The organism is Saprospiraceae bacterium, assembly GCA_026129545.1.
GTDB lineage: Bacteria > Bacteroidota > Bacteroidia > Chitinophagales > Saprospiraceae > M3007.
In genome coordinates this window covers 362,843-420,513 of sequence record JAHCHX010000001.1, presented here as the reverse complement: position 1 = coordinate 420,513, position 57,671 = coordinate 362,843, and the positions used below count along the sequence as shown (strand labels likewise).

Here is a 57,671-nt window from a genome sequence, read left to right as displayed (position 1 = left end):
AAGGAATCCGCATCTTTACTTTTTTTCCCGATTGAAGAAGTTCAGCACTTTGCTCACAAGCTCGTCGTCAATGCCGAGCCAGCCTTTCAGCGTGTTGTAGATGGAGATAGCCTGTTTGTCGAGCCAAATCAGGATGCGGCGGTTGCCATCTTCCGGTCGGGCGCGATAGTTGGTGGCCCGCTTGGGCGGCGTTTTTTCTTCCTCTGTGAAATAGTAAAGGGCGATGGACTTGCGTGTCATGCCCTCCGGGCATTGAATCGGTTCTGGCAGCCCGTGAAACGAGTCTTCGTCGGTATTGAAAATGGCGCAACGGTTGAACACTGGCAGGATTTTTTGGGCGCAAGCCTTCATGTCGCGCGTCCAGAGTTCGAGTTCGCCGCGGTATTCGGGCGCCCAATCTTCGTTGAGATAGACCAGCACATTCACTCGGCGGCGCCAGTGGCGCTTGTGCGGGTGCACGGTGAAGTCCGCATGGATATTGAGGAAACCGCCGCGCTTGCTTTGGTGCAAGCCGCCTCCTTCGAGGCTTGGGTCGGGCTTGAGGTGGGGGATTCCGGTGAGTTTGCTCAGAGCCGCCACGAATTCATCGGTGTTCAGCGCGGTGATAACCTTTTGCAATGCTGCCGGAATCAAGGTCATCTTGTTCAGGCCGTGTTTTTTTTCATTGACATGGACGTAGTGAATCCAGCCTTCGTCTTTGATGCCGGGGAAAGCATTCATGGCCGAGCGGGCCGCGCTTTCGTCCAAAAAATCGTCGAAGACCCCAAATGGATACGGGTGGGCGAGCTGGTAGCGGGGGGCGGCTTCCTCAAAGGCTTTGCGGACTTTGTCCATGTCGAGCACAATGGGGGCGGGTTGGCTGGCAACGGGTTGGGGGGTAGCAGTGGATGTGTGTGTCATGTTGTTGTGTGGTGCGATTGTCACTTGGCGGGGAATGTGCGGCAAAGGTACGGTTGAATGATTCGATTTTTGAAGACCGATGCGATTGGCCTTGCGGGCAAAGGCGGCGGCGCGTTAAGAAAAAGTTTTTGTCAGCCAAAGCAGTACAACCATGTTCATGGGTTTTGAATCTTTGTGTGAACTAATGCCGCTCAATATGAGACAATTGTTACTTCCGCTTTTTCTTTTGTTGTCGTTGCAGCGTTTGGCAGGTCAGGATGTCGAAGACCCTTCGCTGCGCAAGCCTTACAATCTTGTGGTTCAGACCGGTATCTCGCTCCAATGGTTCGAGACCCAATACAAGGCTTTCACCCTTTCTATAGAGCGCCCGCTCAACCTTTACAACCATTTCGGGGTGCAGGCCAATTTCTTTTTCGCCAACGACTTCTACTACTATAACCAAGGTGTCACCAACGATTCATGGGAAGTGGCTTTTTTCTCCAAGTCCTTCTTTCGGGGCCGGCTCACCGGGCGGCGCTCCAATGCCTACATCGGCCCGGACATGCGCTTTGGACGGCGGCACGCGCTCTACAACTCAGGTTTTGATTTGAATCTTGAGAAAAGGACGAGCAGCACCGTGAAAATTTTGGTACGCATGGGCTGGCAATACCATCTGGGGAGGCTGGCAGTGCTCGAATTTTCGCTCCCAATCGGTCTCGAATGGGCAAAGTTTCGGGACAATGCCCCACAGCCATCAGGCTTTTTCTATTATGGCAACAACAGAACCACACAGTTTGTCGCCACGCCATTGTTATCTCTTGGTGTTGGTTTTTGAAAAAACAAATCGAACAACATGAAGACATTTTTTCACACAAACACCGCATGGTTGCTCGCCTCGCTCGTCTTTTTGTCGGGCTGCATTTTCTACCAACGCTACCCGATGGCGAAAAGCCGCCTGGCCAAAATCGAAAAATCCGAGCTGACTTTTTACATTTTGGATGCTGCCCGACCCGCTTCACGCGTGTGGTATGTGTCGGAAGCCGATTTTCGGGACGACAGCATGACGGGCTTTCTCATTCGGCTCGATGAATTGGAAGCCCAAGAAGTGGCTACCATTCGTGGCCGCCAAGACGCGAGATACAGCAAGGACGATGTGCTGATATACGTCAAGCCTAAATTCGCCATCGCGCTGGGCGACACCATCACCACAACCATCGCTTACGAGCAGTTGGAAAAAATCGAGGTACATGAGGTGAATCACAGCAAATCCGTCGCCATCTCCTTGCTGTGCGGCTTCATGCCCCTGTTCTTTTTTACCGCCCTCCTCTTCTCGTATTGACCAAACTTTGATGCTTTTCCTTTGTTTAGTGGCCTAAACATATCTTTGCCCCCCCATTGGAACCCCGCAATCAAAAAACCTTTTTTTCATGGCCACCGTAACATTTCTGTTTGAAGATAAAAACATCCCCCCTCAGACCGTGACGGGTGATTTCGAGGATATGTCTATTCTGGAATTGACGGAGGAGTTCGATATTCACCTCAACCACAATTGCGGCGGCGTGTGCGCGTGTTCCACTTGCCATGTCTATGTGGAAAAAGGAGAAGAGTATCTGGAGGAAATATCCGACAAGGAGGAGGATTTCGTTGACCGCGCCATCAACCCGCGCCTCGAAAGTCGCCTCGGATGCCAATGCGTCATCCTTGACAACGATGCCCAAATCACCGTCACCATTCCCGACCAAAGCAGAATCATCGGGCACGAGCATTAGCCACCCGGCACATTCCCAAATCAGCACATTAGCACAAACTCATAATGCCTTTCAAAGACTTCGACGACTTGCCCATCCACTGGAACGACCACGAAGACATCGCCATGGCGCTCTACGAGCGTTTTGGCGACGACTTCGACGAGGGCAAAATCTACCGTATCCGCTTCACCGACTTGCTCCAATGGGTGTTGGAAATCCCTCATTTCGAGGGCAAACGCGAGGAATCCAACGAATCGCACTTGGAGCAAATTCAAGCCAAATGGGTGTACGAATGGAGAGCCAACAACAGATAAATCAACTGGCAGCCTCTGCCCCCGTCCAACTCGAGCTCGTCCACTTGTTCGACAAAATACGGGCAGTAAAAGCCTTCGTGTTCGACGTGGATGGTGTGCTCACCAACAACGACCTGGTGGTGACGGAGGCAGGCGAGCTGCTCCGCACCATGAACGTCCGCGACGGGCAAGCCATCAAATGGGCCATCCGAGCCGGCTACCCGGTGGGCATCATCACCGGTGGGCGCTCGGAAGGCGCGAAAAAACGCCTCACCGACCTCGGCGTGGAAGAGTACTACTCCGGCATCCACGACAAATGGGTGGCTTTTCAATCCTTCCTCCAACGCACCAACACGCTCGTCTCTGAAGTCTGCTACATGGGCGACGACCTGCCCGATTTACCTGTGCTGCGCAAAGTGGTGCTCTCCTGTTGCCCTACCGACGCAACACCCGAAGCCCTCGATATCTGCGATTACGTTTCTCCGTTGGCGGGTGGGCGCGGCTGTGTGCGCGACATCATCGAGAAGGTGATGAAGTTGCAAGAGAAGTGGCCAGAGTATTGAGGGTTTGAAGCTTACCCGGCCAAGCGGACAGGATTTCTGATTGGGCGAATAGCGCAGGACGTTTCATTTTCCTACTCAAAATCAAGCGATTGGATTATGGCAAGAAACAATTTTTGGAAATTGGCGACGAACCATTAGCCACCTTCTCCGAACAACTTACTTTAGCCGCATGAATCTGGTGTTGGCCTTTGTTCGGTTGCTGCGGCTGCCCAATCTGGTCATTGTACTGCTCACGCAGATGATTCCTTATTGGTTGGTGTTGCGCCCTGCCCTCTTGAAGGCGGGCGGCATTCCCGTGCTGACGGAATGGACCTTCGGCCTCATCGCGGCAGCCACCGTGCTCACCACACTGGCAGGCTATGTGCTCAACGACTACTACGACCGTGAGATGGATGCCATCAACCGCCCCGAACGGGTGGTATGGGGGCGTTATCTGCCTCCTTCTTTGGCGTTGGTGTTCTATTCGAGTCTGGTGATAGTGGTGCATGGAGTCGCTTTTTTTCTCGACATCGAGTTGCGCCCAGCCAATCACTGGCCGTTGTGGGTGTTTCCGGGCGTGTCGTTCTTGTTGTTTCTGTATGCGTGGCAATTGAAATGCACCGCCGTGGTCGGCAACCTGCTCGTGTCGTTTCTGTGTGGCACAGTGCCCATCATCATCCTATTCCCGGAAGACCGGCCCATCGTGCGCACCTCTTTCATCCAACCGGATGAGATACAACAAGCGGTGGGGTTGGTGTGGCTCTACGGTTTGTTCGCCTTTTTCACCAATCTCTTGCGCGAGCAAATCAAAGACCTCGAAGATTTTCAAGGCGACTCGGCCTGCGGATGCGTCACGCTGGCTGTGCTGAAAGGGCCACGCTACGCCAAAAAACCTGCTGTTTTTGTGGGTCTGTTGGTCAGCCTGCTTATTTTCATGTTGCTCGTTTTTTGGAACCAGACCAACGCACCGGATTGGCAGGTCGTAGCGGGAGGGCTGCTGTTGCTCTTGCCCTCGTTGTTTGCCACCTTGTCTATTTTGAGGGCAAGAAGTCGGCGCGATTACAGCCGTGCCAGCACGTTGGTGAAAATCATCATGTTCGCTGGCGTGTTCCTGCTGCTCCGTTCGTGGCCCGACAATCCGATGGATGTTTTCCACTCGGTGCAGGATTACGTCAGGCGATGAGCGTGCGCGAACTCGCTCCATCTATCGCATCACCATCTCCGCTCTATAAAAAATGACTGCTTTTGAAATACCTGTTTCGCTTCGCTGGGCCGATTTTGACCCGAATTTCCACCTGCGCCACTCAGTCTATTATGATTTTGGGGCCGCTGCCCGCGTCGCTTTTTTGGACGCGCATGGCATCACTTATCGGTTGATGGCGGAGCAACATTTTGGGCCGATTCTTTTTCGGGAAGAAGCTGTTTTTCGGAAAGAAGTACGCCCCGGCGACGAATTGTTCATCAATGTCTTGGTGACAAAGCTCCGCCGCGACGGCTCGCGTTTTTCATTTCGCCACGAGCTCACCCGCGCTGACGGCACCCTCTGCGCCGTGATGAATGTGGACGGTGCGTGGATTGACACACGATTGCGAAAGCTTGCCGTGCCGCCGCCAGCCGTGGCCGAAGCGTTGCAAGGGACGGCAAAGTCAAATGATTTTGAATGGGTGTGAAATTGCGGTGGGGAAGCGCAACGTCATTGAATGCCGAATTTTAAAAAAAATTCCAAATTCAAAAATTAGTATTTGGCAATGACCAAGTGACCTGTGGGCCTCCCTCCACCGAGGCATTTACCTTTTTTCACCCCAATAAAATATTTCGCGCCACCAAACCCTACCTTTGCGCCCCAATCGCGGCTTCGACGGCGCGATGTTCGCAACTACCCATGTTTCTCGTGCTCGACATCGGCAACACGCGCACCAAAATCGGCCTGTTTCGAGGAAATGAGTTGGTGGAGCAAGCGATTTGGACAGACTGGACGTTAGCGGAATTGGTGGCCTTCGGCAACCATGCGGGCGCAAACCACGTCATGGTGTCTTCGGTAGCCGAACCGGACGAAACGTTGCGCGAGGGTTTGGCCGAGCATTTCAAGGTGTTGGAACTGACGCACCAAACACCTTTGCCTTTTGAAAACCGATACCAAACACCCAAAACCTTAGGCAAAGACCGTTTGGCGGCAGTAGCAGGCGCCCACCTATTGTTTCCTCAAAAAAATTGTCTTGTGGTGGACGGCGGCACTTGCATCAAATATGACTTGCTGACGGCCGAAGGTGTGTATCTCGGTGGCAACATAGCGCCGGGCGCAAGGATGCGCATCCAAGCGATGCACCACTTCACCGCTCGGCTGCCGGAAGTTGCGATGCAAATGCCCGATGATTTCGTCGGCCACAGCACCGAGACAGCGTTGCAAAATGGCGCGTTGCGCGGGGCCGTGTTGGAAATTCGAGGGTTTGTGCATCTTTTTGAGCAACGCCTCGGCGAATCAGCCGACTTGCAAGTGATTTTTACAGGCGGCGACGCTGTTTTTTTTCAATCGCACCTTAATATGCCCAACGCATTTGTCGAACCGGACTTGACGCTTTTCGGGTTGAACCACATTCTGAACTATAACACCTTTAAATATCCATGAGGTTTTCTCTTGTTGCCCTACTCCTTTTGACCAATCTTGCCCTTTTTGCTCAGCCCAAAATCAATTCTCCTTACTCCAAGTATGGCATCGGAGACCCGGTGAGCCAGTTTTTTGCCAACCATGCGGCTTGGGGAGGCCAAACGGCGGCCTTTCACGACCCTTTTCACATTAACCAACTGAACCCTGCCTCCTTTGCGCGTTTGCGTGCCACCGCCTTCGAGGCGGGTCTCAACGCCAAATATGCCAGACTTGCCTCGGCCACTTCGAGCACCAATCTCTGGAGCGGCAACCTTGCTTACCTCGCGCTGGGATTCACGCTGAAAAGCCCCATCAACGAAGTGTTGGACAGAAACCGCTCGCCGTGGTCGTACGGCATGGGCGTGGCCTTGACGCCTTACACGCTGGTGGGCTACAACGTGCAGACGCTGGACACCCTTCCCGATTTGGGCGTGGTGGCGAGCTCGTTCAACGGCTCCGGCGGCTCCTATCGCCTCAACTGGAGCAACGGCGTGAAATACAAAAACACGGCCTTTGGGCTTAATCTCGGATGGGTTTTTGGCAAATCGGTGTACGACAACCAAACCAACTTTTCCTTGGGCGATTCGTTGCCCGGTTCGCAATCCTCCTTCTTGACCGTTCGCCGCGAGGACTTGCGCATCAATGGCTTGGTTTGGAACGTGGGCATCCAGCACGATTTTGTGCTGAAAACAGCCGACAATGACAAAATCACCCCGACGCGCTGGCTCACCATCGGAATTACTGGCGAAAGCAATCACAAACTCAGGGCGGTGAACGACGCGCTTTTCGTACGCACAAGGGGCATTTCCGCCGCAGGCAATTATATTGATGCCGACACCCTCCAATCTTCGCTGGGCGAGCGCCAATCATTGACATTGCCCGCCACTTTCGGGGTCGGATTTCAATACGTCAGGGCCAACAAACTCAAACTCGGGGCACAGTTCGACTATGGCGGATGGGCAAGCTATCGCAATGAAGCCCGACCCGAGACCATGCGCAACACCACTTCCGTTTCTGGTGGCGTGGAATACATCCCCGACCATGTCTCATACAACAACTATGGCAAGCGAATTCGCTATAGGCTGGGGGCCTACTATCGCCAAGACCCCCGCATCCTGAACGATAAAGGGCTGGACGACATAGGTCTTTCTTTCGGGCTGGGGCTGCCCCTCATCCTGCCGCGACAACAAGCCTCATTCATAAACACAGCCTTCGAAGTGGGGCTTCTCGGTGCCAACACCCCCATTGAAGAGACCTATTTCCGCATCACCGTCGGCTTCACGCTCAATGACAACTCTTGGTTCTACAAGCGTCGTTTTGAGTGACCCACGTCGTTCTCAATTCGTGCCTCGCGTCGTCAAGTTTTGAACAGAAATAAACACAATCTACTCAAAATCAAGAACATCAATTATGGCCATCTGACAAACTTTATTGAATCAAGGTCTATTTTTCAACAACTCATTCATGAAACTCATCCTCTCTCTCGCCTTTCTGCTCACAACTGCCTGCGGCCTCATCGCCCAATGCAGCGACGTGGACATGAGCGCCCTTCAGGTGCTTGCCAACACCGCCCCTGCCAGCAAAGAAGCCAAAATCCTCAAACTTGGCTTCGACCTCGACTCCGAATCGGGCAAAGGCGCCACCAATACACGCCATTACCGCAAGTGCTGGCACGCCAATATTGACGGCAGCTCCGTCTTTCGGCAGGTCATTCTGTGGCGCACCAATATCAACGACATCACTTTTATGACGCTCGACGAAAGCAGCTTTACCAAAGTGAAAAACGAGATTGACCAGCGACACAAAACGGGCGGAGACAGGGCCGTGGTAGTGGGCAAAAAATTCCGCTATTCCTTCCACACGCAGGATGCCTACGGATTGACCTATTACGCCGTGACGGTGGCGCTGAAAAGCGGAATGTCGGTGGGTGCTGAAGCCGATAAGCACTGATTGGCTTTTGGTTAATCGCTTCGCTGTTTGGTGGGAGGCCTGGCTTGTCGCTTGTGGCGACTGTCCAATTCCTTGTCTGCTTTTCTTCCCCATATCGCTTTCAAGCCCACTATCAGCAAAATTATCGTGCCGACAGTCCCTAAAAGGGCAACCAGCACAGCCAAAGCTTCCTGGCCTGAACATGAAAGATTGCAAGAAAGCACCAACGCCAAAGAAAACAACACCATTAGCCCCATTAGTAGCAGCAAGGTCAACAACACCTTAACTGCGATATTGTCGCCATTGCTTACCCGTGCCATGCGATTCACCGCTCGCTCCGCCGCTTTTTGGGCTTTTTTCAGCGCCCATTGCCGCCATTTGCCGCCTTGCACTATTTCCTTTCGATACACCGGGGCTGGGCTTTTGAGCGCCGACAATGAAATGGGGACGTTGCCCGACGGCGGTGTGCCACACCCAGCATTTGCCAACCATGCAGGGGTGAGATTGCCCATGAAAAAAAGAATGGCAAAACCCAAAGCCACCAACGCGCCATCCAAGGTTTTTTGCCAGCGGTAAAACGCGGCACGCCCGATTCGCGGCCTCCACCGCCTCGCAGGATAGGCAATAACACAGATAGCCGAAACCACCCACAGAAGCCATTTCGTTTGCGAGGGCAGAGAAAGGCCTCCGAGCGCAGACCAGATTCCGAGGTCGAACGCAACAGCTCCAATGATAATTTTGGCGACGCTGATGATGGCAATTGATGCCGTGCGGTGGCTTTTGGCCCAGTGGGAAAGCCGCAGCATTGATTGTTGTTTCATGGCAAATGGCATTTACGCGGAAGCGTTTTGAAACGCCAAGGCATTCGATGTTCGAACCCGCTATTTTATCGCATTATGTGCAAATACCCGCTCAACACATCCGAACCGTCACCCAAGTCAATCAGATAGAAATAAGCGCCATCGGGCAGCACCTTCCCATTCCATGTGCCACCCCATGGAGATTGATTGGAATAGCCCTGCTGTTCGAACACAAGGTTGCCCCAACGATTGAACACCCGCACCGTGTTGCGCGGGAACTGCTCGATGCCCACGATGCGCCACCAGTCATTTCGGTTGTCGCCGTTGGGCGAAATGCCCGTGTAAACCAGCACTTTGTCGCACACCACCGTCACGGTCACTCGTGCGGTGGAGCGCCGCCCTTCCACATCGGTAATTTGGTAGGAGAAAGTGTCAACACCGCAAAAATCCTCATCGGGCGTGTAGATGACGATGCCGAGCAAGTCATCGTAGGTCACCGAACCGTTGGGCGGGTTGCTGAGCAGGAGCAATTCCTGCAGACCGTTCGTGTTGCCCGGAATGCCAAAAACGAGGTCGTTGGCGAGTAGGTCTATTTCGACTGAGGCATTTTTGAAAGTAGCTGCCACATCAGGCACGGCCAGCAGCGAGGAATCGGCAGGCCCGCCAGAGCAGGTGATGCGCACCTTGATATTGTATTCGCAGAAACTCACATTGTCAAAGATACGGAGTTGATGAAAACCCGTGTCAAGACGCAGCGCCGTGTTGCCGCCACAGAGCGAGAAGTTGGAAAACGTCTGCCCGTTGTCTGTGAAGGAATAATTGCCCGCGCTCTGGCTGGGGATATTGGTGCAAAACAGCGTATCGCCCGCGCAGAGCGCGATGTTCCAGACTATCTCATCCTGACTGCCCGGTGCGTAGTTGTGAATGGGGGGGCAGTCGGTGCAAATCACCCTTACGAACATGGTGTCAAGGCACCCCGTCTGCACGCGCCTGAAAACCAAATGATGCAGTCCGGTAGTGAAGCGCAGGATGGTTCCTTTTTCCGTATTGAATTGGGTGGCAGGCACTTCGATGGACTGGTCTTGCGCGGAGACAATCCTGAGCGGCCCATACGTCTGAGAGGGATTGCCCCCCACGAAGATGGAGTCGCGTTGAAGCGTCCAGCCAGGCACAGGGTCTGCTTGGTTCATCAAGCCGAGCAATTCGTAGGCGTTGGTGAAAAACCCAGCCACTTTTTGGTTCCCTACCGTCCATTCTCCCAATTGATATGGCCCGGCATTCAGGTTGACGATGTAAGCCAGCGATTGGCCGGGATTGCAGCCAACAGGTGTCCAGCCCGAATAGGCAGCGCCATTGTCCAGAATCGCGTAGTCAAAAATCTGCTCGAAAGGGATGGGCACACAAAACGTGGCGCCCGCATTACAGTCGGCTGTGACGAGGGTCAAACTATCGGGCAAATTGATGCCATCAAGACAATCGGTCGGCGACAACACAGAGGGAAAGTAACAAATCACGCGGCATTGACGCAGCACCGTGTCGCACACGCCTACCCCTACTTCGTCCACATTGTAGCCCGTCGGTCCGTAGGACTCAAATGTGATGCAAGCCGAGAGGGGGTCTATCGAATACTCGCCAAAGGCATCGCTGGTGCCGCTCAACCCCTGCCCATCAAGCAGTTTTACCACCTTGTTGCTGAAATTGGGAGGCACAAAACCACAGGCGCTCCCCACGTTACCGGCCTGCACCGCAAAATAAACCGAATCCTTTTGTGGGGGCTGGGTCGTGATGTTCACGACGACGCATACTGTGTCGCTCAGCCCTTGCGTGGTGGATTTTACGGCCACACAAATCGGGTCAACCCCAAACCGCGCAACTGGCCCCGCTTGATAAATCACGCATCCCGCAGGCGTGAGCGACCAAGTGCCAAACAACGAAACCTGATTGACGATGGAATAGGTCAAAGTGGCGGGACTGACCCCCTTAGGCGGCGAAAAACAAAGCGTATCGGTACCGTTGGCTGGCACTATCAGCGTCAAGGTGTCGGGAATGTTGCAGTTGCCCGGCACCAACAACGGCCCAATCGGGTAAGCGCAGAACAGGCTATCATATACCGTAGCCTTGTAAAGCCCCGCATTGAGATTGAGGCGGTTGCGGGGGTTGTCGAAACCCGGCAAATCCTCCCAATCCACGATGAAACGGCCGTTGCCTCCATTGAGCGCGAGTATAATTTGGCCACCCGCGTTGCAGGTGAACGGCAGCACCGTGGTAGTGGAAGAGAAAGGAGGCGGTTCAGAAATGGTGAAAGTGTCAATGGGCAACAGACAACTATCCGCATCGGCAATTTGCAGATAGTAAGTGCCTGCGCCGAGTGTCCCCGGCGATTGAATATTGCCGCTTTCGTCCCACAGCGCGAAAGTATAGGGGAACTTGAAATTGGAACCGGCTACCACATCGAACTCCACGTTGCCGTTGCCCTGCCCAGTACATTTGATGTTGAAAGGCTTCACCACCACGTCGCCCAACAGCGGGCCATCAGGCATCATAGCCAACACAGTGTCGAGGCAACCCGTCACGTTGTCTGCCACATAGTAAACATACAGGCCGGGTGCCAACCCCGTCACGACAGGTGAGTTGCCAAAACTGTAACTATACTGCCCCGAACCACCCGTCACATTCACCTGCCCTTTTCCTGTAGGCAAACCACATTTCGCGGGTTCGAGCACCTGAAACTCGGATTGCAAGGAATTCACGTTGGGCACACACACGCGCAGCACCGAGTAACAACCATTTCCGGGATTCGTGGCCGTCACAAAATAACAGCCACTCGGCAAATCGGTATTGACAGCCCCCGTCTCGCCATTGCTCCACGCATAACTGAATCCGCTGGGCGAAAGCACGACTTTGCCGTTGGGATTCAGACAATTGGCTGGCGTGACCTCCATTACCTGCACGTTGGGGCCGTTTGAGTTGTTGACGACAACAGTCGTGTCAAGCACGCAAGCCGGATTGTTGATTCGTGTGATACGGATTCTATAAGCAGCAGCCACCAATCCAGAAGCCACGTTGGTGGTTGACACATTGGGCTGCCAATCGAATGTGTAGCCATTGTTGCCCCCAACAAGACTTAAGATGATAAAACCAGAGGCATTGCCACAACTCGAATTGGTCACGATAATGTCGCTAATGACGATAGGGTTGTCGCATTGGTCGTCGGCGGAATTGGCAAGGCAAGGAGCAGCCCCTGTCGCACTCAACAGCAGAGCAACCACTCCTGTAATCAGAAAAGGGATTCGAACAATCATATCAAATGAGCTCAGCGGTAATGAAAATTTGAGCAGAAAGCGACTAATTACAATGCGCCGCCAAAAGTAGGGAAACGATGCGGCAAACACTCTGCTCGATTATCAGACAGTCATTTTTTTGATATGGGGTGCCGAAAAAACTGCCCAAAAGCAATACGCAGCAGTTTTCACAACTATCTGTTTTTCAGTTTATTTCTGTTTTTTTTAAATAAAAAAACTTCCGACAAACACCGAAAAATGTCCTTTTCACAGCGTTCTGCGGCGCTTACTTTTGTATCGTGGAAGAATAGCAAGCCCAAAGATTCTTCGACAAACCCGGCCCCCCAAGAAATCTTCCGCTGCAAACGCACCCTCCGCGTTCGAGGGCTCTGACACAAACAAAATCACTACCTATTCCGCTTTCAAACAAAAACTACGCCGTGTTATGGAAATGAGCAACAAACTACGCCTCCTCGAAAAACTACCCGTGCTCTCCTCGCTCAGCGCACAGGAACTGGAACAACTCGCTGCCATCGCACACACTCGGCGGGTACCCAAATTTCAATTCATCTTCATGCCCGATGAGCCAGCCGACCATCTGTACATATTGGGCAAAGGTCGCGTAAAAACGGGAACTTTCTCCGCCGACGGCCGCGAGGTCATCAAGGAAATTCTCCAACCCGAAACGCTTTTTGGCGACTTGGCGCTGGCTGGTGAGCACAAACGAAGCGAATTCGCACAAGCCCTCCACGACGAGGCCGAGTTTTTGGCCATCAAAGTTGCTGATTTCCAAAAACTCATGCAGCAAAACCAACGACTCGTGTTCGCTTGTCTCCAACATCTCACCCAGCGCCTCCAGCGCGTGGAAGACCGGCTCGCCAAGTTGGTGCTCAAAGACGCGCGCGAGCGCATCATCGAGTTTTTGGTGGAAACGGCCTGCAAGGAAGGCCGGCGCGTCGGTTTTGAGACACTGCTCAAACACCATCTGACCCAACAGGACATTGCCAATCTGACTGGCACCAGCCGCCAAACAGTGACCTCTGTGCTCAATGACTTGCGCAAATCCAACCTGATATATTTCAACCGCAACAGCATCCTCATCCGCGATATTGAAAAATTAGCTTGACACAACATTAGCCATTTACCTGCAAGTTTGATTCGCAAGGCTCCCGCTTGGGAGCCTTGCGCTTTTTAGCTGCGCTACACGTCGAGTATCATGCCTTCTTCTGCCACTGCCGTGTTGGGAAAAATAGCACGCGCCTCCGCCAAATGCTGCCCGGTGTCCGCGTAGCGCCCCGAAAAATGCCCCAACAAAAGCCGCTTTGCCTCACTTCTACGAGCAATTTCGGCGGCCTGCGCCGCTGTGGAATGATACGCCAGCGCGGCCTCCGAGGCGTGTTCTTCGGTAAAAGTGGCTTCGTGGTAGAGCAAATCCACTCCGCGCACGGCTTCCGCCACCGCATCGGAGGGCATGGTGTCGCTGCAAAAGGCATAAGCACGCGGATGTGGCGGTGCGAGGGTTAGCTCTGAGTTGGGCACGGTGCGGCCATTGGGCAGCAAGAGGTCGTCGCCTGCTTTGATGCCGGGGATGAGCGCAAAAGGAATATTGTACTCTTCGATTTTTTCGGAGCGGATATTGCGCGGCTTTTCCTTTTCTCTGAAAAGCCAGCCCGACGTCTCGATGCGATGTTCCAACGGTATCGTCCACACTTCCACTTTTGCATTTTCAAAAATTTTAACCGAAACGGCAGCGTCCACCTCATGGAATTTCAGCGGATAGGAGAACACTACGCCAAAAATGCGAGCGCTGATTTCAACCCATTCTCGGAGGCCGGGTGGAGAAAACAGGTGCAATGGCTCGCTGCGTTTTTTTAGGCTCCAACTAGTGAGCAGGCTGATTAGCCCGTAGGCGTGGTCGCCATGCAGGTGACTGATAAACACATGGTTGATACGGTCAAATTTCACTTGATGGCGAAAAAGTTGCATCTGGGTGCCTTCGCCGCAATCAATCAAAAAGTACTGATTGTCGGCCTGTAGCACTTGTGCCGTGTAGTGTCGCCCGTAGAATGGGCCGCCAGAGGAAGTACCGAGAATAGTGATTTGCATATTAGAGGGTTTGGAGGGTTTCTGCCGCCCTGACGGGAGGGGTCTCCGGTTGAGGAACCTCGCAAAAGTAGAGGATAGACAAGGAACAAAAGCGGCGACCAAAAATCCAATTTGCTCATGTCTGAAGGCTGTTCGTACTTTTCGCATGAAAATCAAGTCTTCATGCACCTTGTCTATTTTTTCCCGCGCTCGCGGGGCGTTGGGATATTGCTCTGCCTCGTTTTTTTTCACTTATTTATCCCCAAACTAAGGGCGCAGGTGTTCATGCGTCCTTTTGACAATGCCGCTGCGCTCTCGCTGGGAGGGGCCTCTGTGGCTTATCCCGGTCTTTCCAACGGATTGAACAACGAGGCGCTGCCCGGTTTTGGCGAAAAGCTGGGCGTGTTCCTCTCTTCTGCCATGCCATACGGTATAGGCGAGTGGCAAACGGCTCACTTTCAGGGTTTTTCGAGGCTGGGCGAAAACGATGGCGTGGGTCTCGACATCGTTCACTCTGGCATCGAGGTCTATCAGGAACAACAATTCCGACTTATGTACGGGCGCCGATTGGGCGAGCGATTCTGTTTGGGCGGGAGCGCCGCGCTGATGCGCGTATCGGCACAGGAATACGGCTCGGCCAATGGCGTGACGTTTGGCTTGGGCGTGTTGGCGCAGGCCTTGCCCAAACTTTGGCTCGGTGCTCGTTTGCAAAACCCATTTCAGCAAAAAATAGGGGATTATGAGACAGCAAGTTGGATGCGTATCGGCGCAGCATGGCAAAGCTCCAACCTTTTCACTTTATTGGCGGAAGTCGAAAAAACTTTGGAACGCACCGCGCAAATCAAGGCGGGCTTGGAGTATCGCCCGGTGGAAGCATTGGTCTTCCGAGCAGGCACACGCACAGGGGGCGCGGCGCGGGTGAGTTTTGGCGCAGGTGTTCGCTTGAAGAATGGCCTCGCGCTCGATGTAGGCTCCGAATGGCACCCCAGCCTCGGCATCACTCCCGCAGCGATGGCGGTGTGGCGGCGACAGTAGGCGCTGCTTTTTGTGGAGCCGGTAAGAATGATTTCCCGTTTTTAAACGATTCTTTGCCCCGGCTGTTTCTTTCCCGAAATTCGGCCACCCAGAAACCCTCAAACCATTCTCCATGCTTGGCTTCCGATTCACTGACTACAGGCCTGACCCGAACCAGACGATGTTCGACCGGCTGTTCAAAATTTTCCAAGAGCTCATGCTCTACACCTCCGGCGACGTGTATGAGGCACTTGCATGGCTCAATGAACTTGACCGCGAATACAAACTCACCAACGACGACTATGGCATGGGCGACTTCATCCGGGAGCTGGAGGAGCGCGGCTATATTCGCCGCGACGGCGACGGAAATGGCGGCATGGGGCCTACTTCCAAACTCGAAATCAGCCTACGGCAAAAGAGCCTCGACGATATATTTGGCGATTTGAAAAAAGCCCGGAGCGGCAAACACGACACCAACATCGTCGGCAGAGGCGACGAATACACCGCCGATGTGAAGCCCTATGAATTTGGCGACAGCCTCGACAATCTGGCCGTCACCAATTCGCTCCGCAACGCTTACATCAACCACGGCATTGACGAGTTCAACCTTACCCAAGACGACCTTGAAATGCACGAGACCTACTACCAGAGCCAAATGTCGTCGGTGCTGATGATTGACATTTCGCACTCAATGATTCTTTACGGCGAAGACCGCATCACGCCCGCTAAAAAAGTGGCGCTCGCTCTCGCCGAATACATTCAAACCCGCTATCCGAAGGATACCCTCGACATCATTGTGTTTGGCGACGATGCGTGGCCCATCGAATTGAAACAAGTCCCATATCTGCAAGTCGGCGAGTACCACACCAACACCGTGGCTGGGCTGGAGCTTGCCCTCGACATTCTCAAGCGCCGCCGCAATCCGAACAAACAAATTTTTATGATTACTGACGGAAAACCGACGTGCCTGAAAATCGGGAAGAATTATTACAAAAACTCGTTTGGCCTCGACCGCAAAATCGTGAACCGCTGCCTCAACCTCGCCTTGCGCTGCAAGAAATTGGATGTGCCCATCACGACTTTTATGATTGCCCGCGACCCTTATCTCGTGCGTTTCGTGGAGGCTTTCACGCAGACGAACAATGGCAAGGCGTTTTACTCCAGCCTGCAAGGGCTTGGCTCGTTCGTGTTGGAAAATTACAAGAAGCGGAAACGGAAGTAGCAGCCTTCAAAACTCCGGCACTTCCCCCAATTCCACGATTTGGTTGCCGCGTACCTGCACCGCAGCGTTGAACATCACGTCCAACTGCCCCTGCGTGAAGGCAAAGCGCCGCATATAGCAAGGCGCGTAGTACGACATGAAATTGTTTATGTGCGGCCTGTACTCCAAGCCGCTGCCTTCCTCTTTAAGCCCTTTCATTTCGCAGTTGGAATAGCTGACGTACACCGAGAACAACTCGCCAGGGTCGGCGGGAGTGTCGCAGATGCGGTCGCCCAAAAGATGACAGTCGGTGCCGTCCACGCGCTCTATGCCGAAGCGCGTCTCCGCGGTGTGATGGAGACCGAGATAGTGGCCAAACTCATGCGGCACCACTTTGAAATCGTCTATGAAGAATTTGTCCACCACCACATTGTTCGTGTAGGTTTCGAGGATGTTGGCAAATCCCTGCGTGCGGGCGCAAGCAAAATCGGCACAAAGGTTTTCCTCATTGTCAACAATGTAAAGGGTGGTCGTGTCTCGCAAGTCGTACTTTTCCGAAAAGGCGTAGTAGGCATCGTAATTGTCCTCTTTGAGGCTGTTGATGGTGATTGGCTCGTGGAGGGTGTCCCAACGCACGGGCCTATACTGAATCCAAGCGTCCACGAGTGCGCGGTTGAGAATCTCGATGCCTTTTTCGATTCGCCGACGGTCAGTCCAGTCAGGTCTTTGTGGGTGCACGACCAGCGCCACCCGTAGCGGGAAAACGAGATAATGCATCTCGAAGGCTTCTATTTCCTCTAGGTGTTTGATGTCGGCGGGGCGGCTGCCATGTCGCCGCAAGATGTCAATCAGCCGGTTTTTGTCGTGAAAATGCTCCATTGGCATGGCATGGGCAAAGAGCGAATCCGCCACCTGTTGCGTCAGGGTGTCGGGGATTCGTTTTTCCGGCAAATTGATGTCGGGCTGGGCTTGCCCCGCGAATGGAAGCGCACAAAAAAAAGCCGAGCAGACAAGCCAGCTCAGCGCAAAGGATTTGAACAACAAATGGAATGACCTCATACTGCAAACGTACACGAATCCTTGCGTCGCCTCACAGCAAAACTTTTGTCAATGACACTCAAAACCCGCTTTTGGCACCGCCGACTCAAACAAAGACAAATCGAGGTGCAGCCCTCGTTGCAGCAGCAGAAGCCCTACCACGGCAAGCAAAATGGGCTGTGCGAATTTTATCTTTTGGCGAGCAAAATGGCTGAGCGAACGCCCCGCCACACTCACGGCCAACAACAGGGGCAAGGTGCCCAAACCAAACAGGGCCATGAAAAGCCCCCCCTCCACCCCTCCCGTAGTGGCAATCGCCCCGGCCAGCGCGGCATACACCATGCCGCAGGGCAAAAGCCCGTTGAGCAGCCCCACGCCAAACGTGGCTCCTTTCGGATGGTGACGCAACAGTCGGCCAATCTCATTTTTTACCCCCTGCGTGAATCGCCCAAAACCCGGCAGCGCCGTCACCAATGGCTCAAATCGCCACGCCGCGAAAGCCATGCCCAACATGAACACACCTGCCCCAACGGATAGCCCCTGTTGGAATCCCGCCATCGCGACGCCTTTGCCCAACAAGCCAAACACCATCCCCAACACCATGTATGTGATGATGCGGCCGCCGTGATAAATCAACATCTGCAACGCCACCGAACGCCGACCCGCCGCGTCGAGCGGCAAGGCCAACAACAAGGGGCCGCACATGCCCACGCAATGCAGACTGGCGGCCAAGCCGATTAGTATGGGCGCGAGGAGCGGCATTTTTTTCAATGGCTCACATTGAGTGTGGTTTGCCAGAAGTAGCCTTTGCTGTCGGCTTCCCAATCCAACTCGACGTGCCAACGCCCCTGCGCAAGCCCGGCAGCGGGTATGTCGAGTGTATGGGCATTTTCGATTTTGACAGAAAAATCGTCGCGGTTGGTCGCCGAGCGATACACCTTGGCCGTCCCCTCAGCCATGTTCATGCTGGCTGGGAAACGTACCTCTATCTTCTGTTCCTTTGCTTGAAATCGCACCTGTGGCAGTTCGGCCAGATTGGCCGCGTTCTGTTTTTTATCCATGCGCGACTGATAGTTCAGGTCAAGGTCGTAGTAGTTTTTTTGCACCAGCCCCGGGTCGTGCTTGCGCGAGGCAAACACCGCGCCCACCATGCTAAGTGCGAAAAGGATATAGACCAATGCAATGCCTGTGCCCCAGTTGAATTTCATCATGTTGTTGAGTTGAATTGTATTGATTAATGACTTCATTTTCCCGGCCCCATAAAATTGGTCTCTGCCTCGTCTATTTTCTTGCCATCGGAAAGCACCTCGATTTTGATGGGAGTCTTCCTGCCGAGTAGCTGAGCGGTTGGCATTTCGATAAAAAACGCCCCTTCGATTTTGGTGCCTTTGGGCACACTGACTGGCGGCTGGCCAACGATGTGAATGACCGCGCCGGGCGTGACCGCTCTCATCTCCACTGGCAATTCCTTGCTCGACTTGTTGATGAGAGTGTATGTGTAGAGATTGGTCAGGTGCGTCTCGTCCTTTTGCTGATACAACTGGCCGGGCGAACGCAGAATGATGGTCTCCACCGTGCCACGGCGAGCGATGAGGAAGACATCGAGCGCCAACAGCGCGAGCAGCATGGCGGTGTAGGCATACACGCGCGACGTGAAAATCTTGCGCCGCCCTGACTCAATGCCCGTCATGCTATCGTAGCGGATAAGACCTAACGGGCGGTTGATTTTGTCCATCACCGCGTCGCAGGCATCCATGCAAGCGGTGCAATTGGTGCATTCCAACTGGGTGCCGTTGCGAATGTCAATACCTGTCGGGCACACCGCGACACACAACTTGCAGTCAATACAATCGCCGACCTTTGGAGTGGCTGACGGGGAACCGGAGGGTGTGGACGGTGGCTCGCCAACAGCCGCTTGAATTTGCTGCACCGGGTCGCGGTATTCCACAGGCCGCGTTCCGGCGCCTGATTTTTTCAACTTGGCACGCGGCTCTCCCCGAACAAAATCGTAGGCAACCACTATGCTGTCTTTCACCAACAACACGCCTTGCAGCCTGCCATAAGGACAAATGGTGGTGCAAACCTGCTCGCGCAACCGTGCAAACACAAAATAAAACACCCCGGAAAACAAGAGCATCGCCGAAAAACCGCCAATGTTTTGGGTGATTGGCTCCCTGATGATTTCCAGCACTTTGTCCATGCCTACGATGTAGGCCAAAAAGTAATTGGACACCACCACGGCAATTGCGAAGAAGATGGCGTGTTTGAGGGCTTTTTTTCTGACTTTATCGGGAGTCCACGGGGCCTTGTCCAACCTACGCTGCTCGTTGCCATCGCCTTCTATCCAATACTCTATTCTTCGAAAAATCATTTCCATGAACACCGTCTGCGGACACACCCAACCACAAAAAAGCCGCCCATAGACCACCGTGAACAAGATGATGAACACAATGAACGTCAGCATCGCCAGCACGAACAAGTGAAAGTCCTGCGGCGTGAACAACAGGCCAAACAACACAAATTTCCGCTCCAGCACATTGAACAACAGAAACGGTTCGCCATTCACCTTGATGAAAGGCATGACGAGGAAAATGACCAGAAAGGCCACGCTCACCCAAGTCCGCCACCGATAAAATCGTCCCGACGGTTGCTTGGGATAAAGCCAAACACGTTTCCCCTGCGCATCCACGGTGGCAATGTGGTTGCGGTATTCCTCGGTGTCCTCGATGACGTTGTTCAAAAATTCCTGATTCATGTGCATTCGATTGATGCGATTGGCTCATTCAACCGCCTTCTGTTCCGTTTCCTCTTTCCAGATTTCTCCCTGTGGCGCTTTGGGATTCGGCGGGTTGGTACCCTGCATGGTCAGAATATAACTGGCTACCTTTTGCATATCGGCAGGTTTCAGTTGCGATTGCCACGAAATCATGCCTTTCTCTGGCACACCATATTTGATGACCCTGAAAATGTTTTTGATGCCACCGCCATGTATCCAATACTCGTCGGTGAAGTTGGGGCCGACCGTGCCCTCCCCTTGTTGGCCATGACAGGCCGCGCACACGTTTTTGTAAATCAACTCGCCCTCGCCCAACGCGCTGGCATCGGTCAGCGCCGTCACGTTGCTCTCATCCACCGCGTCGGCCCGGCCCGCCAAAGCGATGGCACGCTCCTTCTTGGCCTTTTCCATTGATTTTTCATATTCCTCCGCCTGCGAAGGGCCGTTGCCGCCCCAATGGTAATACCACATATAGCCCACAGACCACACGATGGTCAAGATGAACATATTGACCCACCATGGCGGGAGGCGATTGTCGAGCTCGCGGATGCCATCGTAAGCATGGTGCATGGTGATTTCGCCTTCCCGCTCTATGGGCACGGCATCCTCCCAGTATTTCCTCCGCATCCGGGCCCAGAAATCATCGCCCCGAACAGCGACGGCTTCGGCTGCCTCGTCGGTCAGTGCCACGCCGCTTTTCTGTGCCTCTAGCGACACGACCCGCTTGTAGAGAAACTGATTGACTTTGACGACATAGACCATGGCCACTATGAAGAGCAACGCGCCAGCTATGAAGAGGAGCAAGGACATGATGTCTGGCAGCCCCTTTTGAGTGGTTGTGGCCGCCGATTGTGTTGCTTGACCCCATCCCATCAGGGGAATGGCCAAGAGTATGGCAAGGAGCAAAAGTTGTTTCGATTTCATTTTTCAAAAAATTGAAAAACAGGAAATTAGGTGAATTTTTAGAAGTTATTTGAGTTATTCTGTCGGAAGCAAAAAGAGCAGGCTTGCAAGGCAGACACAACCTTTTTTGAAGTTCATAGTGAGGTTATGGGCTGAGAAAAAGGTGAAGTATGCGTTGAAAAAATGCCCTTTTTGAGCTCATGAGAATAAATCAAACAACTTCTTAGTCTTCCAGCGGAAGATTCGCCATGCGCCGCGTGTCTTCTTTTTTGGTGAAAAAAGCGCGAACGACAGCAAAGCAAAATGTGCCAAAAAACAGCAGTAACGTGGCTATTCCAAACCACTGAATACCTGCCACAGATTCAAGGATGTATTTGTACATGACTTTGTTAAGTTTGAGTTGTTTGAGGGCTTGGCCGGGCAAGCCCTCAAACCCTATTTATCCACCTGTGGCTGCGCCTTGATGTCAGTGCCGAGCCGTTGTAGGTACGCGATGATGGCCGCCATTTCGGTGTTTTCTATGCCCTTGTCCTTCACGCCTTCGGCGGCAAGATTCCTCGCCACTTTTTGTGCTTGTTCTTGGGCATTGCCGATGGCATATTTTTCAAAATCGCGCGGATATGGCGTGCCGAGTTTGCGCAGTGCCGTGATTTTGGCAGGCAAATCACTCAGGTCGAGCGGTTGCTCGGCCAAGTGCGGATAAGCAGGCATGATGGAGCCGGGCGACATGGAAGTCGGGTCAATCATGTGATTGTAGTGCCAGCTATCCGGGTACCTGCCGCCTTCGCGCATCAAGTCGGGGCCAGTGCGTTTGCTGCCCCACAAGAATGGGCGGTCATAGATGTACTCGCCTGATTTGGAGTATTCGCCGTAGCGTTCCGTTTCGGAGCGGAAGGGGCGAATCATTTGCGAGTGACAGCCCACGCAACCTTCTTTGATATAAATATCACGACCCGTCAGTTCGAGCGGGGTATAAGGCTGCACGGTAGAGATTTTAGGCACCTGATTTTCGATGAACACCATCGGTATGATTTGGACGATGCCTCCAATGGCGATAAGAACGGTGCTCCACAGCAACATCTGCATCGGGCGGCCTTCTATCCAGCGGTGCCAGTATTGGCCTGTTGCTGGCGCGAGATGCTTCTCGCGTGCGGGAGCCTCAGCAGGCTCGTTGGCAAGGAAGGTGCCTTGTTGCGCTGTCTTGAACAGATTGTAAACACCAATCAAGACGCTCACGAAGAACAAGGTGCCACCCACCGCACGCATTATGTACATAGGCATGATTTGCGTCACGGTGTCGAGGAAGTTGCCCCAAGCCAAAGTGCCTTCAGGCGTGAATTCTTTCCACATCAGCGCCTGCGTCCAGCCTGCCCAATAAAGCGGCACCGCGTAGATGACGATACCCAATGTGCCAAGCCAGAAGTGGGTGTTTGCCAAATTGGTGGAGTATAGTTGGGTGCGGTACATACGCGGCCACAACCAGTAAAGTACGCCAAAGGTGAGGAAGCCGTTCCAGCCCAACGCGCCCACATGGACGTGGGCGATGGTCCAGTCCGTGAAGTGACTAATGGCGTTCACCGTTTTGATGGAAAGCATCGGCCCCTCAAACGTGGCCATACCATACGCGGTGACTGCCACCACCATAAATTTCAGCACAGGGTCTTGCCGTACCCTATCCCATGCGCCACGCAGCGTGAGCAGACCATTGAGCATACCGCCCCACGACGGCGCAATCAGCATGATGCTGAACACCGTGCCAAGCGACTGCACCCAATCGGGCATGGACGAATACAACAGGTGGTGCGGCCCCGCCCAGATATAGATGAAAATCAGCGCCCAGAAGTGAATGATGGAAAGTTTGTAAGAATAAACCGGGCGATTGGCGGCCTTCGGCAGGAAGTAGTACATCATGCCGAGGTAGGGGGTGGTCAGAAAGAACGCCACCGCGTTGTGACCATACCACCACTGCACCAACGCCTCCTGCACGCCCGAAAACACAGGGTAGCTCAGCGTCCACGTCACGGGCAGTTCAAAACTCCGCACGATGTGCAACACCGCAACCGTCACCCATGTAGCGATGTAAAACCAAATCGCCACATACAAATGATTTTCCCGGCGCGTCAGAATGGTGCCAAACATATTCACCCCGAACACGACCCATATCAGCGTGATGAGAATATCGAGCGGCCAAATCAGTTCGGAATACTCGCCGCTCGTGGTGAAGCCCATCGGCAACGTGACGGCGGCGCACGCAATGATAACTTGCCACCCCCAGAAATGAATCCATGAGAGCGTGTCGCTCCACATTCTCGCTTTTAGCAAGCGTTGCAGCGAGTAATAGACGCCCATGAAAATACCATTGCCCACGAAGGCAAAAATCACGGCGTTCGTGTGCAAGGGGCGCAAGCGACCAAACGTAAGGTAAGGCCCCAAGTTCAAAGAAGGATAGATGAGCTGCAGCGCGATAATCAGCCCTACCAGCATGCCCACCACCCCAAAGATGAACGAGGCCATCCCAAAGGCTCGCACAATTTTGTTGTCGTACTGGAATTGTTGAACGTTACTCATAGAGATTGAGATAATTAGGTCAGTTCTTCGCTTTTTCGCCAGTGGTCACGGGTTCATGCTGCTCTTCCGCTTCGGGAGCCGCGTCGTCGAAAAGTATCCGCACCGACGGCGTGTAGTCATCGTCGAATTGGCCCGCACGCGCGGCCCACAGATAGACGAGCAGAAACCCCGCCGCAAGCAGCAGGCTGATGAGGATGAGCAAAAGCATGATTTTCATGTTCCCGGCGAGTCTTTTTTCTGAAATCGGGTGCAAGATGCGTGGGCGGAACATCGCGGCATGATGACTTGCGTCAAGGGTAAGGGTGATATTGGTCGGGCCTCTTTTGGTTCAAAAAGTGAGAAACGATTCCAAATACCTGATTTTCAGAAAATTCCTTTTTGTAGAGAGGGAAAACATGACGAGGGTCAAAAATATCGCTGACCTCAGTCATGGCATTTCGACAAATTTTTCCCTTATTTTTGCAAAAAACAGCAGCCTAACCATGAGTAACACAGCCTACTACTTACACACCACACGCCATGTGACCAAACGCGCGAGCGCTTCTGCCCCATCCGAAACAGACCTGACCATTCCATCCGAAGGCGCATCCCACGAAAGCGCCCTTCAAAAGAAGATGCCCCCGTTCAAGGGCGGCGGCATCCTGCTAAAGCCGCGTCCCTTTTATGTGCGAAATCACGAACTGACCTTGCGAGAGTTTGACATTTTTTGACTACTTTTGGGGAAAATTCCAGCGTGATTCGCATTTCCCTCCTTATCCGTTTTTTCAAAAACCGTCGACCATGCGAACTATACAACAAAACATTGATGATTGGCTCCGCAGCGAAGCACACGTCGTAGCGGGTTCCCCCTTCCACTATCAGAATCTATCCTGTGTGCCAGTCGTGTCCGAACACCATGCACACGACACGGAAACACCCATCGGTTTCCTGCTCACGCACGGCACAGATGTCGCGTTCGTGGACGCACACACGCCTGAGGGTGAAAGCATCATGGCCGTGTGGACGAAAACACACATACTCGAAGTGATGGAGGAGAGGCAGGAGCTGCCTGCCGAATGCTGGTATGGGTAAGCGCATGCGGGGAAATCTTCCCGGAGAAAGCCATGAAGCATATCCCGTGCGGACTTCTGAAAAAACTATCCCTACGCTCCCATCGTCAGACTTAATGTCTACCGATATGCGTCGATATGCGTCATTGCTTGTGAGCAATCAACGCACCAGAAAGGTGTCGCCCGACACCACACCCTCCACCAGCATGGACACAGTTTTTTGCGCCATTATTTGAAGCATCCCGTCGCGGCACCGGGCAAAATCGTCGTGCAGAGGGCAAGGATACGCAGCGTTGCATCGCTTGATGCCCAGCGCACATTGGCTGAAGACGAGATTCCCATCCGTGATTCTCAAAATATCGGTCAACACCGTTTTTCCTGTCTTTGCATTGGCATAAAAGCCGCCGTGCGGCCCTTTGACAGAGTCAACCACCCCGTGTCGCACGAGGTCTTGCATGATTTTTCCGAGAAAATGGTGAGGCACATCAAGCGCCTGCGAAAGTTCCTGCAACCCCACTTTGTTGCCGTCGTTCCCGTGAATAGTGACGAACGTGACAGCCCGCAACGCATAGCCGAAAGTTTTGGAGAACATAAAACCAAGCAATTTTCGGAGGCAAAATTAGCCCAAAAACAAGATTTCGCTTGCATGACGCAAATCAAGCCCTTAGGTGACGCACCTCATCAACCTTCCTGTGTGCTTGCCAATACTTTTGTCAATAAAAAGAGTTGACACTCTTTATTTCTTTTTTCATCACAGCAACACCTATCTTACTATGTCTGGCAAAGCAACTCTCTTCACCGCGTTTTTGCTCCTTGCGTTTTTTGCCTGCACCTCTAAAAAAGAGGCTGAGGAAAAAGCAAAAAAATCACCGACCGCCTCGGAGCTCGCCATTCCGCAACCCGAAGTACATGGCACCGAAATCAAATCCGTGGAACTCACCAACCCGCTCAAATCAGAATGGGTATCAACAGGCAAAAGCATTTACGAGACCAAGTGTCTCGCCTGCCACAAACTCACCGACGAGCGTGTCGTAGGCCCCGGCTGGGCAGGTGTCACGAAAAAACGCCAACCCGTTTGGATAATGAACATGATTACCAACGTGGACATGATGCTCGAAACAGATGCCGAGGCGCAGAAAATGCTTGAGGAGTGTCTTGTGCGGATGCCCAACCAAAACGTGTCCGAAGAAGACGCACGCAAAATCCTCGAATTCATGCGCTCCAACGACGGAGAAAAATAAAGGGGCAGAGGATGGAAGGTAGAGGGTATTCCCCAAGCCACCGCCTCCTACCCTCCACCTTCTACCTTCCACCACCATAACTATTCAAACATCATTTTTTATGAAACACCGACATCTTGTTCTCTTCATAACAGCCGCCCTGACGCTGCCCGTTCTGTTGTCGTCGCCCGGCTGCAAACCTCAAAATCCCACATCCGCCGTCGAGGGCGATGCCGCCTCCAAGGTCTATGTGGCACCGGGAAAGCACGATGAGTTCTATAACATCGTTTCTGGCGGTTTCAATGGTCAGGTAAGTGTCTATGGCATCCCTTCTGGGCGCTTGTTCCGCATCATCCCGGTTTTCTCGCTCAACCCCGAAAGCGGATGGGGATTCAGCGAGGAGACCAAGCCCATGCTCAACACCTCGCATGGCTTTGTGCCCTGGGACGATACCCACCACATCGCCCTCTCCACCACCAATGGCGAGCACGACGGCCGCTGGGCTTTCGTGAACGGGAACAATACGCCGCGCATCGCCCGCATCAGCCTTGCCACCTTCCGCACCGAGGAAATCATCGAAATTCCGAACAGCTCCGGCAACCACTCCTCCCCTTTCCTGACGGAAAACTCAGAGTACGCCGTGGCAGGCACTCGTTTCTCTTATCCACTCGACGACAAGGAATCAAACCCCGACGTGCCCATCAGCACCTACAAACAGAATTTCAAAGGCACCGTCTCCTTCGTAGGCATTGACAAGGAAACCGGGCACATGAATGTCGCCTTCCAAGTATTGCTTCCGGGTGTCAATTTCGACTTGGCCCGCTGCGGTCGCGGCCCTTCACACGATTGGTTCTTCTTCTCTTGCTACAACACCGAGCTGGCCAGCACCTTGCTTGAGGTGAATGCCTCGCAAAAAGACAAGGATTTCGTGATGGCCGTCAACTGGAAAAAATGCGAAGAATACGTGAAGGCCGGAAAAGGCAAAAAGTCAAAAGTCCGCTACGCGCACAACGTCTTTGACGAAAAGACACACACAGGCACGTCGACCATCAAAGACGAAGTAGTCGTGCTTGACCCCAACGAACTCAAAGACATCGTGTACTTCGTTCCCTGCCCGAAATCGCCACATGGCTGCGACGTGGACCCATCTGGGGAATTCATTTGCGCCTCTGGCAAATTGGCCGCCGTGATTCCCGTTTTTTCGTTTAGCAAAATGCAAAAGGCTATCGCTGACAAAAACTTTGAAGGCGAATTTGAGGGAATCCCCGTGTTGAAGTACGATGCGGTGCTGCATGGCGAAGTGAAAAAACCGGGACTTGGCCCGTTGCACACGGAGTTCGACGGCAAAGGCTTTGCTTACACCTCATTCTTCGTCTCTTCAGAAATCGTGAAATGGGACATCGAAAAACTCGAAGTCGTTGACCGCGTGCCGACTTATTATTCCATCGGCCACCTCAGCGTGCCGGGCGGCCCCACTCGCAAGCCACACGGCAAGTATGTGATTGCTTACAACAAAATCACCAAAGACCGCTACTTGCCCACCGGACCTGAACTGACGCAATCTGCCCAACTGTATGATATTTCGGGCGACAAAATGAAACTTCTGCTCGACTTCCCAACCACCGGCGAGCCGCACTACGCCGAAGCAATACCTGCCAGTTTGGTGGCACCCAAATCGGTCAAAATCTTCAAAATCGAGGAGAACAACCACCCCTATGTGGCGAAAGGCGAAAAAGAGGCGAGGGTATTCCGCGAAGGCAACAAAGTGCATGTGCTGATGACCTCCATCCGTTCGCACTTCACACCCGACAACATCGAAGGCGTGAAAATGGGCGACGAGGTCTATTTCCACGTCACCAACCTCGAACAGGACTGGGACGTGCCGCACGGCTTCGCGGTGAAAGGCGCCAACAACGCCGAAATCCTCATCATGCCCGGCGAAACCTGCACACTCAAATGGGTGCCCGACCGCACGGGCGTGTTCCCCATCTATTGCACCGACTTCTGCTCGGCGCTCCACCAAGAAATGCAAGGCTATGTGCGCGTGTCGCCGCGTGGCTCCAATGTGCCGCTCACTTACAGCACCGGCAACAAAGCCGAGCCAACAGGCGAAGCGAAGTAACTACTTTTTGGGGATTTGTTTATTTGGGGATTTGTAAGCGCCAAATAAACAAATCCCCAAATCCACAAATCCACAACTCATGACTCTTAGCAAAACAACCCGTATCGCAATGGGTGTGGCGAGCCTATCGCTCATCGTCGCCTACTTCGTGCCGCTCTGGCAGATATTGCTTTGGGCACCACAATATCCAGAAGGGCTGACCATGAAGATATGGACAGACAATCTGACAGGGCAGGTGGATATCATCAATGGCTTGAACCATTATATCGGCATGAAGCATATCAGCGTGGAAATGTTCCCCGAGTTCAAATACATAGGCCCCCTGATTGGCTTCCTAATCGCGGTGGGGCTGACGGTGGCGGTATTGGGCAATTCGCGCATCTTGCTGTTTTTCGTGATTCTGTCATATACTTATGGAGCAGCGGCACTGTGGTCGTTCTGGCGTTGGGGCTACGACTACGGCCACAATCTCGACCCCAATGCGGCCATCAAGGTCCCGGATATGTCGTATCAGCCGCCGTTGATTGGCTATAAAAACTTGCTCAATTTCACCTCCTATTCTGGCCCCGACATAGGGGCGTGGGTCATCATCGCGGTTTGCTTACTGGCGACCGCACTTTGGGGATGGGAATTTTTCAAACATAAAAAAAAGATACGGATGCAACACACCACAGCAAGCGCCACAGCCGCCATCTTTGGCTTATTCGCCCTTCTGTCATTCACCACTTGCGCCATTGGCCCAGAGCCGATACGCTATGGGCAGGACGAGTGTTTCCATTGCAAAATGACATTGACCGACAAGCGATTTGGCACCGAAGTCGTGACAAAGAAGGGCAAAGTGTACAAATTCGACGACCTCAACTGCTTGGTCAATTTTCTGAGAGAAGGCAGCGTGCCCGAAGCCAACATCGCTCAAGTGGTCGCAGTTGATTTCAAAAAAATGGGGGCTTTTGTGGATGTTCACCAAGCGTTTTTTCTTCAAAACGATGCGCTCAAAAGCCCGATGCGTGCCGATATCGCAAGCTTTTCGGACAAAAAAGATTTGGAGGCAGTGAAGGCGGAAGTCGGCGGGGGAAAGGATATGACTTGGGCGGAGGTGCAGGGAAGTTTTTGATTGAGTCCGCATCAAAGCATCACTGGTCGGCGTGACAAAGGTCATTGCCTGCGAATGGATGTTCCCGTTATTTTGAAGCGTTCATTTCAAAAAACTCAATCAAAATGCTCAAAAAAATCGCGTGGGCAGTGGCAGGGCTTTTCGTGCTCATCCAACTCATCAGACCTGACCAAAAGAATCCTGTCGTTGATTCGACGGTTGACTTTCAGAACGTCGCCAACCCGCCGACCGAAGTGCTTTCGATTTTGAAGGATGCGTGCTACGATTGCCACTCATTCGAGACCAAGTACCCTTGGTACAGCAAAATAGCCCCCGTTTCGCGGTGGCTTGCAAACCACATCGCGGAAGGGCGCGAGCATCTGAATTTCTCCGAGTTTGGCAAACTCGGGGGCGAAGACCTCGCCGACTTAATGGAAGAAGTTCCTGAAACAGTGCAAGAAGGTGAAATGCCTTTGCCGAGTTATACTTGGGCGGGGCTCCACCCTAAAGCCAATCTTTCAAGCACCCAACGCAATGTGCTGATTCAGTGGTTCAATGCAAATGGCAGCGGCGAACGTGCCGGGGATAGAGGCGAAGAAGGCAAGGGAAAAGCAAAAGACTGATTTTTCACAGAAGCTTAGACAGGGGCAGCGCCCCGGAATGTGCTTCGGAGTGCTGCCGCCGCTCGAGCAGCTACGATTTTTCTATTTCCCACAAATAAGTCTGTGGGAGAAAAACGCTAAAAATGAAATTTACCACTTTCGCCATACTGCTGTTTTTTACCGCCAACCTCCCAGCCGCCCAGCTCCATGTCGGCGCCGACCTACCCTATCCGACTATCCGTGTGGCTTTGGAAAAAGCTGCGGCTGGCGACACGATTGTCGTGCACCCCGGCGTCTACACCGAAGGCAACTTGACCATTGACAAACCGCTGACCCTTGTAGGACTCGACTACCCCGTGCTGGATGGTCAGCATCGTTATGAGGTGCTCACCGTCACCGCTTCAAACGTGACTGTCCGGGGCTTTGAAATCCGCAATACCGGCCAACTGAGCACGATTGATTTGGCAGGCATCAAAGTATTGTCCGCCAGCAACGTGCTGATTGAAAACAACCGCTTGCGCGACTGCAACTTTGCCATTTACCTATCCGACACCAAAGATGGGCGTGTGAGCCGCAACGATATTCGCGGCATTCTGAAAGAAGAGCAAAACAGCGGAAATGGAATCCACCTGTGGAAAGGCTCGAATGCCCTCATCGAGGCAAACCACATCAGTGGCCACCGCGACGGCATCTATTTCGAGTTTGTGTCCGACTCCGAGATTCGAGACAACACCAGCGAGGCCAACCTCCGCTATGGCTTGCACTTCATGTTTTCGCACAACGACCGTTACCTCCGCAACATCTTTCGGAACAACGGCGCAGGTGTGGCAGTCATGTATTCGCGGCAAGTGCAGATGCTCGAAAACCAATTTGCCGAAAATTGGGGGAGCTCGGCGTATGGCCTTTTGCTCAAAGACATCTCGGACAGCCATATTCGCAAAAACACCTTCGAGCGCAACTCAGCGGCAGTGTATATGGAAGGCGCAAGCCGCATCACAATGGAGCAAAATCACTTCCGCGAGAACGGATGGGCACTCAGGGTGCAAGCCAGCTGCGATGCCAACATCGTGCGTCAAAACAACTTTTTTGGCAACTCTTTCGACGTGGCGACCAACGGACACACGGTGCTCAACACCTTCGAAGGCAATTATTGGGACAAGTACGAAGGCTACGACCTCAACCGCGACGGGGTGGGCGATGTGCCGTTCCGACCGGTGAGCCTCTATGCCGTCGTGGTGGAAAGAATGCCCTTCGGCCTCATGCTATTGCGAAGTTTTATGGTGTATCTGCTCGACAGGGCGGAAAAAATCATCCCGTCGCTGACACCCGAACAACTGATGGATAAAGAACCTGCCATGCGGCCACTCTCAACTTGAAATCATGGAAAACACACCCGCACAACCTGAAACAGGAATCGCAATCCAACTAACCGACCAACTGGATTTCAGACCCGATAAATTCAATAGCAAGGTGCTATTCCGGGAAGAAGGGTTCAGCCTCACCCTATTCGCCTTGTTGGAAGGGCAAGAAATCCCGGAACATAAAACCCCGCGCAATGCCTACCTGCAATGCCTCGAAGGCGAGGCGACGGTGACCATCGGTGGCATCGCGCGCACGCTGAAAAAAGGTGATATTGTTCTGATGCCAAAAGAGGTCATGCACGGAGTGAGGGTGTCGAAAAAAACAAAGTTGATGTTGCTGAAATGATGACGGCAATTCACTCATTTTCAAAAATTTGAACCATGACGACGCGCGAAAAATACCTGCTCTGGTCGCCCCGAATCATCGCCATAGCCTTTGCCGGGCTGCTCGCTTTGTTTGCCCTCGATGCGTTCAAGATAGACAAATCATTGGCCGACCAATTCGGCGATTTTGTCGTGCACCTGTTGCCAGCAGGGGTCACCATCGGCAGTTTGGCAGTCGCGTGGAGACATCGGTTGTTCGGGGGCATCCTATTCCTGTTTTTAGGCATCGTGTTCACCTTTCACTTCGGTGCGGCGCAAAATATCTACAACTTCCTGCTGATTTCGGCACCGCTGTTTGCCGCAGGAGCCTTGTTCCTTTTGTCGGCCATGCAGCAATCCGAATAACACTACTCCCTATTTTCATTTTTTCAAAATAAAAAAGCAGTCGTATGAAAATCAATATCTTGGTTTCCGCTCTGTTCGGCGCGATGTTGGTGATTGGGTTCACCAACTGCACCGGCACCTCTTCCGACCAAAAAGCCACCACTACCGATGCTGCTGTGCCTGCTGGAGGCGGCCAATCCGCCGTGCAGGATGATGTGTCGCAAAAAGACGTGGTGAAAGTCGCCGTCGGCAGCCCCGACCACACCACGCTGGTGGCCGCCGTGAAAGCCGCCGAACTTGTGGACGTGCTCTCCAACGCAGGGCCTTTCACCGTATTCGCACCGACCAACGCAGCTTTTGACAAACTGCCTCCCGGCACCGTGGAAGGTTTGTTGAAGCCGGATAAAAAAGATGCCCTGGCAGATGTGCTGCAATACCACGTCGCGGTCGCGGTCTATAAAACAGAAATGCTCCATGACGGGCAAGTGATTCCGATGGCCAACGACGGCAAAGTCACCATCGGCGTGAAAGATGGCAAAATCACCGTCAATGGTGCCAACATCTTGGCCTCCGTGCCAGCCTCTAATGGCATCGTCCATGTGATTGACGAGGTGTTGCTTCAGAAATAAATTGGGTTGATGAGGGTTGATGAGGGTTGATGAAGGTTGATAAAAGTTTATGAGGACTTATCAGCGTAATTTTTTCATCAACCCTCATCAACCCTCATCAACCCTCATCAACCCTCATCAACCTTCATCAACCTTCATCAACCTTCATCAACCCTCATCAACCTTCATCAACCTTCATCAACCCTTATCAACCCTCATCAACCCTCATCAACCTTCATCAACCCTCATCAACCCTCATCAACCTTCATCAACCTTCATCAACCCTCATCAACCCTCATCAACCCTCATCAACCCTCATCAACCTTCATCAACCCTCATCAACCCTCATCAACCCTCATCAACCCTCATCAACCCTCATCAACCCTCATCAACCCTCATCAACCCTCATCAACCCTCATCAACCCTCATCAACCCTCATCAACCTTCATCAACCCTCATCAACCCTCATCAACCCTCATCAACCCTCATCAACCCTCATCAACCCTCACCAACCCTCATCAACCCTCACCAACCCTCATCAACCCTCATCAACCCTCATCAACCCTCATCAACCCTCATCAACCCTCACCAACCCTCATCAACTCTCATCAACCCTCATCAACCCTCATCAACCCTCATCAACCCTCACCAACCCTCATCAACCCTCACCAACCCTCATCAACCCTCATCAACCCTCATCAACCCTCATCAACTTTAACAAAATGCTCGAATCCATCCGACTCACCAAGTCCTTCGGCAAAATGAAAGCCCTCGACGGCATCAGCGTCCGCATGGACGCGGGGCAAGCCATATCGCTCGTGGGGCCAAACGGCTCCGGGAAAACGACTTTTCTCAAATGCTTGCTTGGCCTTGTCATTCCTGACAGCGGCGACGTGACGCTCAACGGCGAACCCATCCTCGGCCATTGGGACTACCGGCGGCACATCGGCTATATGCCCCAAATCGGGCGCTACCCCGACAATATGCGCGTCGGGCAATTGTTCGATATGGTGCGGGAAATCCGGCGCGGCACGTTCAGTCGGGTGGACGACGACCTGATGCGGGCCTATGAAGTGGAAAAATTTGAGAACAAAACGATGCGCACGCTCTCCGGCGGCACCCGCCAAAAAGTGAGCGCCTGCCTCGCTTTTCTCTTTGACCCGGATGTGCTGATTCTGGACGAGCCGACCGCCGGACTCGACCCGTTGGCCTCTGAATTGTTGAAAGAAAAAGTATTGGCCGAAAAAAAGAAAGGCAAACTGGTGCTGGTCACCTCTCACATTCTCAGCGATTTAGAGGAACTGACAACCGATGTGATGTATATCATAGAGGGCAAGGTCCAGTTTTATCAGCCCATCGAAGATTTGAAAGCCCGCACGGGCGAAGACAGACTCAACCGCGCACTGGCACAAGTAATGAAACAAAATACCGCAGCATGAAAACGACCGAAACGTTCATCGGCTTGGCGAATCCAAGTCGTCCGACCGATATACGCCAAGCAATGGCCTCGAAGCGCTCAGACGGCTTGGAGTCGTCAGGCCGCAAAAACGCGCCTATGTTCCGCATCGTCAAATACGTCCTTTACGACATTCTCCAAAACCGCATCGTCATTGGTTACACGCTGTTCCTGCTGGCGGTGTCATTTGGAGTGTTCAACCTTAGCGACGCTCCCACCAAAGGCTTGGTAAGCCTGCTCAATATCGCGTTAATCGTCACTCCATTGGTGAGCATCGTGTTCGCCACCATTCATTTTTACAACTCTTATGAGTTCATCGAATTGCTGGCTGCCCAACCCATTCGGCGGAGCGTCATCGTGTGGAGCGAGTTTTGGGGACTGACATTGGCACTGAGCATGGCGGTGGCAGTAGGCATGGGCCTGCCGATATTTCTTTTCACACCGAACGCCACCGGACTTTCGCTTTTGGCAGCAGCCATTGGGCTTACGGTCGTGTTTGTCTCTATCGCGATGTTGGCCTCTGTCGCCACACGCGACAAGGCAAAGGGAATCGGCGTGGCGCTGCTGTTGTGGTTTTTCTTTTCACTGCTCTACGATGCGCTGCTACTATTCTTGATGTTTTCATTTGCCGACTATCCGTTGGAAAAAGCCATGCTCGCCTTTGTTTCCTTGAATCCGATTGACCTTGCCCGCGTGGTCGTTCTGTTGCAAATGGACATCTCGGCACTCATGGGCTACACTGGGGCATTGTTCCGGGAATTCCTCGGCACGGGCTGGGGCATCGCTTTTGCGGCAGCGGTGTTGTTGCTGTGGGCGGCCTTGCCGATGTGGTGGGCGGTGCGAATTTTTAAGCGAAAGGATTTGTAAGACTTTTGGCACGCCGTCACCTAAATTTCGCCACGAAGGCACAAAACTTTATCAATCAATTCCTTGGGGTCTGTGTCTTTGAGGCAAAAATGATAAAATTGACACCTCGCGCCGCCAAGTTCTCAACATAGACGAAGTCCTGATTCATTCAAAATCGAGGACATCATCATGGTGAACTGATAAATCCTGGCAAATCAAGGCATGAAAGGCTTTACCCTGATTTTTTTTCGTCAAGAGCGCCCAAGTCGAAAGCGGCTCCTACATTTGAGCCCAACAAAAGAACGAAACGCTCAACTTGATGAAAAAGAACGGTAGCGGCTGGGTCAGCCGATTTCTGAACATCGTGGAACGCCTCGGCAATGCTTTGCCGCATCCTGCCACCCTTTTTGCGGGCTTCGCCATTTTTGTGATTCTCCTGAGTTGGTTTTTGAGCCTTTTCAACCTGACGGTGACGCATCCCGGCACGGGCAAAGATATTGCGGTGGTCAATCTCGTCTCAGCGGAAGGGCTGCATCGCATCCTGACGAACATGATTGGCAATTTCACAGGCTTCGCGCCTTTGGGCACGGTGCTGGTGTCGCTTTTGGGCATCGGCATTGCCGAAGGCACGGGGCTGATTGGCACTGCGTTGCGCCTGATTGTCCTGAAATCGCCAGCCCGCTTGCTCACGCTGGTCATCGTGTTTGCAGGCGTGATGTCCAACACGGCCAGCGAGGTAGGCTATGTGCTGTTGGTTCCGTTGTCGGCCATCATCTTTTTGGCGGCAGGGCGGCATCCTTTGGCGGGTTTGGCGGCGGCGTTCGCGGGCGTGTCGGGCGGCTATAGTGCCAATCTGTTGTTGGGCACCATTGACCCGCTCTTGGCAGGCTTGTCGCAAGAGGCTGCGCGGATTATTTCACCAGAATACACCATCAACCCCGCTTGCAATTACTATTTCATGGCAGTTTCCACTTTCCTGATTACGTTTTTGGGCGCGTGGGTGACGGAGCGGGTGGTGGAGCCGCGATTGGGCAAATACGAGGGCAGCGAGCAACCGGAGGAAATCAAGCCTTTGGATTCGTCCGAACAGCGTGGGTTGTGGTTTGCGCTTGTGGCGGCGGTATTGTTCACGGCGCTCATCCTTGGCGGATTGATTCCAGAAGGCGGCTATTTGCGCAACCCTGAAACAGGCGAAATCCTGAAATCGCCCTTTATGTCGGGGATCGTGGCTTTGTTGTTTTTGGGAGCCGCATTCGTGGGTATCGCCTACGGCATCGGCGCCCGTACGGTGAAAAGTGATGCCGATGTGATGAAAGGCATGGCCAAGAGCATGGAAACCCTCGGCTCCTACATTGTGCTGGTGTTTTTTGCCGCACAGTTTGTGGCCTATTTCAACTGGACCAATATCGGGCTGGTGGTGGCGGTGAAGGGTGCCGATGCGTTGCGCGCCTCCGGGCTTGGCCCTATCCCGCTGATGATAGCCTTTGTATGTGTGTCGGCCACCATCAATCTCGTGATGGGCAGCGCCTCGGCCAAGTGGGCGATTATGGCGCCCGTGTTTATCCCCATGTTCATGCTGCTGGGTTACTCGCCAGAGTTCACACAGGCTGCTTATCGAGTAGGCGACAGCATCACGAACATCATCTCGCCCATGATGTCTTATTTCGCGCTCATTGTAGCCTTTATCCAGCGATACGACAGCCGTGCGGGCATCGGCACGGTGGTGTCCACCATGCTCCCATACACGGTGGTGTTTTTCATCGGGTGGGTGCTCCTCCTGATTGTCTGGATTTTGTTGGATTTGCCATTGGGTTTTGGGGCGGGTTTGTTTTTGACGACAAATTGAACCACAAGCACAACTCCTGAATTTTTTGATTTTCGGCTAAAATGTTGCCGCGCTTGCAACAGGCGTGAACAGTGGAGAGTCGAATGAACGCGCGGGGCAAGCCAAGCCAGCATACCACATTTTACGCCTTCTCGAAACAAGGTGCCCAACCTTTGCGTTTTGGCATGGTCTTTAACCCCCGGATTCACATTTGACTTGAACAACACAACCACTACTCCCATGCGCTATTTTTTTTCCCAAAAACTACTCCTCTCCATTGTCTCATTCACTCTGCTGCTCCAATCCGTTCTTGCCCAAAAAAGTGGTGACTGGATTTTTAAAAGCGAAAAAGACGGTGTGAAAGTCTATTACAGGAAGACCTCCGACGTGCACGAGATAAAAATGCTCACCACCATGAAAGCCACCCTTTCCGGTGCTGTCCAATTGCTCAACGAGGTGGACAACTACCCCGTGTGGGGCTACAAAATCTCGGAAGCCAAACTGCTCCAACAGGTAAACGAGCGAGAGTTCTACTACTACTCCAAACTTGATTTCCCGTGGCCGCTGAGCGACCGCGACATCGTGGTGCACTCAAAGATGGAGCAAGACTCGACGACGAAAAAAATCACCTCTACCGGCCATGCAAAGCCCTCCCGCATCCCCGAGCAAAAAGGCGTGGTGCGCATCAAGACTACCACAACCAAATGGACCATCACGCCCGGCACCAGTGGTCAAATCAATATCGAATACTACATTCACTCCAATCCCGGCGGCAACATACCCGATTGGTTGGTAAATATGGCGATTGACATGGGGCCTCGCGAAACCCTCAACGGAATGCGCAAAATACTCCAACAGCCAAAATACCAAGCCGCCAAATTGGCCTACATCAAGGACTAAACATGGCATATACATCCCTCCGCGCTGCCGTGCTTGACCTCGAACGACACGGGCAGTTGCTGCGCGTCAAGGAAGAAGTTGACCCACACCTCGATATCGCCGAGATACATCGGCAGGTGTTCGAGCGCCAAGGCCCTGCCATCTTGTTTGAGCGGGTGAAAGGCAGTCCTTTTCAGGCAGTAAGCAATATTTACGGCACTTTCGAGCGCACGGCATTTCTCTTCCGTCACACCCTCGACCGGGTGAAGCGTGTCATTGAACTCAAAAAAGACCCTACCTCTATGCTGAAAAAGCCGGGGCGTTACCTCGGTGCGCCCTTCACGGCTTTGTCTGCCCTGCCGATGCGCAGTCGGTTCGGCGCTCCAGTCACTTACGGCACCACCTCGATTGACCAATTGCCTCAAATCAAGAGCTGGCCCATGGACGGCGGCGCGTTCATCACCATGCCGCAGGTCTATACCGAAGACCCCGATGCGCTCGGCAACGTGATGCAATCGAACCTCGGAATGTATCGCATCCAACTTTCCGGCAACGATTACATCCCCAACGAAGAAATCGGGATGCACTACCAACTCCATCGAGGCATCGGCGTGCACCACTCCAAATACAACAAAAGCGACCTGCCCTTTCGATGCAGCATTTTTGTCGGCGGGCCGCCGAGCCATGCGTTTTCGGCCATCATGCCGCTCCCGGAGGGCTTGAGCGAACTGACCTTTGCGGGGATGCTGGCCGGGCGGCGCTTCCGCTACGCCCGTCGGGATGGGCATTTTCTGAGCGCGGATGCCGATTTCGTCATCACGGGCGAGATTCTGAAAGACGTGAAGAAACCCGAAGGGCCTTTTGGCGACCACTTGGGGTACTACTCGCTAACGCATGATTTCCCAGTGATGCGCGTGCACAAGGTGTATCATCGCAAAGACCCCTTGTGGCACTTCAGCGTGGTGGGTCGCCCGCCGATGGAGGACAGCAGTTTTGGCTGGCTCATCCATGAATTGGTGGCCCCGCTCACTTCTCAAGAATTTCCCGGTGTCAAGGAAATCCACGCTGTGGATGCCTCTGGCGTTCACCCCCTCCTCTTGGCCATTGGTAATGAACGTTATATGCCCTTCCGCGAGCGCAAGCCGGAGGAAATACTGACCATCGCAAACCGAATATTGGGTTCGGGGCAAACCTCCTTGGCGAAGTTCCTCTTTATCGCTGCTGCCGACGACAACCCGAATTTGGATACGCACGACATCGCCCGATTTTTCCAACATATTCTCGAACGGGTGGATTGGACGCGCGACTTGCATTTTCACACACGCACGACCATTGATACACTCGACTACTCCGGCACAGGCTGGAATGAGGGTTCCAAACTCGTGGTGGCTTGTCGAGGCGACCAACGACGAACCTTGCAAGCCTCCCTTCCCGAAAATTTTTCTTTGCCCGCCGGATTTGGGGAGCCGTTGTTCTGTCTGCCGGGAGTGTTGGCTGTGCGGTCCCCAAAATTCGAGGTGGAAAAAACAGCCCGCGAACAAGCCGAATCGCTCTGCCAGTGGCTCGAACGGTTCGACCTGCCACACGTTCCACTCGTGCTCTTGGTGGACGACAGCCGGTTCGCATCAGCGACGTTGAATAATTTTCTTTGGGTCACGTTCACCCGCGCCAATCCGAGCCACGACGTGTATGGCGTGCAATCCTTTACCGAGTTCAAACATTGGGGATGTCACGGGCCATTGGTGATAGATGCTCGAAAAAAGCCGCATCACGCGCCGGAATTGGAAGTTGACCCAGATGTGCAAAAACGAGCGATGGAACTTTTGGGACGCTACAAGTTTTAGGAAGGCCGAACGCGGCAAGAAGATTTTTGAGAAAAATTTCAAACGCGGTTTGGTTTTAAAAAATCTGTACTGCTATCTTTGCCCCGCTTTTGAAAGAAGGCCCGTTCGTCTAGGGGTTAGGACGCAAGATTTTCATTCTTGTAACACGGGTTCGATTCCCGTACGGGCTACAAAGCCGCCTCCAAACCGAGGCGGCTTTTTTTGTTTTCATGACTTATGCGAATCAAGAGTTTTAAAAAAATGAAAAAACAGACACATTCGGGTAGTGGCTTCGAGCCAATACCCGACTAAGTTGCTACTCGCTGGAAAGTCTATGTCTTGAAAAGTCTCATCTCAACCAACAAAACCCACATGGGCAAATTTCATTCTTCCATCTCCCCCGCGCATCAAAAATTCATCGAGCGGCAGCACATCTTTTTCGTCGGCACCGCGCCGCTGAGTGCCGAAGGACGCATCAATCTTTCACCTAAGGGACTGGATTGTTTTCGGGTGCTTTCTGAACATCAAGTAGCGTACATGGACTTAATCAGCAGTGGCAACGAGACCTCGGCGCACACGCTCGAAAATGGCCGCATCACCATCATGTTTTGCTCCTTCGAAGGGCCGCCAAACATTTTGCGTTTGTACGGAAAAGGTTTCACTGTATTGCCCGGCAGCGCAGCATGGGAGATATACGCGCCTCATTTCACGATTTATCCCAGTACCCGGCAAATCATCGTGGCCGACATTGATTTGGTGCAAACTTCCTGTGGGTTTGGTGTGCCGCTGTTCGAGTACGTCGGCGAGCGGGACATTCATTTTGAATGGGCAGCCAAAAAAGGCGAAGAGGGGCTTCGCGCCTACATTCAAGAAAAAAACTTGGTGAGCCTGGACGGTTTGCCGACAGATTTAGGGGCGAAAAAGGAAGTGGTTTTCTAAAAATCTTGTAAAAACTTAGCCGCTCGTGTCAACCCCACCTTGTCAGCCCCTGTACTCAGGGGCTTGCCCGGCCAAGTGAGGCGGACGGGGCTGATTTGCGTTGACTATAAAACAGGTTCTAAACGAAACAGTGCCCGCACGATGAAGAGAAGTTTAGGCAAATGGGCATCCGCAAATATCTGGAGGCAATCGTCCTTGCGTGCGCCAACTAACAATCCTTCACAAAACTCCCTATTTTTTTCTTTCCCGCTTGACTCTCACAACGTAACTTGCAGACATTAGAGAGCGCTCTCCTTCATCCTCTCCCACGGTGGTCTCGCAAAACACGATTCTTATCCCTCGCGCCGCCAAGTTTTGCGCATGGCTAAAAATGCGAAATGCTAATAATCAGGAAGAGCAGTCATAATCATCAGACAAATCCTCGTGAATCAAGGTATAAGTCTTTTTCTATGGAAGCATCGGAAGCACCCACCACTGACCGCGCCACCAATGAGGCCGAACGCCACACGCATTCTCACGAAGAAGCCCTTGCCGCCGCAACCGAATACTTCAGCGGCGACACCCTCGCCGCCAGCGTTTGGCTGAACAAATACGCGCTCAAAGATTCGTTCGGGAAAATCTACGAGCGCGACCCCGATGAGATGCACTGCCGCATCGCCCGCGAACTGGCGCGTATCGAGCGGCTCTACGCCAATCCTCTTTCCGAAGAAGATATTTACGAATTGCTGCACGACTTTCGCTACCTCGTGCCGCAAGGCAGTCCCATGGCGGGCATCGGCAACCCCTACCAAATCGTGTCGCTATCCAATTGTTTCGTCATCGGCGTGGAGGGCAGTGCCGACTCCTACGGCGCCATTATGAAAATAGACGAGGAGCAGGTGCAGCTGATGAAACGCCGCGGCGGCGTGGGGCACGACCTTTCGCACCTGCGTCCGCGTGGCTTGCCCGTGATGAACAGCGCCCTCACCAGCACCGGCATCCTGCCGTTCATGGAGCGTTTTTCCAACTCCACCCGTGAAGTGGCGCAGGACGGGCGGCGCGGCGCGCTCATGCTCACGCTCTCCGTGCGCCACCCCGACATCGCGCAATTCGTGGATGCCAAGTTGGACAGCACCAAAGTCACCGGCGCGAACATCTCCGTGCGCATTGACGATGCCTTCATGCGCGCCGTCGTCAGCGGCGAACCCTACTGGCTGCGATTCCCCGTTGACGCAAAGAAACCGAAGATTGAAAACGAAATTGACGCCGCCTGGCTTTGGAAAAAAATCGTGCGCAACGCTTGGCAAAGCGCCGAGCCGGGGGTGCTGTTCTGGGACACCGTGCTGCGCGAATCCGTGCCCGATTGCTACGCTGATTTGGGTTTTCAAACCGTTTCAACCAACCCTTGTGGCGAAATCCCGCTTTGCCCTTACGACAGTTGCAGGTTGTTGGCAATCAATTTGTTCTCTTACGTCGAACAGCCTTTCACCCCCGAAGCGAAGTTTGATTTTGAAAAATTCAAAACCCACGCCCGCCACGCCCAACGCCTCATGGACGACATTCTCGATTTGGAGTTGGAAAAAATTGAAACGATTCTCGAAAAAATCGAGCGCGACCCCGAACCCGACATCGTGAAGGCCACCGAGAAAAATCTTTGGCTGAAAATCCGCGAAAAATGCCGCCAAGGGCGCCGCACGGGCATCGGCATCACCGCCGAAGGCGATATGCTCGCCGCGCTGGGCATTCGCTATGGCTCGGAGGAGTCGCTCGAATTTTGCGAAAATGTGCACCGCACGCTCGCCCTCGAAATTTATCGCGGCTCGGTGGCGCTCGCCCGCGAACGCGGCGCTTTCCCCATCTACGATACCGCACGCGAAGTGAACAACCCTTTCATCCAGCGCCTGCGCGAAGCCGCCCCGGACTTTTATGCCGAAATGGTAAAACACGGTCGCCGCAACATCGCCCTGCTCACCATCGCGCCCACCGGCACCACCAGCCTGATGACGCAGACGACTTCAGGGCTGGAGCCGGTGTTCCGCATTTCCTACAAACGCCGCCGCAAGGTGAACCCCAACGACAAAAACGCCCGCATCACCTTTACCGATGAGGTGGGCGACGCTTGGGAGGACTATCACGTTTTTCACGTCCCCTTTAAAAATTGGCTGAAAACCAAAGGCTTCGACCCCGCGAAAGTGGAAAACATGGAAGAAGCCGAACTGCAAGCCATTATCCAGCAATCGCCGTGGTACCGTGCCAGCGCCGAAGACGTGGACTGGGTCAGCAAAGTGCATCTGCAAGGGCGCGTGCAAAAATGGGTGGACCACAGCATCAGCGTCACGGTGAACGTGCCGGAAAGCGCCCCCGAAGAACTCATCGAAAAAATCTACCTCACCGGTTGGGAGGTCGGCTGCAAAGGCATCACCGTCTATCGCGAAGGCTCGCGCAGCGGGGTGTTGGTGAGTGACAAAAAAGAGGAAAAAGCCGTTTCGTTTGCCGAGACCATCGCGCCCAAGCGCCCGCGCGAACTCAGCGCCGTGGTGTTCAATTTTATGAACAACGACGAACGCTGGGTGGCCGTCATTGGAATGTACGCAGGCAAACCCTACGAAATTTTTACTGGCCGGGCGGTGGATTCTTTCGCCATTCTCACACAAGTTTCGGAAGGCAAAGTGTTAAAAATCAAGGAAAACGGCAAAAATCGCTACGACTTCCAGTACACCGACAAGGACGGCTACAAAGCGACCGTCGAAGGGTTGTCGCGCTCGTTCAACAAAGAGTATTGGAACTACGCCAAACTGATTTCCGGCGTGTTGCGCCACGGGATGCCGCTGCCCTACGTCGTGGAGATGGTCGAAAACCTCCACTTGGACAGCGCCTCACTGAACAACTGGAAAAACGGCGTGGTGCGCGCCCTGCGCAAGTTCATCCCCGATGGCACGACACCCTCGCACAACACCTGCCCCGTATGCCGCACCGATGGCCTCGTCTATCAAGAAGGCTGCCTGCATTGCAAAAACTGCGGACATTCGGAATGCAACTAAAAATCTATCACACCGCCCGCCAAACACTTGGGTACTCATTGATGGCTGCCCACGCCTTGCCATTGATGACCACTCAGATATTGCCTGAGAACCTTTTTTTTATGATTGGCGCAACAGTTTCTTAGCCTGCCAATTGCCCATCAACACCCCAAACACGACAATCGTGACAGAGCTCAAGGGCATGAGAATGGCCGCCACAAGCGGCGACAAAGTGCCGGTAACCGCATAACTCAAACCTGTCAAATTGTACATCAAGGCAATGAGGTATGACCGATTGACGATGCGCACGCCCGACTGAGCCAGTCGGATGAACCGAGGCAATCGGGCAAATTCGTCGGCATGCAGAATGGCATCGCAAGCAGGAGTGAAGTTGTTCGTGTTTTCCGCCACCACGATGCCGAGGTTGCTTTGGCGCAAGGCTCCAGCGTCGTTGAGGCCATCGCCGAGCATCAACACATTTTGGCCGTGCCGTTGAAGTTTTTTTACAAAATCAAGTTTGTCTTGCGGGCTTTTATCGAACATCATAGAGTCGCGGTCGGGAAAAAAAGGCGCGAGGCGCGAGGCTTCGGCGTCTTGGTCGCCAGAAAGTAGCCAGACGGAGGAATGAGTGCGGGAGGTGGAGAGGCGTCGGAGGGAACGAAAATAATCCAGCACCTCGTCCAGCCCGTCGCGATAGCGGCTTTTCACCTCAAAACAACCCAATACCTCGCCTTCGATGGAGACATAAACGCCTCTGCCCGACACGGCATCGGCCTCATCATTTTTACCTACAAACGCCGCCGAGCCTACTTTTACCTTTTTCCCCTGCACCACGCCCTGCACCCCCAATCCGGGCAACTCCTCGAAATGTTCCGGTGATGCCGTAGGCACTTCTGGCATTGATTCGTAGAGGCTCCGGCTCAGCGGGTGCGCCGAATGGCGCGTGAGCGACCGCACCGCCACTTTTGATTGGGCATCAAGCGGCTTGCCGTGAAACTCGAAGCGCTGTTGCGCGATATTGGTGATGGTGCCTGTTTTGTCGAAAATGACCGCGTTGAAGGCCGAGAAAGCCTCCACCACTTGGTTGTTTTTCAGATAGAAACGATGGCGACCAAGTATGCGCAGGATATTCCCCAACGTGAAAGGGATAGCCAAGGCCACTGCGCAGGGGCAGGCGACAATCATCACGGCAGTAAAAGCATTGACTGCTGTGTGAATACTGTTCTCGACGAGCCACCAATAAAGAAACGAACCGCCGCCAAAGGCTAAAATCAGTCCGGTGAAATAGCGGCCCGCGCGGTCGGCCAGCACCGTGGCGTGCCCTTTGGTGGGCGTTTTGAACGCTTCGTTGTTCCAAAGTTGGGTCAAATGGCTTTGCGACACACGCCGGGTCAAAGAGATTTCAATGCTTTCGCCCACCTGCTTGCCGCCCGCGAAAATGCGCTCGCCGCTTTTCACTTTCACTGGCACCGCTTCCCCGGTAACGAAGCTGTAATCAACACGAGCAGAGCCTTTTAGCAAAATACCGTCTGCCGGGATGATTTCGTGGCTGCGCACCACGATGATGTCGCCGGGCACAAGTCGCTGCACCGGAACGGACGTTTCAGCGTCGCCATTTTTCACAGTGGCTGCCACCGGGAAATAAGACTTGTAATCGCGCTCGAAAGACAGTTGTTGCCATGTGTGCTGCTGGAACCACTTGCCCGTGAGCAGCAAAAAGATAAGTCCGGCAAAAGAATCCATGTACCCTGCCCCCGTATGGGTCAGAATTTCCCAGACACTGCGGCCAAACAACACGACGATGCCCAGCGCGAGTGGCACATCAATGTTGAGGTGGCGGGCTTGAATCCCATGCCACGCCGAGGTGAGATAATCGCGGGCGCTGAACAGCAGCACAGGCAACGCCAACACGATATTGAGGTAGCCAAACACCTTGGCAAACCATGTGTCGGTGGCCGCGTCCAAGCCCACATATTCGGGGAAACTGAACAACATGATATTGCCAAAGGCAAATCCCGCCACCCCGATTTGATAAGCGAGGCGACGGTTCATGGCAGGTCGTTTCGCACCATCCACATCGCCAAGGTTGATTTCGGGCGCGTATCCAATGGAGGCGAGGAGCGCCGCCAGTTTGCGGAGCGAGGTCTGATTCGGGGCGAACTGTATGGTGGCTGTTTTTTTCAAAAAATTGACCCGCGAGTGGGTCACGCCCGCGTCAAGTTTGTAGAGATTTTCCAGCAGCCAGATGCAAGAGACACAGTGCATCTGGGGTAGGTAGAACGTGACTTGGGCGGTGTGGCCGTTGTTGAATTCCAACAATTTTTCCTGCACTTCGGTGTCGTCCAAATACGCATAAGCCCTTGCGTCGCGGCGATTTTTGAGGGTGATGCCCGGCTTTTCGTCCAAATCGTAGTACTGGCACAAGTCGTTGGTGTTCAGTATTTCATAGACCATCTTGCAGCCGTCGCAGCAGAAATACTTGTCCTCGATGCGTATTTTATCATCGGGACAAACGTCGTGGCAGTGAAAACAGGCGAGCGAAGAGACGGGCGGGTTTTTGGGTTTCAAAATGGTGGCAGCCGACATACTGTTGAGATTTTGTTCTTGTCAACCCCAAAAGTACCCGCCTCACCCTCGAAGGGTGGCTGACGAAAGTCAGGGGGGGGGATGATATTGCTCAAAAAATCTTGCTTATCATCAAATCCACCACTTCTATGCAAATCAGGATGATGATAATCCATTCGAGTTTGCTGCTTTCGCGGTGCAGATAGAGTTCGCGGAACACGGAGAGGTTGTCTTCCACCACTTTGAAGGTGTATTCGATTTCCTTGAAGCGGGTCTGTGTCTCGAACGTGCGAGCCAGCCCCCGGTGGATGCGGTCGAGATATTCGTCGTCCCAAGTGAGGTCGGGGCTGTCGAAGATGAAGAGGTTTTCCACGATGCGCGTTTTGTTGTTGAGGGTGCGCCCGATGAATCGCAGCATATTGTTGCGGCTGATGCTGATAGAGCCTTTTTCCTCCATTTGGTTGGTGAAACCCTGTATTTCGGAAAGCAGCTCGTGGGCGCGTTGGGAGTAAAAATCGAGCGCGACGGAGTGCGCCACGTTGAGCATGGCGATTTTGACCACATCGCTGCTGAGGTGCGGCACCACCAGACTATCGAAGCCAAAAGCGAGTTGTTCTTCGGGGCGATGCGCGATTTCGAAGTCTTCGCGGGGTTTTTCGGAAAGCGGGTGTGCGCAGAACTGCTCCAGCAAGTTCAGGTTTTTGCTGACATCGGTGTCGCTCATATTGGCGAAAACGACCGCGCCGTAGTCGAAGGCGTAGAGGTAGCGGTCCTCGTCCACCTGATAAAAAAGTTCGGATGGGTTTTCGGAAAGCAGGGTGCCTGCGTACGCTTCTTTCAAGCGTTTGAGGCGAAGTTGCTCGGCAATGTGGAAGGCTGTGACTTTCATAACAAGTGCGAATATCGGTTGGAGTTGCTCAAATTTACACCTTGTCTCGCCATGCGCACTTTAAATTGGCGCAGAAAGTATCGCGGAATGATATTCCGGGTTGAAAGCGCGGCAACCTGCCCCACCCCTCAGATTGATTGCGGACTTCTTTTGCTCACGCCAACAAGCAATCGGAGATGGCGTTACATTTGCGGCACAAAATTGCATCCCCTTGGCTCCCACCGCTATTGTTGACGTTGCCGTCAGTACAGTTTTAGGCTTGGTCATGTTTGGAGTTGGCTTGTCGCTGACGATCAACGATTTTATGAACATCATCCGCCACCCGCGAGCCTTTTTCACGGCTTTGGGCGCACAGATGCTCGGCTTGCCTGTCATCGCGTTCATCATCGCGTTGGTGGCCCCCATCCCAGCCGTGTTGAAAGTGGGGTTCATCATACTGTCGGCTAGCCCGGGGGGGGCCACATCCGGCTTTCTGACCTATTTGTGGCGCGGCAACGTGGCTCTCTCGCTTTCGCTGACGGCGGTCAATAGCTTTCTCACCTTGTTCACCATACCCATCGTGGTCAATGTGGCGCTGAAAATTTTCTTGGGCCGGGAGACGGACTTGCATCTTCCGTTCTGGGACACCGTGCGGCAGATATTTTTCATCACCATCATACCCGCCACCATCGGGTTGCTGGTGCGCCGGCATTTCCCCGTTTTTGCTGAAAAAATCAACAAGCCCGCCAAGTATGTGATGCTTGCACTGCTCGCCACCGTTTTTGCCATTAAAATGTTTGCGGGGGAAAGTCATGGCGGGGCGGGGCTTACATGGTCCGACTTCATGCTCATCACGCCTGTGGCGCTGATACAAAACGCGAGCTGTTTGTTCTTCGGCTACTTTTTTATGAAATACATGGGGCTGGCACACTCTTCGCGGCTCACAGCGGCCATGGAAAGCGGCGTGCAAAACACCACCCTTGCTTTCCTCATCGCCAACAATCTGCTGGCCAACCAAGCGATGGTGAAACCAGCCCTTGTCTATTCGTTGTATTCCTTCTGGACGGCCTGCATTTTCGCCTACTATTCCAACCGGCTCAACGGTGTGCGCTCCTCTCCATCGGTAATGGACGAAGACGAGGCGGAGTAGAGCGGGTGCATCCAAGTAAAAGTTCTTTCTTCATCTTTGTCGCGCATTAGCCGACGCATTTCGACAAACATGTCACGATGATGCTCCAACCAATCAAGGGCTGCACTACTTTTGCCCTTGTTTTCTCCACAACCTAACCTGCACAACTTAATCACTCTGCTAATGGCTGCCCGACGCAGCTTTTCTACTCACTCTCTTTCGATGAAAAACTTATTGTGTATCTCCGTGTGGTCGGCACTCTTGCTGACCGCGACCACTTCTTTTGCCCAAAACTTCAATCTCCAACTTCGCTCCACACTCGAATATCCGGGCCAGACGTTGGCCAACATCTGCGGCTATGCCCAAGGCGGGCGCGAGTACGCCTTGCTGGGCGGCTCCAAGGGACTGATTATCGTGGACGTGACCAACCCTGAGGCCCCCACGAACATCGTCCAAATACCCGGGCCTGACAATCTCTGGAAGGAAATCAAGGTGTACGACCACTACGCCTACGTCACCTCCGAAGGCGGCCAAGGGCTTCAAATCGTGGATTTGAGCAAGTTGCCAAGCCCCGATTTGGACTATCATTTCTACACCGGCGACGGCCTCATAGAAGGGCAGTTGAACACCATTCACGCGCTGCATATTGATGTCACCAAAGGCTTTGTGTACTTGTTTGGAGGCAGCCTGTTCGGCGGAGCCGCCAAAGTGCTTGATTTGAACACTGACCCCTACAACCCCGTCTATGTGGGGCGCTTCGATGCCTTGGGCTACATTCACGATGGCTTTGCCGACAACGACACGCTCTTCGCGGCGCATATCTACACGGGGCTACTCTCCGTGGTGGACATGAGCGACAAATCGAGCCCCAAATTGTTGGGCACCGTGCAAACACCCGGCAAATTCACCCACAACGCTTGGCTGACCGACGACCACAAGTATGTGCTGACCACCGACGAAACCACACCTTCGTTCGTGACCACCTACGACATTTCTGACCCTACCGACATCAAGGAAGTGAGTCGCCTCTCCACCAACGATGGGTTCGGCTCCATAGGTCACAACACACACGTCCTCAATGACTGGGCGATTACCTCTTGGTATTCCGACGGCGTGGTGATTTCCGACGTGCATCGCCCCAGCAACCACATTATCACGGGCTGGTACGACACTTGGCCCGGCACAGGCCCCAATTTCGACGGCTGCTGGGGCGTGTTCCCCTATCTGCCTTCTGGTACGGTGGTGGCTTCCAACATTCCCAACACCAACGGCGGCACGGGCAAGCTGTATGTGATGACCCCTAATTACGTCCGCGCCTGTTATTTGGAAGGAAAAGTCATCAATGGCTGCAATGGCCAACCCATGCAGGGAGCATCCATCACGGTGAACAGCAATGACCCATGGGTGAACAAACATTCGGGCAACGATGGCTCCTTCAAAACCGGACAGGCCGAGCCCGGCGATTTTAAAGTCACCATCAGCCGACAAGGCTTTCAAAGCCAGACGCTTGATGTCACATTGGTGCCCGGCGAGGTGGTGGAATTGAACGTCACGCTGCAACCTTCCGATGCGGGCGAGATAAAAGGCATCGTGGTGACAGAGGGTTCCGCCACGCCGATTCCGAATGCCTTCGTAAACTTGACCGGCCCGGGCGGCACATTCAGCATCCTGACGGATGCCAACGGCCAGTTCGACCTCACTTGTGTGCCGGGTGGAACCTACAAGGCCAATGTAGGCAAGTGGGGATATATCGCAGAGGCCATCACTATTGCCGAGGATGTGGTCGAAAATGGTCTTTCAACCACCGTTGTTCTAAAACCCGGCTACTACGACGATTTCGGTGTCAATCTGGGCTGGACCACGCAAGCCACTGCCACGGCAGGCTTGTGGGAACGCGGGAAACCCGTCGGCACTATCTTTCAAAACCAATACTCCAATCCCGGCTCCGACGTGGATTTCGATGACAATGAGGAATGCTACGTCACAGGCAACGGCGGCGGGCAAGCAGGCAACGACGACGTGGACAATGGCTCCGTCACGCTGACCTGCCCAACCATGCAACTCGCTGCTTATCCTGATGCCATTTTGTCTTTCTGGTACTGGTTTTACAACGGCGGCGGCTCCGGCGCTCCCAACGACAACCTGACCGTGCGCGTCAGCAATGGCTTGCAAACCGTCACCGTGTTCACGCAGACCCTCTCCGCGAGCGAATGGCGCTTCTCCGGCGAAATTCACCTCAAAGACTTCATCGGGCTGACCAATAATATGCGGGTGCAGTTCATCGCCTCCGACCTCGACCCCGGCCATCTGGTCGAGGCAGCGGTGGATGTGTTCAAGGTGGAGCCAGTCGAAGTCGTTTCCACGCGCCCTGTCGTGGATGCGTCGGTCTTCGTGCAAGCCATACCCAATCCCTCCTCCACTGATTTCTCCATTCGCTATGATTGGCCAGCGGCGCAAAACCTGACTTTGGAAGTGCGCGACGCACTCGGCCAATTGGTGCACACTCAGCATCTGGGGGCCAGCACGGGCACGGCGCTTTGTGGCAATGAATGGCCGAAAGGGGTGTACCTCGTCACGCTCCGCAGCCAAGAGCGGCAAAGTGCACCCTTGCGCGTAATGAAGCAATAGTTATAGGCAAGTGGAGAGTGGAGGGTAGAAAGGGAAAGTTTTCAGAAAACTTTCCCTTTCTACCCTCCACCCAATGATGCGACATCTCTCTGAAGGTTTCCATATCATCACATCCCCCCCACATAGTTGTGCGGTGTGAGCTGTTTCAACTCGCCCTTCACCTCTTCGCTGATTTCCAGTGTATCAATGAATTCGTGAAGCATTTCCCGCGTCACGAGCGAGCGACCGCGCGTGAGCGCCTTGAGCGCCTCGTAGGGCTGTGGGTAGCCTTCGCGCCGCAGAATGACCTGAATGCCCTCGGCCACCACCATCCAATTGTCTTCGAGGTCGTCGTAGAGCTGCCCCTCGTTGAGCATGAGCTTGCCCAGACCTTTGAGGATGGATTTGAAGGCGATAAGCGTGTGCCCCATCGGCACGCCGATGTTGCGAAGCACGGTGGAGTCCGTGAGGTCGCGTTGCAGGCGGCTGATGGGCAGTTTTTCGGCGAGATGCTGAAAAAGCGCATTGGCCAAGCCGAGATTGCCCTCCGCATTTTCAAAATCAATTGGGTTGACCTTGTGCGGCATGGCCGATGAGCCGACCTCGCCAGCCACTGTTTTTTGCCGAAAATACTCCATGGAAACGTACGTCCACACGTCGCGGCAAAAATCGAGCAGGATGGTGTTGATGCGTCCCAATGCCTGACATTGCGCGGCAAAACAGTCGTAGTGCTCGATTTGGGTGGTGAATTGCGAGCGCTGCAACCCGAGGAACTCGCGGACGAAGTCGTCGCCGAACTGCTGCCAGTTATAGTCTGGATAGGCCGCGTAATGCGCGTTGAAATTGCCCGTCGCGCCGCCGAACTTGGCGCGATGCGGGATTTGTTGCATCAATCCCAACTGCACATCGAGGCGCTCCACAAACACCCCGAACTCTTTGCCCAACAGTGTGGGGGAAGCGGGCTGGCCGTGGGTGCGGGCCAGCATCGGCACCCGTGCCCAATCCTGCGCGAGCTGCTCGATGTGGTCGCGCAGGCGCTGCAATAGCGGATAATAGACATCCTGCAAGGCGTTTTTGAAAAGCAGCGGGGTCGCCGTGTTGTTGATGTCCTGCGAGGTGAGGCCGAAATGGACAAATTCACGCAAGTGAGCGAGCTCAAGCCCGTCGAACCGTTCTTTGAGAAAATACTCGACGGCTTTCACGTCGTGGTTGGTGGTGCGCTCGATAGCTTTGATTTGCTCAGCATCGGCGAGGCTGAAGTTCTCAAAAATACCGTTCAGGTCGTCTATTTTGCTGTCCTCGAAACTTGCTAGCTGCGGCAGCCCATATTGGCACAACGCGATGAAGTACTGTATTTCAACAAAAACACGATAACGAATCAGGGCATACTCGCTGAAATAGTCGGCAAGTTCCTTCGTCTGGGTGGCATAGCGGCCATCAATGGGAGAAATAGCGGTCAGCATGGATGGGTTTGAGGGTTTGAGGGTTTGTCCGGCCAAGCGGAGCGGACGGAGTTTGAAGGTTTGAGGGTCAAGCGGGGCGGATAAAGTAGCGATTGGTTGTTGGCCGCGAAATTCGTCTTTTTCGGAAAGAACTAGATGATTCGTGCGGGGGTGTTGCGCTATTTTTCTTTTGGGTCTCGAAATAACGCTTCTTGGGCAGTGGAAAGCGGTGCGTTAACGATGAGTTTAAAAATCCGCCACTCTGTTTTGACATACCTTTGTGCCAAAATTGGACAAACGATGAAGTACATTATTAGCCTTGCCGCATTTCTGCTTTGCTCCGCTGCTTGCAAAGACAGCAGCAAAACGCAAATCGAAACCCTGAAAAAAGAAACCATGGACGTTCACGACGAGGCTATGAAAGACCTCGCCCGCATGAACCGGGTGAGCCGAAAACTAAAAGACTTTATGATTAGCGCCACCATGACCCCCGAACAGTCGCAAGTGTTCACCTCCACGTTGGTGGCCATAGAAAAAGCGGACGACGACATGACTGCTTGGATGAGCGCCTACCGCGACCCCAAAGGGAAACCTCCCGCCGAGGCCATCCAATATCTGCAAGAGCAGAAGTCGAAGATTGAAAAAAACCGCGACGACATTCGCGCCGCGCTCACAGCTGGTGAGGCGCTGTTGGCACAGACGCAGTGAGCGCGGCGCGTTTCAAACTGTTGCACCTGCTTTTTAGAATCCCGCATCCATGCCATCCATCTCGATGCGGGTGTTTTTTCTGCGGAATAGCGAGGTGTCGAATTTGCCAAAACGATAGGAAAAGTTCAGCCGCGCCAATTGCGGGTCGCGGCGACGCCATGTGTCCTGAATGAAAAGGTCCGACTCGGTGAAGGTGCCTTGCTTGCGCGAGCGGAATATGTCTTGCACGTTGAGCGTAAGCGTCGCCTTGCGGTTCCAGAGGTCTTTGCGCACGGAGAAATCAACGAACCAAACGGGTATGGAGTAGCCCTGCGCCGTGTTGGTGGGGCCACCCATCCAGCCGCCGAAGCCCCTGCCGCCGCCGCCTACCGTGAGCGCGGTGCGGCTTTGGTAGGAGCCGGAAAATTGCACGGTGAAGTTTTCAGGCAGTTTGATGTTGAGATTCTCCTTGACAAACCATGTGAACTGCTCGTTTTTCAGGTTGGCCTCCACGTTGCTCGCATCAATGATGGCATTGTAAAAATTCCAGTTGGAGGTCAGTTCCAGCCTTTTTCCCAGTGTGTTTTTCAACGTAAACTCAAGTCCGTAGGCGGTGCTCGAATTGGAATTGGCAAAGGAGGAGACGACCACCTCGCGTTGCAATTCTTGACTAAAGTCAGTGTATTGGTAGCGCGTGATGAGGTCGTTGGAACGCTTGTAATAGATGGATGTCAGCAGGTTGTGGCCTTTGGAAAAGACCTTTTGATACGACATTTCGAGCGAGTTGGTGAACTCCGGCCTGAGCGCAGGGTTGCCAAGCGAGATTTGCAGCGAGTCCGAAAAGTCGGGGAATGGAATCAGCTGGAAAAAGTTGGGCCGATTGATGCGGCGCGAATAATTCAACTGCAAATTGTCTTGGTCGTTGAGTTTGTAGGTCACAAACACGCTGGGAAACAGGCTCAACGGGTACTCGTTGGTGAACGAGGTGTCTAGGTCAATCAAGGTGCCTGTATAGACCGAGCTCTCCGCACGCAGCCCCACTTGATAGCCCCATTTGGGGAAGGAGTGGGCAAAATTGGTGTAGGCCGCATACACTTGGTCGTTGAATTTGTAGTTGTCGGCAAAGCCCGGCACTTGCACCTCTTCCCGGAAAGTCTTGTTGTTGGAGCGGAAGTTGCGAATCGCGGCCCGTGCGCCTGCCTCTATTTTCATTTTGTCGTTGAGCGGGTCGGTAAAATCTGTTTGTGCCGTGAAGAACTCGTTGGAGCCATCAATGGTCTGGCTCTGCCGCGCCGTCAAGGGGGGGACGAAGTCGAGAAAGCTCGTCAGGAACTGGCCCGCGCTGCCCGATTTGCTGCGGTTGAAGTTCACGTCGGCGGTCCACTCCTTGCCCGATTTTGGGAAAAGATACTTGTAGAGCGCCTGTGAGCCGAGGTTGCGGAAGTTGCGCTTGTTGTCCGTTTCGCGCAGCGCCTGCGTGCTCACGAAATAGGAGTCATAAATCGTGTCGGTGCGAATAGTTTGGTCGTCGAAGGAATTGAACTCTCCCCGGTTCAAGGTGGCGCTGACGGTGAAGGTGTTGCGATTATTGATGAACCAGTCCACGCCGCCGCGCAACATGCCGAAGTAGCCTGTGTTCTCCGTGTTGTTGGCTTGAAACACATCGGTGAGGGGGTTGCCAAACAAATTCTGGCGAGCGGTGGCGCCGGAGCTCAACGAGCGGCGCTGGTTGAGGTTGGCCCCTATGAACGCGTTGAATTTGCCTTCGCGTGCATTGATATCGCCGCCGAGATTGACACGTCCGCGCATATCGAGTCCCGCACGCAAGTTGCCGTTGTATCCGATGCGGCGCTCTTTTTTCAGCACGATATTGACGATGCCGGCGTTGCCGCCCGAAGCGTCGTATTTGGCCGAGGGGTTGGTGATTACCTCGATGGTCTCGATGGCATCTGCCGGAATTTGGTCAATGGTGAGCGGCGTGGGCCGGCCATCCACAAAAAGCTGTGGCGCGGCGTTGCGCAAGGTAAGATTGCCGTCGAGGTCCACATTGAGCGAGGGGATGTTTTTCAGCACATCTTCGGCAGTGCCGCCCGCCGCCACGCCATCCTTGTCGGGGCGATATACTTTTTTGTCGAGCGCGAGGGTGAATTGTGATGCCTCCGCGCTGACGGTGACTTCTTTCAGCACCTGCGACGAGGTTTGCAAGATGATATTGCCGAGGTCTTTGTCCACCGATGCCGCCGCGCTGGCGAACCCTCCACCATTGCCGGTAGGCATCTTCACGTCGAAGGCTATTTTCTGCTCGTAGGTGGCGTAGCCCATGTAGTTGATTTTTAGGGTAAACTGACCGCGAATCGGGAGGTTTTCCAGACTGAACTCGCCGTTTTCCCTTGTCAATTGGCCCGCGAGTATCGCCTCTTCCATTTTTCGGCTCACGGTGTCGAAACGCATCCCCAACAATTGCACGGAGGCGTAGGCTAATGGTTTTTTGTTTTCGTCCAACACTTTGCCATAGAAACGGCCTATGTTGAACTGTGCGGCGTTGAATTGGCCGCCGCCACCGGGACGACCGCCTTGAGGCATTTGTGGTATCTGGGCCGCCAACGTGAGGGGCAAAAGGGCAAGCAACGCCAACGAAAGAAAATGTTTGGGTGTCATGGTGTGCTGAGAAGCAGTATGGATTTATTTTTTTGGTGAAAAACTTGGTTAGAGAGCTAACAACCTTCCATCCTCTACCTAAGTTTTCGCATTATTTTTTAAAAAAACACTGCCAACACCACGAAGCCTTGCGGCCAACATTCTTTGTTTGGGAAGAATCCCTCGTTTGAGTAGTTTTTGTGCCGGCCAACTTCTTGGTGTGGCAGTGTCTTGTGTGTTTTTTTTATGTTTCAATACTCTCCGCCGCCGCCGTCGTGCTCGCGTTCTTTGGCGCGTTCTTTTGCCTTGTTGAGGCGGTAGCTGAAAGTAAGATTCACCTGTCTGGCACGCCATTGAAAATCATTTTCGGTATAGAAATCAGCGCCGGAGGTGATGCCGCGCCAGCGACGGGTGTTGAACAAGTCCCGGACACTGAGCGTGAGCGTGCCGTTGTTGTTCAGAAAATCCATGCTCGCGCCGAGGTCGAGGTGATAAAGTGCTTTGGCGCGGCCTTGCGTCGTTTGGCGCGGCGCGCGATAGTTGAAGGTGGTTTGAAGGTCAATTTTTTTCAAGATGGTCAGGCGCGAGTTCAGTCGCCCAAACCATGTGTAGGTGTCGGCATTGAACTGCTGGCCCTCCAGTTCGCCATCGGTGATGGAGCGAAAAAAGTTGAGGTTGCCGTTGAGTTTCCAAATCCGAAACGGCTCATAAGAGCCAGTGAACTCAAGGCCAAAGTCATTGCGTTGCGACAGGTTGAAGGGCCGAGTGATGGCGGAGGTGTCGGAAAGTTGGGTACGAATCCGCTCTATCACGTTGGTCGTGAAGCGATAATAGACTGACGAGTTGAGCGAGCCTTTTTCCCAGCGTTTGAGGTGCCCGATTTCGTAGGCATCGGTGTATTCAGGCTCCAAGTTTGGATTGCCGCCCCAATAGTTGCGGGCATCGCTGAAGGTGGTGAAGGGGTTCAACTCACGGAAATGGGGGCGACGGATGCGACGGCTATAGCTGATTTGCAGGGTGTTTTCGTTGAACAAATCGTAGCCCAAGTGGGCACTTGGAAACAAGTTGGTGTAGAGCGGCCGGGCGTTTATTTCGTTGGTTTGCAACAGCTCGGTTTTCACGTCGGATGTCTCCACGCGCAGGCCGCCTTGCCATGAGAATCTGTTGGCTTTGTTGCCCATCATCCCATAGACGGCATAGATGTTCTCATCGTAAAGCACGTTGTTGCTCAAGCCCGGAAGGGGCAGCCAAGTCGCATCTTCGAGGGTCTCCACCAAGAAGTCGTTGCGAATGTCGCGCAGGCCAGCCCGCGCCCCGGCTTCAAATTTTCCTTCCTTTCCCATCGGGCGCACATAGTCCACTTGCAGGACACGGTTGAATTCGCCTTCCTTGTTCAAGGAGCGTTGCAACAGGTCTGGGCGGCCCGAGGGCTGCCAATCTGGACTGAAATACACCTCTCTGAAATCCGATTTTTCTGTTTCGGTGTTGTCCTGATAGCGGAAATCAGCGGTGAGTTCGTGGCCTTTCCCCTGAAATATCTTTTTGTAAGTCAGCGAGTATTCCAGATTAGGCTCTGTCTCCGTTTCGTTGTCCGTGCGGCGCGTGATGCCCGTCGGGTTGTTGAGGCTATTGAGATAATCGCGATACTCGATGACGTTGGTATTCAGTTGGTCACTGTACTGCCACGAGAACGCAGTGGTGAAAATGTCTTTTGGAGTGATATAATAATCGGCCCCAAATCGGGCGCTATTCGACAATCCGCCGCGCATTCGTCTGCTGGTTTGTTCAGTGATGAATGTCGTGTTGTCCGCATAGAACTCCTGATACTGGCTGCCGCTACCCGGGCTGTTGCGATATCGAATGCCGTAGTTGGAAAATAGATTGAGCTTGTTGCGGCGGTAGTTCAGGTTGAAAGTGGCGCCATATTCATCCGGCTGCCCCACCGTGAGGTCGAACGAGCCGTTCAGCCCGCGCTGCTGCTCTTTTTTCAGCACGATGTTGATAATGCCCGCCATCCCTTCGGCTTCATATCGCGCCGAGGGATTGGTAATCACCTCCACGCGGTCTATCATGTTGGCAGGCAAGTTGCGCAATCCATTGGAGCCAAAGCTCACCAAACCAGAGGGGCGCCCGTCTATCAAGATACGCACGCTTTCGCTACCTCTCAGACTCACGTTGCCCTCCACGTCCACCGTCACCGACGGCACATTGTCAAGCACTTCCGCCGCCGTGCCGCCCTTGTTTACCAAGTCTTTACCCACGTTGTACACCTTCTTGTCCAAATCGAACTGTACCTGGCTTTTTTCGGCCCGAATAATCACCTCATCCAAGGTGTTGGCATCCGAAGAGAGCAATATGGTGCCCAAATCAGTATCTGTCGCGAGATTGATGTCCCAAACATATTTCGTGCGATAAGAGAGGAACTGCGCCCGCAGAAAATAGGTGCCGGGTTTGGCCTGCATTTCAAAAATGCCGTCATCGTCCGTGATGGCACCCGTCACTGCC

At 53.5% G+C, this 57,671-nt stretch carries 52 protein-coding genes and 1 tRNA gene (1 of these 53 cut by a window edge); 35 read left to right on the top strand and 18 right to left on the bottom strand.

The features are described 5' to 3' along the window. Window positions 1-15: 15 nt before the first annotated feature. Entirely contained in the window at window positions 16-900 is an 885-nt protein-coding gene (locus KIS77_01440) for a 2OG-Fe(II) oxygenase (GenBank protein MCW5920977.1), read from the bottom strand. A gap of 196 nt (window positions 901-1,096) precedes the next feature. Between KIS77_01440 and KIS77_01435 the strand changes: the two genes are divergently transcribed. From KIS77_01435 to KIS77_01390, 10 genes are all read left to right on the top strand, one after another. Beyond that, window positions 1,097-1,714, top strand: coding sequence for a hypothetical protein (locus KIS77_01435; GenBank protein ID MCW5920976.1), 618 nt, complete (start codon window positions 1,097-1,099; stop codon window positions 1,712-1,714). An 18-nt stretch (window positions 1,715-1,732) separates the two neighbouring features. Beyond that, a complete protein-coding gene (locus tag KIS77_01430) occupies window positions 1,733-2,218 on the top strand; it encodes a hypothetical protein (protein ID MCW5920975.1) in 486 nt (161 codons plus the stop codon). 88 nt (window positions 2,219-2,306) lie between these two features. Continuing rightward, window positions 2,307-2,648: a 2Fe-2S iron-sulfur cluster binding domain-containing protein gene (locus KIS77_01425; protein ID MCW5920974.1), complete on the top strand. Its 342-nt coding sequence runs from the start codon at window positions 2,307-2,309 to the stop codon at window positions 2,646-2,648. A 44-nt stretch (window positions 2,649-2,692) separates the two neighbouring features. After that, window positions 2,693-2,941, top strand: coding sequence for a Fe-S cluster assembly protein IscX (gene iscX, locus KIS77_01420; GenBank protein MCW5920973.1), 249 nt, complete (start codon window positions 2,693-2,695; stop codon window positions 2,939-2,941). Next, a complete protein-coding gene (locus KIS77_01415) occupies window positions 2,920-3,483 on the top strand; it encodes an HAD-IIIA family hydrolase (GenBank protein ID MCW5920972.1) in 564 nt (187 codons plus the stop codon). The genes iscX and KIS77_01415 overlap by 22 nt, the downstream gene beginning before the upstream one ends. A 169-nt stretch (window positions 3,484-3,652) precedes the next feature. Beyond that, window positions 3,653-4,645: a geranylgeranylglycerol-phosphate geranylgeranyltransferase gene (locus KIS77_01410; GenBank protein MCW5920971.1), complete on the top strand. Its 993-nt coding sequence runs from the start codon at window positions 3,653-3,655 to the stop codon at window positions 4,643-4,645. Between the two features lie 52 nt (window positions 4,646-4,697). Further along, window positions 4,698-5,132: a thioesterase family protein gene (locus KIS77_01405; protein ID MCW5920970.1), complete on the top strand. Its 435-nt coding sequence runs from the start codon at window positions 4,698-4,700 to the stop codon at window positions 5,130-5,132. A gap of 212 nt (window positions 5,133-5,344) precedes the next feature. Beyond that, window positions 5,345-6,088: a type III pantothenate kinase gene (locus KIS77_01400; GenBank protein MCW5920969.1), complete on the top strand. Its 744-nt coding sequence runs from the start codon at window positions 5,345-5,347 to the stop codon at window positions 6,086-6,088. Beyond that, on the top strand, window positions 6,085-7,431 hold the full coding sequence (locus KIS77_01395; protein ID MCW5920968.1) for a hypothetical protein: 1,347 nt from the start codon (window positions 6,085-6,087) through the stop codon (window positions 7,429-7,431). Before KIS77_01400 ends, KIS77_01395 begins: the two co-directional genes overlap by 4 nt. 139 nt (window positions 7,432-7,570) lie before the next feature. After that, entirely contained in the window at window positions 7,571-8,056 is a 486-nt protein-coding gene (locus KIS77_01390) for a hypothetical protein (GenBank protein MCW5920967.1), read from the top strand. Window positions 8,057-8,067: 11 nt separating this feature from the next. Here KIS77_01390 and KIS77_01385 read toward each other — a convergent pair whose 3' ends face one another. Continuing rightward, complete coding sequence (locus KIS77_01385; protein MCW5920966.1) at window positions 8,068-8,856, bottom strand: hypothetical protein; 789 nt, start codon at window positions 8,854-8,856, stop codon at window positions 8,068-8,070. Between the two features lie 65 nt (window positions 8,857-8,921). Beyond that, a complete protein-coding gene (locus KIS77_01380; protein ID MCW5920965.1) occupies window positions 8,922-12,137 on the bottom strand; it encodes a gliding motility-associated C-terminal domain-containing protein in 3,216 nt (1,071 codons plus the stop codon). 424 nt (window positions 12,138-12,561) lie between these two features. On the opposite strand from KIS77_01380, the gene KIS77_01375 reads away from it, so the two are divergent. Further along, on the top strand, window positions 12,562-13,242 hold the full coding sequence (locus KIS77_01375; protein ID MCW5920964.1) for a Crp/Fnr family transcriptional regulator: 681 nt from the start codon (window positions 12,562-12,564) through the stop codon (window positions 13,240-13,242). Window positions 13,243-13,316: 74 nt separating this feature from the next. Here the strand turns inward: KIS77_01375 and KIS77_01370 are convergent, their stop codons facing one another. After that, window positions 13,317-14,222 carry a ribonuclease Z gene (locus KIS77_01370; protein MCW5920963.1) on the bottom strand — a complete coding sequence of 302 codons (906 nt, stop codon included), beginning with the start codon at window positions 14,220-14,222 and terminating at the stop codon, window positions 13,317-13,319. Window positions 14,223-14,339: 117 nt separating this feature from the next. On the opposite strand from KIS77_01370, the gene KIS77_01365 reads away from it, so the two are divergent. Next, window positions 14,340-15,236 carry a hypothetical protein gene (locus KIS77_01365; protein MCW5920962.1) on the top strand — a complete coding sequence of 299 codons (897 nt, stop codon included), beginning with the start codon at window positions 14,340-14,342 and terminating at the stop codon, window positions 15,234-15,236. A gap of 112 nt (window positions 15,237-15,348) precedes the next feature. After that, window positions 15,349-16,437 (top strand): VWA domain-containing protein, encoded by a 1,089-nt coding sequence (locus KIS77_01360; protein ID MCW5920961.1) that lies wholly within the window; start codon window positions 15,349-15,351, stop codon window positions 16,435-16,437. Between the two features lie 6 nt (window positions 16,438-16,443). Here the strand turns inward: KIS77_01360 and KIS77_01355 are convergent, their stop codons facing one another. The 8 genes from KIS77_01355 to ccoS form a co-directional block, all read right to left on the bottom strand. After that, entirely contained in the window at window positions 16,444-17,475 is a 1,032-nt protein-coding gene (locus tag KIS77_01355) for a hypothetical protein (protein MCW5920960.1), read from the bottom strand. Window positions 17,476-17,523: 48 nt separating this feature from the next. After that, window positions 17,524-18,216 carry a sulfite exporter TauE/SafE family protein gene (locus tag KIS77_01350; GenBank protein MCW5920959.1) on the bottom strand — a complete coding sequence of 231 codons (693 nt, stop codon included), beginning with the start codon at window positions 18,214-18,216 and terminating at the stop codon, window positions 17,524-17,526. 5 nt (window positions 18,217-18,221) lie between these two features. Next, window positions 18,222-18,665: a FixH family protein gene (locus KIS77_01345; GenBank protein ID MCW5920958.1), complete on the bottom strand. Its 444-nt coding sequence runs from the start codon at window positions 18,663-18,665 to the stop codon at window positions 18,222-18,224. Between the two features lie 32 nt (window positions 18,666-18,697). Continuing rightward, the gene (ccoG, locus tag KIS77_01340) at window positions 18,698-20,209 is read right to left on the bottom strand and encodes a cytochrome c oxidase accessory protein CcoG (protein ID MCW5920957.1); all 1,512 of its coding nucleotides are present in this window, start codon (window positions 20,207-20,209) and stop codon (window positions 18,698-18,700) included. 24 nt (window positions 20,210-20,233) lie between these two features. After that, complete coding sequence (locus KIS77_01335; GenBank protein MCW5920956.1) at window positions 20,234-21,154, bottom strand: c-type cytochrome; 921 nt, start codon at window positions 21,152-21,154, stop codon at window positions 20,234-20,236. A 202-nt stretch (window positions 21,155-21,356) separates the two neighbouring features. Beyond that, complete coding sequence (locus tag KIS77_01330) at window positions 21,357-21,515, bottom strand: hypothetical protein (GenBank protein MCW5920955.1); 159 nt, start codon at window positions 21,513-21,515, stop codon at window positions 21,357-21,359. 53 nt (window positions 21,516-21,568) lie between these two features. After that, complete coding sequence (ccoN, locus tag KIS77_01325; GenBank protein ID MCW5920954.1) at window positions 21,569-23,701, bottom strand: cytochrome-c oxidase, cbb3-type subunit I; 2,133 nt, start codon at window positions 23,699-23,701, stop codon at window positions 21,569-21,571. Window positions 23,702-23,720: 19 nt separating this feature from the next. Continuing rightward, entirely contained in the window at window positions 23,721-23,918 is a 198-nt protein-coding gene (ccoS, locus tag KIS77_01320) for a cbb3-type cytochrome oxidase assembly protein CcoS (protein ID MCW5920953.1), read from the bottom strand. Window positions 23,919-24,183: 265 nt separating this feature from the next. Between ccoS and KIS77_01315 the strand changes: the two genes are divergently transcribed. Together KIS77_01315 and KIS77_01310 are read left to right on the top strand one after the other, a co-directional pair. Next, window positions 24,184-24,411: a hypothetical protein gene (locus KIS77_01315; GenBank protein MCW5920952.1), complete on the top strand. Its 228-nt coding sequence runs from the start codon at window positions 24,184-24,186 to the stop codon at window positions 24,409-24,411. A gap of 70 nt (window positions 24,412-24,481) precedes the next feature. Further along, entirely contained in the window at window positions 24,482-24,772 is a 291-nt protein-coding gene (locus KIS77_01310) for a hypothetical protein (GenBank protein ID MCW5920951.1), read from the top strand. A gap of 138 nt (window positions 24,773-24,910) precedes the next feature. On the opposite strand, the gene KIS77_01305 is transcribed toward KIS77_01310, so the two are convergent. After that, window positions 24,911-25,342, bottom strand: coding sequence for an Rrf2 family transcriptional regulator (locus tag KIS77_01305; protein MCW5920950.1), 432 nt, complete (start codon window positions 25,340-25,342; stop codon window positions 24,911-24,913). 181 nt (window positions 25,343-25,523) lie between these two features. Between KIS77_01305 and KIS77_01300 the strand changes: the two genes are divergently transcribed. The 17 genes from KIS77_01300 to KIS77_01220 all read left to right on the top strand — a co-directional run bounded on the left by KIS77_01300 (window position 25,524) and on the right by KIS77_01220 (window position 43,252). Next, on the top strand, window positions 25,524-25,991 hold the full coding sequence (locus KIS77_01300) for a cytochrome c (GenBank protein ID MCW5920949.1): 468 nt from the start codon (window positions 25,524-25,526) through the stop codon (window positions 25,989-25,991). 100 nt (window positions 25,992-26,091) lie between these two features. Then, a complete protein-coding gene (nosZ, locus tag KIS77_01295; GenBank protein MCW5920948.1) occupies window positions 26,092-28,092 on the top strand; it encodes a Sec-dependent nitrous-oxide reductase in 2,001 nt (666 codons plus the stop codon). 79 nt (window positions 28,093-28,171) lie between these two features. After that, window positions 28,172-29,206 carry a nitrous oxide reductase accessory protein NosL gene (locus KIS77_01290; GenBank protein MCW5920947.1) on the top strand — a complete coding sequence of 345 codons (1,035 nt, stop codon included), beginning with the start codon at window positions 28,172-28,174 and terminating at the stop codon, window positions 29,204-29,206. A 104-nt stretch (window positions 29,207-29,310) separates the two neighbouring features. Beyond that, window positions 29,311-29,808: a heme-binding domain-containing protein gene (locus tag KIS77_01285; GenBank protein MCW5920946.1), complete on the top strand. Its 498-nt coding sequence runs from the start codon at window positions 29,311-29,313 to the stop codon at window positions 29,806-29,808. A gap of 122 nt (window positions 29,809-29,930) precedes the next feature. Continuing rightward, window positions 29,931-31,163: a nitrous oxide reductase family maturation protein NosD gene (locus tag KIS77_01280; GenBank protein MCW5920945.1), complete on the top strand. Its 1,233-nt coding sequence runs from the start codon at window positions 29,931-29,933 to the stop codon at window positions 31,161-31,163. Between the two features lie 4 nt (window positions 31,164-31,167). Next, window positions 31,168-31,494 carry a cupin domain-containing protein gene (locus KIS77_01275; GenBank protein ID MCW5920944.1) on the top strand — a complete coding sequence of 109 codons (327 nt, stop codon included), beginning with the start codon at window positions 31,168-31,170 and terminating at the stop codon, window positions 31,492-31,494. Window positions 31,495-31,529: 35 nt separating this feature from the next. Further along, window positions 31,530-31,877 carry a hypothetical protein gene (locus tag KIS77_01270; GenBank protein ID MCW5920943.1) on the top strand — a complete coding sequence of 116 codons (348 nt, stop codon included), beginning with the start codon at window positions 31,530-31,532 and terminating at the stop codon, window positions 31,875-31,877. A gap of 44 nt (window positions 31,878-31,921) precedes the next feature. Continuing rightward, a complete protein-coding gene (locus tag KIS77_01265; GenBank protein ID MCW5920942.1) occupies window positions 31,922-32,485 on the top strand; it encodes a fasciclin domain-containing protein in 564 nt (187 codons plus the stop codon). Window positions 32,486-32,534: 49 nt separating this feature from the next. After that, window positions 32,535-33,182 (top strand): hypothetical protein, encoded by a 648-nt coding sequence (locus KIS77_01260; protein ID MCW5920941.1) that lies wholly within the window; start codon window positions 32,535-32,537, stop codon window positions 33,180-33,182. A 4-nt stretch (window positions 33,183-33,186) separates the two neighbouring features. Continuing rightward, window positions 33,187-33,903, top strand: a complete 717-nt coding sequence (locus KIS77_01255) for an ABC transporter ATP-binding protein (protein MCW5920940.1) — start codon at window positions 33,187-33,189, stop codon at window positions 33,901-33,903. Window positions 33,904-34,019: 116 nt separating this feature from the next. Then, window positions 34,020-34,787 carry an ABC transporter permease subunit gene (locus KIS77_01250; protein MCW5920939.1) on the top strand — a complete coding sequence of 256 codons (768 nt, stop codon included), beginning with the start codon at window positions 34,020-34,022 and terminating at the stop codon, window positions 34,785-34,787. A gap of 298 nt (window positions 34,788-35,085) precedes the next feature. Next, complete coding sequence (locus KIS77_01245; protein ID MCW5920938.1) at window positions 35,086-36,612, top strand: AbgT family transporter; 1,527 nt, start codon at window positions 35,086-35,088, stop codon at window positions 36,610-36,612. Window positions 36,613-36,831: 219 nt separating this feature from the next. Continuing rightward, window positions 36,832-37,491: a hypothetical protein gene (locus tag KIS77_01240; GenBank protein MCW5920937.1), complete on the top strand. Its 660-nt coding sequence runs from the start codon at window positions 36,832-36,834 to the stop codon at window positions 37,489-37,491. Between the two features lie 2 nt (window positions 37,492-37,493). Continuing rightward, the gene (locus tag KIS77_01235; GenBank protein ID MCW5920936.1) at window positions 37,494-39,314 is read left to right on the top strand and encodes a UbiD family decarboxylase; all 1,821 of its coding nucleotides are present in this window, start codon (window positions 37,494-37,496) and stop codon (window positions 39,312-39,314) included. 98 nt (window positions 39,315-39,412) lie between these two features. Further along, a tRNA-Glu gene (locus KIS77_01230) sits at window positions 39,413-39,484 on the top strand. A 181-nt stretch (window positions 39,485-39,665) separates the two neighbouring features. Continuing rightward, the gene (locus KIS77_01225) at window positions 39,666-40,232 is read left to right on the top strand and encodes a pyridoxamine 5'-phosphate oxidase family protein (GenBank protein MCW5920935.1); all 567 of its coding nucleotides are present in this window, start codon (window positions 39,666-39,668) and stop codon (window positions 40,230-40,232) included. Window positions 40,233-40,681: 449 nt separating this feature from the next. After that, window positions 40,682-43,252, top strand: a complete 2,571-nt coding sequence (locus tag KIS77_01220) for an adenosylcobalamin-dependent ribonucleoside-diphosphate reductase (GenBank protein MCW5920934.1) — start codon at window positions 40,682-40,684, stop codon at window positions 43,250-43,252. Between the two features lie 99 nt (window positions 43,253-43,351). Here the strand turns inward: KIS77_01220 and KIS77_01215 are convergent, their stop codons facing one another. Continuing rightward, a complete protein-coding gene (locus KIS77_01215) occupies window positions 43,352-45,817 on the bottom strand; it encodes a heavy metal translocating P-type ATPase metal-binding domain-containing protein (GenBank protein MCW5920933.1) in 2,466 nt (821 codons plus the stop codon). A gap of 91 nt (window positions 45,818-45,908) precedes the next feature. Continuing rightward, window positions 45,909-46,685: an RMD1 family protein gene (locus KIS77_01210; protein ID MCW5920932.1), complete on the bottom strand. Its 777-nt coding sequence runs from the start codon at window positions 46,683-46,685 to the stop codon at window positions 45,909-45,911. Window positions 46,686-46,896: 211 nt separating this feature from the next. On the opposite strand from KIS77_01210, the gene KIS77_01205 reads away from it, so the two are divergent. Together KIS77_01205 and KIS77_01200 are read left to right on the top strand one after the other, a co-directional pair. Next, the gene (locus KIS77_01205) at window positions 46,897-47,814 is read left to right on the top strand and encodes a bile acid:sodium symporter family protein (GenBank protein ID MCW5920931.1); all 918 of its coding nucleotides are present in this window, start codon (window positions 46,897-46,899) and stop codon (window positions 47,812-47,814) included. Window positions 47,815-48,015: 201 nt separating this feature from the next. Further along, a complete protein-coding gene (locus tag KIS77_01200; GenBank protein MCW5920930.1) occupies window positions 48,016-50,421 on the top strand; it encodes a choice-of-anchor B family protein in 2,406 nt (801 codons plus the stop codon). A gap of 107 nt (window positions 50,422-50,528) precedes the next feature. On the opposite strand, the gene purB is transcribed toward KIS77_01200, so the two are convergent. Continuing rightward, window positions 50,529-51,863, bottom strand: coding sequence for an adenylosuccinate lyase (gene purB / locus KIS77_01195; GenBank protein ID MCW5920929.1), 1,335 nt, complete (start codon window positions 51,861-51,863; stop codon window positions 50,529-50,531). A 279-nt stretch (window positions 51,864-52,142) separates the two neighbouring features. Between purB and KIS77_01190 the strand changes: the two genes are divergently transcribed. Further along, window positions 52,143-52,550 carry a hypothetical protein gene (locus KIS77_01190; protein MCW5920928.1) on the top strand — a complete coding sequence of 136 codons (408 nt, stop codon included), beginning with the start codon at window positions 52,143-52,145 and terminating at the stop codon, window positions 52,548-52,550. Window positions 52,551-52,583: 33 nt separating this feature from the next. On the opposite strand, the gene KIS77_01185 is transcribed toward KIS77_01190, so the two are convergent. Together KIS77_01185 and KIS77_01180 are read right to left on the bottom strand one after the other, a co-directional pair. Further along, the gene (locus KIS77_01185) at window positions 52,584-55,187 is read right to left on the bottom strand and encodes a TonB-dependent receptor (GenBank protein ID MCW5920927.1); all 2,604 of its coding nucleotides are present in this window, start codon (window positions 55,185-55,187) and stop codon (window positions 52,584-52,586) included. A 230-nt stretch (window positions 55,188-55,417) separates the two neighbouring features. Further along, window positions 55,418-57,671: the 3' portion of a TonB-dependent receptor gene (locus KIS77_01180; protein ID MCW5920926.1), read on the bottom strand. Its footprint extends 83 nt past the window's final position; 2,254 of the gene's 2,337 nt are visible here — the last part of the coding sequence; its start codon lies beyond the right edge, outside the window — the gene reads right to left on this strand; the stop codon is at window positions 55,418-55,420.

Excerpts from the sequence above, each read along its gene's own strand:
- KIS77_01405 (MCW5920970.1), top strand. The coding sequence starts at position 4,698 with ATGACTGCTTTTGAAATACCTGTTTCGCTTCGCTGGGCCGATTTTGAC.
- KIS77_01275 (MCW5920944.1), top strand. The coding sequence starts at position 31,168 with ATGGAAAACACACCCGCACAACCTGAAACAGGAATCGCAATCCAACTA.
- KIS77_01395 (MCW5920968.1), top strand. The coding sequence starts at position 6,085 with ATGAGGTTTTCTCTTGTTGCCCTACTCCTTTTGACCAATCTTGCCCTT.
- KIS77_01315 (MCW5920952.1), top strand. The coding sequence starts at position 24,184 with ATGAGTAACACAGCCTACTACTTACACACCACACGCCATGTGACCAAA.
- KIS77_01385 (MCW5920966.1), bottom strand. The coding sequence starts at position 8,856 with ATGAAACAACAATCAATGCTGCGGCTTTCCCACTGGGCCAAAAGCCAC.
- KIS77_01310 (MCW5920951.1), top strand. The coding sequence starts at position 24,482 with ATGCGAACTATACAACAAAACATTGATGATTGGCTCCGCAGCGAAGCA.
- ccoG (MCW5920957.1), bottom strand. The coding sequence starts at position 20,209 with ATGAATCAGGAATTTTTGAACAACGTCATCGAGGACACCGAGGAATAC.
- KIS77_01345 (MCW5920958.1), bottom strand. The coding sequence starts at position 18,665 with ATGATGAAATTCAACTGGGGCACAGGCATTGCATTGGTCTATATCCTT.
- KIS77_01430 (MCW5920975.1), top strand. The coding sequence starts at position 1,733 with ATGAAGACATTTTTTCACACAAACACCGCATGGTTGCTCGCCTCGCTC.
- KIS77_01440 (MCW5920977.1), bottom strand. The coding sequence starts at position 900 with ATGACACACACATCCACTGCTACCCCCCAACCCGTTGCCAGCCAACCC.
- KIS77_01335 (MCW5920956.1), bottom strand. The coding sequence starts at position 21,154 with ATGAAATCGAAACAACTTTTGCTCCTTGCCATACTCTTGGCCATTCCC.
- KIS77_01270 (MCW5920943.1), top strand. The coding sequence starts at position 31,530 with ATGACGACGCGCGAAAAATACCTGCTCTGGTCGCCCCGAATCATCGCC.
- KIS77_01200 (MCW5920930.1), top strand. The coding sequence starts at position 48,016 with ATGAAAAACTTATTGTGTATCTCCGTGTGGTCGGCACTCTTGCTGACC.
- KIS77_01330 (MCW5920955.1), bottom strand. The coding sequence starts at position 21,515 with ATGTACAAATACATCCTTGAATCTGTGGCAGGTATTCAGTGGTTTGGA.
- nosZ (MCW5920948.1), top strand. The coding sequence starts at position 26,092 with ATGAAACACCGACATCTTGTTCTCTTCATAACAGCCGCCCTGACGCTG.
- ccoN (MCW5920954.1), bottom strand. The coding sequence starts at position 23,701 with ATGAGTAACGTTCAACAATTCCAGTACGACAACAAAATTGTGCGAGCC.
- KIS77_01400 (MCW5920969.1), top strand. The coding sequence starts at position 5,345 with ATGTTTCTCGTGCTCGACATCGGCAACACGCGCACCAAAATCGGCCTG.
- KIS77_01250 (MCW5920939.1), top strand. The coding sequence starts at position 34,020 with ATGTTCCGCATCGTCAAATACGTCCTTTACGACATTCTCCAAAACCGC.
- KIS77_01260 (MCW5920941.1), top strand. The coding sequence starts at position 32,535 with ATGAGGACTTATCAGCGTAATTTTTTCATCAACCCTCATCAACCCTCA.
- ccoS (MCW5920953.1), bottom strand. The coding sequence starts at position 23,918 with ATGAAAATCATGCTTTTGCTCATCCTCATCAGCCTGCTGCTTGCGGCG.
- KIS77_01350 (MCW5920959.1), bottom strand. The coding sequence starts at position 18,216 with ATGCCGCTCCTCGCGCCCATACTAATCGGCTTGGCCGCCAGTCTGCAT.
- KIS77_01255 (MCW5920940.1), top strand. The coding sequence starts at position 33,187 with ATGCTCGAATCCATCCGACTCACCAAGTCCTTCGGCAAAATGAAAGCC.
- KIS77_01210 (MCW5920932.1), bottom strand. The coding sequence starts at position 46,685 with ATGAAAGTCACAGCCTTCCACATTGCCGAGCAACTTCGCCTCAAACGC.
- KIS77_01290 (MCW5920947.1), top strand. The coding sequence starts at position 28,172 with ATGACTCTTAGCAAAACAACCCGTATCGCAATGGGTGTGGCGAGCCTA.
- KIS77_01355 (MCW5920960.1), bottom strand. The coding sequence starts at position 17,475 with ATGAGGTCATTCCATTTGTTGTTCAAATCCTTTGCGCTGAGCTGGCTT.
- KIS77_01215 (MCW5920933.1), bottom strand. The coding sequence starts at position 45,817 with ATGTCGGCTGCCACCATTTTGAAACCCAAAAACCCGCCCGTCTCTTCG.
- KIS77_01380 (MCW5920965.1), bottom strand. The coding sequence starts at position 12,137 with ATGATTGTTCGAATCCCTTTTCTGATTACAGGAGTGGTTGCTCTGCTG.
- iscX (MCW5920973.1), top strand. The coding sequence starts at position 2,693 with ATGCCTTTCAAAGACTTCGACGACTTGCCCATCCACTGGAACGACCAC.
- KIS77_01435 (MCW5920976.1), top strand. The coding sequence starts at position 1,097 with ATGAGACAATTGTTACTTCCGCTTTTTCTTTTGTTGTCGTTGCAGCGT.
- KIS77_01185 (MCW5920927.1), bottom strand. The coding sequence starts at position 55,187 with ATGACACCCAAACATTTTCTTTCGTTGGCGTTGCTTGCCCTTTTGCCC.
- KIS77_01415 (MCW5920972.1), top strand. The coding sequence starts at position 2,920 with ATGGAGAGCCAACAACAGATAAATCAACTGGCAGCCTCTGCCCCCGTC.
- KIS77_01225 (MCW5920935.1), top strand. The coding sequence starts at position 39,666 with ATGGGCAAATTTCATTCTTCCATCTCCCCCGCGCATCAAAAATTCATC.
- KIS77_01390 (MCW5920967.1), top strand. The coding sequence starts at position 7,571 with ATGAAACTCATCCTCTCTCTCGCCTTTCTGCTCACAACTGCCTGCGGC.
- KIS77_01285 (MCW5920946.1), top strand. The coding sequence starts at position 29,311 with ATGCTCAAAAAAATCGCGTGGGCAGTGGCAGGGCTTTTCGTGCTCATC.
- KIS77_01235 (MCW5920936.1), top strand. The coding sequence starts at position 37,494 with ATGGCATATACATCCCTCCGCGCTGCCGTGCTTGACCTCGAACGACAC.
- KIS77_01305 (MCW5920950.1), bottom strand. The coding sequence starts at position 25,342 with ATGTTCTCCAAAACTTTCGGCTATGCGTTGCGGGCTGTCACGTTCGTC.
- KIS77_01265 (MCW5920942.1), top strand. The coding sequence starts at position 31,922 with ATGAAAATCAATATCTTGGTTTCCGCTCTGTTCGGCGCGATGTTGGTG.
- KIS77_01425 (MCW5920974.1), top strand. The coding sequence starts at position 2,307 with ATGGCCACCGTAACATTTCTGTTTGAAGATAAAAACATCCCCCCTCAG.
- KIS77_01375 (MCW5920964.1), top strand. The coding sequence starts at position 12,562 with ATGGAAATGAGCAACAAACTACGCCTCCTCGAAAAACTACCCGTGCTC.
- KIS77_01190 (MCW5920928.1), top strand. The coding sequence starts at position 52,143 with ATGAAGTACATTATTAGCCTTGCCGCATTTCTGCTTTGCTCCGCTGCT.
- KIS77_01280 (MCW5920945.1), top strand. The coding sequence starts at position 29,931 with ATGAAATTTACCACTTTCGCCATACTGCTGTTTTTTACCGCCAACCTC.
- purB (MCW5920929.1), bottom strand. The coding sequence starts at position 51,863 with ATGCTGACCGCTATTTCTCCCATTGATGGCCGCTATGCCACCCAGACG.
- KIS77_01300 (MCW5920949.1), top strand. The coding sequence starts at position 25,524 with ATGTCTGGCAAAGCAACTCTCTTCACCGCGTTTTTGCTCCTTGCGTTT.
- KIS77_01220 (MCW5920934.1), top strand. The coding sequence starts at position 40,682 with ATGGAAGCATCGGAAGCACCCACCACTGACCGCGCCACCAATGAGGCC.
- KIS77_01365 (MCW5920962.1), top strand. The coding sequence starts at position 14,340 with ATGTCTGAAGGCTGTTCGTACTTTTCGCATGAAAATCAAGTCTTCATG.
- KIS77_01240 (MCW5920937.1), top strand. The coding sequence starts at position 36,832 with ATGCGCTATTTTTTTTCCCAAAAACTACTCCTCTCCATTGTCTCATTC.
- KIS77_01245 (MCW5920938.1), top strand. The coding sequence starts at position 35,086 with ATGAAAAAGAACGGTAGCGGCTGGGTCAGCCGATTTCTGAACATCGTG.
- KIS77_01360 (MCW5920961.1), top strand. The coding sequence starts at position 15,349 with ATGCTTGGCTTCCGATTCACTGACTACAGGCCTGACCCGAACCAGACG.
- KIS77_01370 (MCW5920963.1), bottom strand. The coding sequence starts at position 14,222 with ATGCAAATCACTATTCTCGGTACTTCCTCTGGCGGCCCATTCTACGGG.
- KIS77_01410 (MCW5920971.1), top strand. The coding sequence starts at position 3,653 with ATGAATCTGGTGTTGGCCTTTGTTCGGTTGCTGCGGCTGCCCAATCTG.